The 57,671-nt window shown below is 42.2% G+C and carries 42 protein-coding genes (1 of these 42 running past the window's edge); 19 read left to right on the top strand and 23 right to left on the bottom strand.

The genetic code is table 11. From position 1 onward, the window contains the following. A protein-coding gene (gene ppsA, locus H0262_RS06805; RefSeq protein WP_181210194.1) for a phosphoenolpyruvate synthase crosses the window boundary here: on the bottom strand, positions 1 to 650 show its 5' end (the start). It extends 1,735 nt beyond the left edge of the window; only the first 650 of its 2,385 coding nucleotides appear in the window; its start codon is at positions 648 to 650; its stop codon lies off the left edge, out of view. Positions 651 to 1,072: 422 nt separating this feature from the next. Between ppsA and H0262_RS06800 the strand changes: the two genes are divergently transcribed. Next, a complete protein-coding gene (locus H0262_RS06800; RefSeq protein ID WP_041753451.1) occupies positions 1,073 to 1,921 on the top strand; it encodes a pyruvate, water dikinase regulatory protein in 849 nt (282 codons plus the stop codon). A gap of 197 nt (positions 1,922 to 2,118) precedes the next feature. Next, positions 2,119 to 3,762 carry a Si-specific NAD(P)(+) transhydrogenase gene (gene sthA / locus H0262_RS06795; protein ID WP_011513373.1) on the top strand — a complete coding sequence of 548 codons (1,644 nt, stop codon included), beginning with the start codon at positions 2,119 to 2,121 and terminating at the stop codon, positions 3,760 to 3,762. 77 nt (positions 3,763 to 3,839) lie between these two features. Here sthA and H0262_RS06790 read toward each other — a convergent pair whose 3' ends face one another. The 4 genes from H0262_RS06790 to H0262_RS06775 all read right to left on the bottom strand — a co-directional run bounded on the left by H0262_RS06790 (position 3,840) and on the right by H0262_RS06775 (position 9,465). Further along, entirely contained in the window at positions 3,840 to 5,033 is a 1,194-nt protein-coding gene (locus H0262_RS06790; protein WP_181210193.1) for an ABC transporter permease, read from the bottom strand. Continuing rightward, a complete protein-coding gene (locus H0262_RS06785) occupies positions 5,033 to 6,337 on the bottom strand; it encodes an ABC transporter permease (RefSeq protein WP_181210192.1) in 1,305 nt (434 codons plus the stop codon). Before H0262_RS06785 ends, H0262_RS06790 begins: the two co-directional genes overlap by 1 nt. A gap of 3 nt (positions 6,338 to 6,340) precedes the next feature. Next, positions 6,341 to 7,624: an HlyD family secretion protein gene (locus H0262_RS06780; RefSeq protein ID WP_181210191.1), complete on the bottom strand. Its 1,284-nt coding sequence runs from the start codon at positions 7,622 to 7,624 to the stop codon at positions 6,341 to 6,343. Positions 7,625 to 7,713: 89 nt separating this feature from the next. After that, the gene (locus H0262_RS06775) at positions 7,714 to 9,465 is read right to left on the bottom strand and encodes a TolC family protein (RefSeq protein WP_181210190.1); all 1,752 of its coding nucleotides are present in this window, start codon (positions 9,463 to 9,465) and stop codon (positions 7,714 to 7,716) included. 505 nt (positions 9,466 to 9,970) lie between these two features. On the opposite strand from H0262_RS06775, the gene glpK reads away from it, so the two are divergent. The 4 genes from glpK (at position 9,971) to H0262_RS06755 (ending at position 14,824) form a co-directional block, all read left to right on the top strand. Then, positions 9,971 to 11,581, top strand: a complete 1,611-nt coding sequence (glpK, locus tag H0262_RS06770) for a glycerol kinase GlpK (RefSeq protein ID WP_181210189.1) — start codon at positions 9,971 to 9,973, stop codon at positions 11,579 to 11,581. A gap of 491 nt (positions 11,582 to 12,072) precedes the next feature. Continuing rightward, a complete protein-coding gene (locus H0262_RS06765) occupies positions 12,073 to 12,543 on the top strand; it encodes a hypothetical protein (protein ID WP_226939380.1) in 471 nt (156 codons plus the stop codon). Between the two features lie 350 nt (positions 12,544 to 12,893). After that, positions 12,894 to 13,919 (top strand): endonuclease/exonuclease/phosphatase family protein, encoded by a 1,026-nt coding sequence (locus tag H0262_RS06760; protein ID WP_181210187.1) that lies wholly within the window; start codon positions 12,894 to 12,896, stop codon positions 13,917 to 13,919. Positions 13,920 to 14,131: 212 nt separating this feature from the next. Further along, positions 14,132 to 14,824 carry a TetR/AcrR family transcriptional regulator gene (locus H0262_RS06755; protein WP_011513381.1) on the top strand — a complete coding sequence of 231 codons (693 nt, stop codon included), beginning with the start codon at positions 14,132 to 14,134 and terminating at the stop codon, positions 14,822 to 14,824. Between the two features lie 115 nt (positions 14,825 to 14,939). On the opposite strand, the gene H0262_RS06750 is transcribed toward H0262_RS06755, so the two are convergent. The 5 genes from H0262_RS06750 to H0262_RS06730 form a co-directional block, all read right to left on the bottom strand. Continuing rightward, complete coding sequence (locus tag H0262_RS06750) at positions 14,940 to 15,725, bottom strand: hypothetical protein (protein ID WP_181210186.1); 786 nt, start codon at positions 15,723 to 15,725, stop codon at positions 14,940 to 14,942. Positions 15,726 to 15,939: 214 nt separating this feature from the next. After that, on the bottom strand, positions 15,940 to 21,204 hold the full coding sequence (locus H0262_RS06745; protein ID WP_181210185.1) for a DUF11 domain-containing protein: 5,265 nt from the start codon (positions 21,202 to 21,204) through the stop codon (positions 15,940 to 15,942). 137 nt (positions 21,205 to 21,341) lie between these two features. Beyond that, complete coding sequence (locus H0262_RS06740) at positions 21,342 to 23,459, bottom strand: hypothetical protein (RefSeq protein WP_181210184.1); 2,118 nt, start codon at positions 23,457 to 23,459, stop codon at positions 21,342 to 21,344. A 32-nt stretch (positions 23,460 to 23,491) separates the two neighbouring features. Further along, the gene (locus tag H0262_RS06735; protein ID WP_181210183.1) at positions 23,492 to 23,956 is read right to left on the bottom strand and encodes a hypothetical protein; all 465 of its coding nucleotides are present in this window, start codon (positions 23,954 to 23,956) and stop codon (positions 23,492 to 23,494) included. Between the two features lie 270 nt (positions 23,957 to 24,226). Beyond that, entirely contained in the window at positions 24,227 to 25,873 is a 1,647-nt protein-coding gene (locus tag H0262_RS06730) for a hypothetical protein (protein ID WP_181210182.1), read from the bottom strand. 587 nt (positions 25,874 to 26,460) lie between these two features. Here H0262_RS06730 and aceE point away from each other — a divergent pair. Together aceE and H0262_RS06720 are read left to right on the top strand one after the other, a co-directional pair. After that, positions 26,461 to 29,274: a pyruvate dehydrogenase (acetyl-transferring), homodimeric type gene (gene aceE / locus H0262_RS06725; RefSeq protein ID WP_020443257.1), complete on the top strand. Its 2,814-nt coding sequence runs from the start codon at positions 26,461 to 26,463 to the stop codon at positions 29,272 to 29,274. 22 nt (positions 29,275 to 29,296) lie between these two features. Then, on the top strand, positions 29,297 to 31,039 hold the full coding sequence (locus tag H0262_RS06720) for a 2-oxo acid dehydrogenase subunit E2 (RefSeq protein WP_181210181.1): 1,743 nt from the start codon (positions 29,297 to 29,299) through the stop codon (positions 31,037 to 31,039). 1,088 nt (positions 31,040 to 32,127) lie between these two features. Here the strand turns inward: H0262_RS06720 and H0262_RS06715 are convergent. From H0262_RS06715 to H0262_RS06675, 9 genes are all read right to left on the bottom strand, one after another. Then, positions 32,128 to 34,614: a DUF3987 domain-containing protein gene (locus H0262_RS06715; RefSeq protein WP_181210180.1), complete on the bottom strand. Its 2,487-nt coding sequence runs from the start codon at positions 34,612 to 34,614 to the stop codon at positions 32,128 to 32,130. Beyond that, positions 34,614 to 34,964, bottom strand: a complete 351-nt coding sequence (locus tag H0262_RS06710) for a hypothetical protein (RefSeq protein WP_181210179.1) — start codon at positions 34,962 to 34,964, stop codon at positions 34,614 to 34,616. Before H0262_RS06710 ends, H0262_RS06715 begins: the two co-directional genes overlap by 1 nt. A gap of 3 nt (positions 34,965 to 34,967) precedes the next feature. Next, positions 34,968 to 35,186, bottom strand: a complete 219-nt coding sequence (locus H0262_RS06705) for a hypothetical protein (protein WP_181210178.1) — start codon at positions 35,184 to 35,186, stop codon at positions 34,968 to 34,970. 3 nt (positions 35,187 to 35,189) lie between these two features. Further along, the gene (locus H0262_RS06700) at positions 35,190 to 35,438 is read right to left on the bottom strand and encodes an AlpA family transcriptional regulator (protein ID WP_181210177.1); all 249 of its coding nucleotides are present in this window, start codon (positions 35,436 to 35,438) and stop codon (positions 35,190 to 35,192) included. A gap of 117 nt (positions 35,439 to 35,555) precedes the next feature. Next, a complete protein-coding gene (locus H0262_RS06695; RefSeq protein WP_181210176.1) occupies positions 35,556 to 36,323 on the bottom strand; it encodes a hypothetical protein in 768 nt (255 codons plus the stop codon). A gap of 142 nt (positions 36,324 to 36,465) precedes the next feature. After that, positions 36,466 to 36,753 (bottom strand): hypothetical protein, encoded by a 288-nt coding sequence (locus H0262_RS06690; RefSeq protein WP_181210175.1) that lies wholly within the window; start codon positions 36,751 to 36,753, stop codon positions 36,466 to 36,468. Positions 36,754 to 36,767: 14 nt separating this feature from the next. Further along, on the bottom strand, positions 36,768 to 36,917 hold the full coding sequence (locus H0262_RS06685; RefSeq protein ID WP_181210174.1) for a hypothetical protein: 150 nt from the start codon (positions 36,915 to 36,917) through the stop codon (positions 36,768 to 36,770). Positions 36,918 to 37,073: 156 nt separating this feature from the next. After that, entirely contained in the window at positions 37,074 to 38,405 is a 1,332-nt protein-coding gene (locus H0262_RS06680) for a tyrosine-type recombinase/integrase (protein ID WP_181210173.1), read from the bottom strand. A 281-nt stretch (positions 38,406 to 38,686) separates the two neighbouring features. Continuing rightward, positions 38,687 to 39,322 (bottom strand): OmpW family protein, encoded by a 636-nt coding sequence (locus tag H0262_RS06675; RefSeq protein ID WP_181210172.1) that lies wholly within the window; start codon positions 39,320 to 39,322, stop codon positions 38,687 to 38,689. 576 nt (positions 39,323 to 39,898) lie between these two features. On the opposite strand from H0262_RS06675, the gene H0262_RS06670 reads away from it, so the two are divergent. Next, on the top strand, positions 39,899 to 40,876 hold the full coding sequence (locus tag H0262_RS06670; protein WP_020443260.1) for an ion transporter: 978 nt from the start codon (positions 39,899 to 39,901) through the stop codon (positions 40,874 to 40,876). Positions 40,877 to 41,130: 254 nt separating this feature from the next. Here the strand turns inward: H0262_RS06670 and H0262_RS06665 are convergent, their stop codons facing one another. The 3 genes from H0262_RS06665 to H0262_RS06655 all read right to left on the bottom strand — a co-directional run bounded on the left by H0262_RS06665 (position 41,131) and on the right by H0262_RS06655 (position 46,079). After that, entirely contained in the window at positions 41,131 to 41,796 is a 666-nt protein-coding gene (locus H0262_RS06665) for a TerD family protein (RefSeq protein WP_181210171.1), read from the bottom strand. An 87-nt stretch (positions 41,797 to 41,883) separates the two neighbouring features. Continuing rightward, complete coding sequence (locus tag H0262_RS06660; RefSeq protein WP_181210170.1) at positions 41,884 to 43,020, bottom strand: YafY family protein; 1,137 nt, start codon at positions 43,018 to 43,020, stop codon at positions 41,884 to 41,886. Between the two features lie 119 nt (positions 43,021 to 43,139). Further along, positions 43,140 to 46,079 (bottom strand): ATP-binding protein, encoded by a 2,940-nt coding sequence (locus tag H0262_RS06655; RefSeq protein WP_181210169.1) that lies wholly within the window; start codon positions 46,077 to 46,079, stop codon positions 43,140 to 43,142. 352 nt (positions 46,080 to 46,431) lie between these two features. Between H0262_RS06655 and rsmG the strand changes: the two genes are divergently transcribed. The 10 genes from rsmG to H0262_RS06605 all read left to right on the top strand — a co-directional run bounded on the left by rsmG (position 46,432) and on the right by H0262_RS06605 (position 56,312). Then, on the top strand, positions 46,432 to 47,148 hold the full coding sequence (gene rsmG / locus H0262_RS06650; protein WP_181210168.1) for a 16S rRNA (guanine(527)-N(7))-methyltransferase RsmG: 717 nt from the start codon (positions 46,432 to 46,434) through the stop codon (positions 47,146 to 47,148). Between the two features lie 127 nt (positions 47,149 to 47,275). After that, on the top strand, positions 47,276 to 48,055 hold the full coding sequence (locus H0262_RS06645) for a ParA family protein (protein ID WP_181210167.1): 780 nt from the start codon (positions 47,276 to 47,278) through the stop codon (positions 48,053 to 48,055). A gap of 145 nt (positions 48,056 to 48,200) precedes the next feature. Then, positions 48,201 to 49,316: a ParB/RepB/Spo0J family partition protein gene (locus tag H0262_RS06640; RefSeq protein WP_181210166.1), complete on the top strand. Its 1,116-nt coding sequence runs from the start codon at positions 48,201 to 48,203 to the stop codon at positions 49,314 to 49,316. 84 nt (positions 49,317 to 49,400) lie between these two features. Further along, positions 49,401 to 50,135 carry a MotA/TolQ/ExbB proton channel family protein gene (locus tag H0262_RS06635; RefSeq protein WP_020443267.1) on the top strand — a complete coding sequence of 245 codons (735 nt, stop codon included), beginning with the start codon at positions 49,401 to 49,403 and terminating at the stop codon, positions 50,133 to 50,135. 89 nt (positions 50,136 to 50,224) lie between these two features. Continuing rightward, positions 50,225 to 50,656: a biopolymer transporter ExbD gene (locus H0262_RS06630; protein WP_020443268.1), complete on the top strand. Its 432-nt coding sequence runs from the start codon at positions 50,225 to 50,227 to the stop codon at positions 50,654 to 50,656. 136 nt (positions 50,657 to 50,792) lie between these two features. Continuing rightward, positions 50,793 to 52,589, top strand: coding sequence for a lipid A export permease/ATP-binding protein MsbA (gene msbA, locus H0262_RS06625; protein WP_181210165.1), 1,797 nt, complete (start codon positions 50,793 to 50,795; stop codon positions 52,587 to 52,589). Positions 52,590 to 52,591: 2 nt separating this feature from the next. Next, the gene (gene lpxK / locus H0262_RS06620) at positions 52,592 to 53,710 is read left to right on the top strand and encodes a tetraacyldisaccharide 4'-kinase (RefSeq protein ID WP_181210164.1); all 1,119 of its coding nucleotides are present in this window, start codon (positions 52,592 to 52,594) and stop codon (positions 53,708 to 53,710) included. 48 nt (positions 53,711 to 53,758) lie between these two features. After that, positions 53,759 to 54,565, top strand: a complete 807-nt coding sequence (gene kdsB / locus H0262_RS06615; RefSeq protein WP_181210163.1) for a 3-deoxy-manno-octulosonate cytidylyltransferase — start codon at positions 53,759 to 53,761, stop codon at positions 54,563 to 54,565. 142 nt (positions 54,566 to 54,707) lie between these two features. After that, a complete protein-coding gene (locus H0262_RS06610) occupies positions 54,708 to 55,826 on the top strand; it encodes a DNA polymerase III subunit delta' (RefSeq protein WP_041772513.1) in 1,119 nt (372 codons plus the stop codon). Between the two features lie 138 nt (positions 55,827 to 55,964). Further along, positions 55,965 to 56,312, top strand: a complete 348-nt coding sequence (locus tag H0262_RS06605) for a PilZ domain-containing protein (protein ID WP_011513403.1) — start codon at positions 55,965 to 55,967, stop codon at positions 56,310 to 56,312. Between the two features lie 98 nt (positions 56,313 to 56,410). Here the strand turns inward: H0262_RS06605 and H0262_RS06600 are convergent. Next, positions 56,411 to 57,630, bottom strand: a protein-coding gene (locus H0262_RS06600; protein WP_181209883.1) for an IS3 family transposase whose coding sequence is annotated in 2 segments (ribosomal slippage) — positions 56,411 to 57,291 and positions 57,291 to 57,630 — 1,221 coding nt in all. Because the reading frame shifts where the segments join, the coding sequence is not laid out codon by codon here. Between the last annotated feature and the right edge of the window lie 41 nt (positions 57,631 to 57,671).

Genomic DNA, 57,671 nt, shown 5'->3' with positions numbered 1-57,671 from the left:
ACCACTTGATCAAAACCACTTTCGGTATCTAGTGTGAACATAACGCCTGCAGCACCAGTTTCTGAGCGAACCATACGCTGTACAGCAGCAGACAATGCTACGCCTTCGTGCTCAAAACCTTTGTGCACACGATAAGAGATAGCACGGTCATTATAAAGAGAAGCAAAAACTTCTTTAATCGCGATTAGGACGTTATCAATGCCGCGAATGTTCAAGAACGTTTCTTGTTGACCGGCAAATGAGGCGTCTGGCAAATCTTCAGCAGTAGCAGAAGAACGTACAGCAACCGCGATTTCTTTACCATCGCTCATTGCTTCGAATGAATCACGAACCGCTTGCTCAAGATCTTTTGGCAGTTCTTGCTCAATAATCCAAGTACGGATTTTTTTGCCAGTTTCAGCAAGTTTATTGACATCATTAACATCTAAGGTTTTAAGCTCGCCGTTAATTTTGTCAAGTAAGCCTGTTTCTGTTAGAAACTGGTAAAAAGCATTTGAAGTTGTGGCAAAGCCGCCTGGAACACTAACGCCCAAATCAGATAGATGGCTGATCATTTCACCAAGTGAAGCGTTTTTGCCACCGACCATTTCAATGTCGTCTTTTCCTAACTGATCAAGGTTAATTACAAGTGCTGTAGATTGCGCTGCCATGATAACTCCAGAAAATAAGGTTATTTAGTAAAGATTATAATGGTCGATTATACCCCTATATTTTGAGAAATTCGAGAGCTTGAAGCAAAAAAATGATGAAAAAGCTACAAATTGTGAGATTTGCTACATATTTATTAGGCTAGATCATAAATTTTGGCACGATAAATATCGATCTTACAGTGAGCTGAGTCTTAAAAATCTATCTAAGTCTAAGTGTACGCCTGTAACATTGATTACTATTAAGCGTCTATTATGCGTATAATAAAGGTGAAAATTTGAGACGCATATGACCAAATTATGAAGCGCTAGATGCTAAAAATGAAAGGCTGCTACTGAGGTTTCAACCAAGGATTTAAAAATAAGGTATCAACGTTATGTATGTAAATCATTCGTCACCACAACCCAATTCTACGATTCAAAATATGAAAGCACTAGAAGTTGATAACGCTCAGAACATAAGAACGGCGTTTTTTATCTCTGATGGCACGGCGATTACAGCAGAAACGCTTGGGCGTGCTATTTTAAGCCAATTTGCTTCAGTGCCTTTTGAGACTCGAGTATTGCCTTATGTGGATAATCTAGAACGTGCTGAAGATGCGGTTGTGCAAATCAATACCGCCTATCAGCGAGATGGCTTGCTGCCACTGGTGTTTGATACTATTGTTAGTCCTGAGATTCGTGAAAAAATTAATTCAGCGCACAGCTGTAATCTTGATATGTATGAAGGTCTCATCGGTCGCGTTGCAGAAGAGACGGGCGTGGAGCCAGATGGGCATTCAGGTCATGCCCATGATAACGTCGACTCTGAGACTTATAAAGAGCGTATTGATGCGGTGCATTTTGCTTTAGATAATGATGACGGCGCGCGTACCCGTCATTATCATGCCGCAGATATTATTTTGATTGGTGTTTCGCGCTCTGGTAAGACCCCAACGTCATTGTATTTGGCACTACAGTTTGGTATTCGAGCGGCCAATTATCCTTTAACCGAAGAAGACCTAAATGACAACCAGCTACCTAAAGCATTGCGTGAGCATAAACACAAGTTGTTTGGTCTGATTATCGATACGGATCGCTTGGTGAAAATCCGCCAAGAGCGCCGCGCGGGTAGTCGCTATTCAAGTTATCAGCAATGTCAGCAAGAACAGCGCGCAATACAAGGAATTTATACCTCACAGGGGATTCCAAGCCTTGATGTGTCAGAGATGTCCGTTGAAGAGATTGCCACGCGTATATTACAGATGACTGGTCTGAAACGCCGCATTGGCTAATTGAGCTAGGTCTCTATTTTTCTGAAAAACAATACTTTTGAAAAAAACGGTTGTAGTGGTTGCTGTATTGCAAAATAACGTATCACCACGTATGGTGGACACACTTTAGCACCATGGATATTTTTATCTAGACATTTATAAAGATGAAGGCGTCCGCGAGCTAAAAAACAGATTCATAAATGAATAAAGAGGACACGATGGGAAGCAAAACGATAGGCGACGCGACCAATGATACTGGTAAAGATATTAAAACTGAGGTGTCTAATAAGGAAAGTGGTCGTGTGCCAAACCCTGAGCATACTGAGGGTAAAAATAAGAAAGAGAAAATCGAACAAACGCATGAGCAAGTTACTGAAGACATCATGCATCATCCAGATTTGGTCAATCCACTAGATGATACACGTATCGACGTAAAATCGGGCTTTACTAAGGATTCACAACGTCTAAAAAGCGATAAGCATGAGTTTGAATATGATGCGGTCGTATTAGGTGCAGGTCCTGCAGGTGAAGCTGCTGCCATGAAACTTGCCAAATCGGGCAAGAAAGTGGTGGTCATTGACCCGCGCGAGCAAGTAGGCGGTAACTGTACCCACGTTGGTACGATTCCAAGTAAAGCTTTGCGCCAGTCGGTTTTTAACTTGATTAACTTTCGCCGTGACCAGATGTTTACTAAGGCCATGGACTATCATCAAGTTCCACTGAATATCGTGTTAGCTAAAGCTCGAAAAGTGATTCTGCAACAGGTTCAGACGCACACCAGATTCTATGAGCGCAACCAAATCGAAGTGATTCATGGTTGGGCAAATTTTATCGATAAAAACACGATACGTATCGAAATTGATGAAAATACCTTTGAAACAATTACCTTTAACAAAGCTATCATTACGGTCGGTAGCCGTCCATATCGCCCTGATATCTTAGACTTTAATCATCCACGCGTATTTGATTCTGATAAAATCCTACAGATGGATTATGTGGTTAAGAAAATTATTATTTATGGCGCTGGCGTGATTGGCTGTGAGTATGCGTCTATCTTTACTGGTCTTGGCTATAAAGTAGATTTGATTAATAACCAAAATCAGCTGCTAAGCTATTTGGATAGTGAAATCAGTGACGCTATTGCTCATGATTTCCGTCAATTTGGCGTGGTTATCCGTAGCAATGAAGAGATTGACCATTTAGAAACGCATGATGACTGTGTCATTTTGCATCTAAAAAGTGGTAAGAAAATCAAGTCAGACGCTATTTTATGGTCGAATGGACGCTCAGGTAATACTGAAGGCTTAAATTTAGAATGCCTAGGTCTAGAAGCCAATAGCCGCGGTCAGCTGAAAGTTGATGATACTTACTGTACCGAAGTTGAAAACATCTATGCAGCGGGCGACGTTATCGGTTGGCCTTCATTAGCTTCTGCCGCTTACGACCAAGGGCGTTGTGCGGCGGCATTTATGGTCGGTGACCGTGATGCAGAGCCTGTATCGAGCGTACCAACAGGTATTTATACGATACCTGAGATTTCATGTATCGGTAAAACGGAACAAGAGTTAACCGATGCCAAAGTTCCTTATGAGGTCGGTCAGGCTTTCTTTAAGCATCTTGCACGCGCGCAAATCATTGGTGAGCGTTCAGGCGTTCTAAAAATCTTGTTCCACCGTGAGACGTTAGAGATTTTAGGTATTCATTGCTACGGCAATCATGCTTCAGAGATTATTCACATTGGGCAAGCCGTGATGAAATGTAATGCCACGCTTGAATACTTTGTAAATACCACCTTTAATTATCCAACAATGGCAGAAGCTTATCGCGTCGCGGCATTGAACGGTCTTAATCGTGTGTTCTAACGATTAATGATATTAAACTGAGTCAATAAAAAAGCGTCTGTAATTATACAGGCGCTTTTTTTAAATCATTTTTTATCTTAGTAAGCGTTTTTACGCGCTGAATTAACCCAGCGAAAGAGCAACAGTAGGATAAAGTAAAAAGCCCATAATCCTGCCAACGCATAAAATCCTGTCGCTACTTGCGCGATACTGGCGCCCATTTGGTTAAGCTGCACGGAAGTATTGATACCTGGTGTCGTTGGCAATAACCAACGAATAATTTGCAAGAATTCAGGAAGCTGATGGGCAGGCCACGGATAGCCACTGACAAAAAACATCGGTAATGAGCTAAAAATTAAAATTTGCATACTACGCTCGCGCTGGCGAAACCAAAGTCCAAGCACGCAACCAAGTGTGGCGACTGTCGGACAAAATAGCAGCAAGAATAATAAACTGCCGAGCATGTTTTGCCCGCGCGGATAGTCATGAAGCTCAAATGCCCAGCCGTAATAGAAACAGCCAATCACAAAGCTAAACATACTTAGCGCGGCAATCCGCCCAAGCCAGCCACGAATGTTAGTTCTATGGCGTCGTTGCTCATACCAAGTGCCGATTAACATCGCCGTTGACATTAAAAGCGTTTGCTGCAAGATAAGAATAGACACCGCTGGCACGACGTAAGCGCCATAACCTTCCGTTTGATTATATAAAGGGATAATCTTTAACGGTACGGCTTGGGTTTTGGCAGAAGCAGTCGCTAAGTACGCCCCTTGTGCCACGTTTTTCTTTACCTCAATGCCAGCTGAGACGGTACTAACCGCTTGCAAAAATCCCATTTGTACGTTTTTATTTAATAAAAAATAGCCGCCATTACCAAGTACGCTGACGCTAGCGGCTTTGCCTGACAACACTTGCTGTTCAAGTCCGCTTGGAATAATCATGTAGCCTGCGATGTCATCCGCCCACATGGCATCGATGGCTTGCTGTTCATTTAAGAAGCGTTTTGTATCTAATTGCGGACTGGCACTGGCATAACGAACGATGGTTTGCGATAAAGGACTATTGTCTTTATCAACAATGCCAACAGGTACATGGTTTACAACTTCCGTAGAATACGGCCAAGGATAGAAAAAACCATAAATAATCGGTGCAATCATCAATAGTAACAGCACACCTTTATCAGAAAACACGTCTTTTATAGTTTGTAAAAAGCTGCCAAAAAAGCTTGGCGATGCCAGAATTTTCTCTGATTCTGTCATGATAGTAGAGGACTTGTTTTTGGATAATGACATCAGCGTGCTCCCCAGCGTTCAGGATGCGCTAATGCGCGTTTGCTTAGTAAGGCCGTTAAATATAGCGTAACGAGTGTTGCTAGCGTCAGCCCATAAACAATTGGTAAGGATATGATGACAGGCGCTTGCATCTGTAACTGTGCAATATGCAGCTTAAGATAATGGGTAAGCGGCAGCACATCTGACCAATGCTGGGCATTCTTACTGATAGCGACATAAGGAAACGTCACCCCAGCGAACGCATAAGAAGGTGCTGAGATAAAACCCGTCGCCGATAAACCCATACGCAATGAGAAGGAGCCTAAGGTAAATATAGCGCCAAGCCAGAAAGATAACATCATCAATAATACAAGGCTTATATAGGTTACCATGAGCGCGCTAATAGCAATCGATTGTTGCGGCGCTGCCAGCCATAAAGCCAATATCGACCAAATACTATAAGCCAGTAGCGGCCAAAAGTACTTGCCCAATAAACCAAATACCAATACCGGTATACTTACTTCTTCTGGTGCTTGGTTTTGACTGGCTGAGACATTATCTAATGGACTAGGTTGGCTGTCATTATTAGGTTGATCATCTTTATGTGGTAATGTTAAATAAACATGACTGCCATTAATAAAGTGATACCAGCGTCCGATTCGCTTGTCACGCAATTCACGGCCGATCGTCGTTGCGCCAATCACCATTGCTAAAATATGCAGCAGAGCAGGAATGACTGTCGATGCCAAAAATTGCTGATAATCAGTCGCCGCATTAAATAAGCTGATGCGTTGAATGCTAATAGGAGAGTAAGCAATCGCCGCTTGCGATGGTGCCATACCTTGTTTGACCAAGCGCTTCATCTCAACGCCTGCGGATAAGGTACCAATGACAGACTGTACGCTGGTTTGGATAATGCCAGAGTGGGTGCCATATTGGGCATTGACTTGGAGTACGATAGGAGCAGGCTTACTTAATAAGATATTACGAGAAAAATCTTCAGGGATAATGACGACTGCATAGATATCACGCTGCAAGATAGCAGCTTTTGCCGCAGCAGGCGTATGATATAGCTGCTTTACAGTCAAATTAGGATTGGCTTCCAAATACCGTAGTGCCGTATTGGCAACAGGCCCCCGATCATTATCAATCACGCCAATAGGCAAATCAGTGATTTGTATTTGTGAAAAAATCCACCAAATCAGCAGCACAGTAGCCAGCGGTATCCAGAACACCATCGCCAAGTCCCAAGGGTTTTTGGCTAAAAAACGTCGCTCGTAAGCTGCACTGCGTACAAAAGCATCCTTTAGCTTCGTCAGGCGCATAGCTTACTCTTGGTTCTGATTAACGAGGGCAGGATTAAGACGTACAACTACGCTCATACCTGAGCGAATACGTCTATCAGGGTTAGTGGGTCGGGCTTTCACTTCAAAGGTACGAACATCAAAACCATCGTCATTGTTAGTCGGTCGCCAAGTGGCAAAGTCAGACAAGGTTGAAGTAGCATAAACAGTAAATTGTTTGGTATAAGGCTTTTCAGGTGATGATAAAGCGGGAATAGTACCCATGAACCGCTGACCAATCGCAAACTGATTTAAGTAGGTTTCCGTGACATTTAAGACGACCCATTGATCATTGGTATTGACTAAGGTTAGCAGCGGCACACCTTGACCGATCACTTCACCTGCATTGACGATGACATTATCGACGACACCAGAGATTGGGCTTTTTAAGTTGGCTTCTTCTTTCGCTACCAATGCTTCTTCTAATTGCGCATCGACTTGCGCAACTTGTGCAGTCGCCGCTGACTTATCTTCACTACGTGCGCCTTCCATCGCTAACTCATACTGTAAGCGTGCTGCTTCGGTTTGATCTTGAGTTGCCAAATATTGTGCATAGGCTTCATCGCGCTTTTGCCGCGCCATCAGTCCTTCTTCATACAGACGATTAACACGCTGATAAGTGTTTTCTGCCAAGTCAGATGCTGCTTTATGAGCTTGCCATGCTGCTTTTGCTTGAGCGATTTCTTGCGGACGTGCCCCATTTTCAGCTTTATCCAGCTGGCTTTGTGCCATTTGTTTGCCAGCGCGTGCCTGATTGATTTTTGCATTAATCTCAGGCGAATCCATCTCTATTAGCTGTTGACCGACCGTGACCGCATCACCTTCTGTGACTAATATTTTTGCAATACGTCCCGGTACTTTTGCCGCGATAGACGTTTGCTGCATTTGCATTTGCCCTTGGAGGGTAATAATTTGCGGCTCGCTATGCTGATTGCTCTTGTATAAACCATAAGCAATCACGCCCAAAATAACTAAAATCACCAGCGCCAAAATCACCTTTTTAATCTTTGTTGATTTATTATCTTTTACTGACTGGCGCTTATAGCTTGGCACCGTTTGCTCCGGCTCAATGCTAGTATCAGTATTGGTGTCCCTATCGGCATCAGTGCTGTTATTCATATCAGTCTTAGACGCATCAGCATCATTTGCATCGACCGTAGAATCCATGTTCGTGGGCGCTGGATTATCGTTAGTATTGGTCGATCCAGTCGATGAGTTTAAGCCACTTAGTTTGCGCGAGTCGCCTGATTCGTTGGTAGATTCAGTCATGACAGTGAGATTCCTAAAGCAATAGAGTCGGTAATAAGCAAAATAAATCGTTTGTCGTCTGATATTGCTAAGACGATAAATGGGCGATGTTATTTGTCATATAAAGTGGGTAGCCGAATATCGGCGGCATTGAGATAGGCATTAAAGGCAAGGGGCGTACCACAGCTTTGCATAAGAGCAGCAAGTGATTGAACATAGCTATAAGCTGCTTGCGCTTGCTCCGTACGTGCTTTTAACGACTGCGTTTGCGCTTGGGCAATCTCGACTGGCGTATTCAAACCCTCTTGTAGTCCAAGCCTGCGCAAACGCAAGACTTCTGCCGCAAGCTCTACATTGCTTTGTAGAGCTTGATAGCGTGATTGGGCGTTATTCACATCATGCCAGTTTTTTTCAACCAGTAATAATAGGTTGTCACTGACTTCAATCTCAGACAAATCAGCTTGACGTATCTTGGCATTACTTGATGCCAGTGATGCGGTTTTATCCAGACCGCCCCATAATTTCCAACTCGCCGAGACGCCAGCGACCCAGCTTGGGTCTTTTTCGATTTGCCCGTAGCCATATAGCATGACAGTAGGCTTGTAACCAGTATCCGATAGCGCATGCAATTGCTGAGCCTGAGCACGTTTGGCGGCGACTTTTTGTAGACCTGGGTGATTGGTCAGTGCCAAATCTTGAAAGTAGCTGACATCAGGTAGGGGTCGGCTTGAGACAAACAAAGGTGTGCGAGGTTTAATGCGATACTCAGTGCGCAATAGACGCTGTAAAGCTATCATGGCAAGACGTGCATCATTATTGGCATTGACAGATTCGCTTTTGGCATCCGCAAGTGCCGATTGCGCTTCTAAGCGATCAACTCGCGATATAAAACCTTCTTCAAAAAGCCGCTGCGCCATATGGTCAGTCTGCTGCAAGGTATCATAGGCATCGTCGCGTAAATAGGCGGCAATGATTGCCAATTGCGCTTTAAAATAACGCTCAATCAAGGTGTTATAAAGCTCGTTTTTGTCCAATATACTGTCAGCTACGGCTTCTTGAGTACGAGCATTGGACGCGCCTGTCAGAGCGGCAGTACGTCCAGCGGTATAAATAGGCCATACTACCCCAAGTCCTGCGCCCACCGTAGAGCCTGAGCGTTTTAACTCGTAGTTATCTGGGATACGCTCACCAACCAATTCACCAAAATTTGGCAAATCTGGAATGGGCGGAATAATGTCACCAACCCCATTATTAATATCATTAACGATGCCGTTTTTTAGCGACGATAGATCAATGTCCGCATCCAAATTGTAGGTAGTAGCTGAAACACGGGCAAATACAAGTGGGTGATCGATAGTTTTGAGGGCGTCCGTTTGATATTCGCTGGCAGCAATAGCGGCCTGATTGGCAGCGATTTTTGGGGATACTTGCAACAAAATATTTTGCGCTTGTTCAAGACTTAACAAGCTAGACACTTCTAACGGATAGCTGTTCTCTATGCTTTTATGGGTAATAGGATCGATAAGCGTGCTTAGAGCTGCTTGACGTCCAGAGACCTCGCCCGTACTGTCGCCACGTATCGTCGCCGATTTTACAGAAGCTTCGTTTATAGAAGATTTGTTTGCAGAAGCTGCATGCTTAGAGGATACCGTTTTAGAGGTGATATTTTGATTGACCATATCAAGTGCACTTAATGCATTGTTTTGATTGTCGGCGTCGATAATCTGTGTCACATTGACAGCTATCACCTCATTTTGTGACTCATTCATATGCTCACTAGCGCGTGCAGAGGCAGTCGCCGCTATACTCATGAGCGTAATCGTCATCACGGCAGTGGACAGAGTCGATAGAGCAAATTTCATAGGTCACGTAAGCCATTAATTAGAATACAAGGTACAAGTTAAAAGGTGTCTAGAATCACACGCAATGTATAAACAGTATTAGTCATGCTGAGTACTGTTTATGCTAGAGATAATCTAAGCTAAATATTATGCAAAATGTGCTGCTAAATAGACTAAATTATCAAATATGATTCGATCTAAAATTTGTCATGGATGACAAAGCGTACACTGTAGTGCCACAATAGTGACGGGTCAATGCTCACTATTTGCTTATTCTGCATTGTATCAACAAAGGGTTTATGGTAACGCTTTTAACTATAATGAATAATAGCATCATTTAATAAACGGCTGATATAGGCTAGTAACTTGTTTTTCCTCTGATTTTCCTAATTGCATAGGTTTAAATTTTTTGTAAGTACTATCTATAAAATGGATAGCATTATCTATACTGAATTTTAGATTTTATAAATTTATAGTTAATAAATAATAATATTAGACTCAAATAAGACAAGATGGGATGTGAGTAATGGCAGGATATATTTTAGCGTTAGATCAAGGGACAACGTCAAGTCGAGCTATATTGTACGATGATCATGCGCGCCCAATCAAAATGGCACAGCAGCCAACGGTCTTAAAGACACCGCAAGCCGGTTTTGTTGAGCAAGATGCCCAGCAAATTTGGCAGACGCAAATCAGCTGCGCTCATGACGTTATTAATCAGGCAGGGCTACTCGCCACCGATGTTAGCAGTATCGCTATTACCAATCAGCGTGAATCTATTGTCATGTGGGATAAGCAAACAGGTAAGCCACTTGCCCCCGCTATTATTTGGCAAGACAGGCGTACAGCGAGCTACTGTGAAGCGCTTGCTACTGAGAACTTAACCGCCACGCCGCAAAGTGGTATGGTTAGTAATAATAGCCAAGGTGATATGGCAAGCGAAGTGCAACGTATTACAGGTCTGCGTTTAGATCCATATTTCAGTGCCAGTAAAATCGCTTGGTTACTAGATCAAAATCCTAAATTAAGCGTACGCGCCAATAAAGGCGAGATAGCAGTTGGCACCATAGACAGCTGGCTGATATATAAGCTCACAGGTGGTGAGCATGTCATCGATGTCACCAATGCTTCTCGTACCTTGCTATACGATATCCATAAGCTGGCATGGTCGGAGGAGTTGTGCGCCCGATTTGGCATACCCATGAATATTTTACCTAAAGTTCTGCCATCCGATGGCGACTTTGGCAAAACTAAAAAGGGATTATTTGCCAAGCAAATCCCAATTCATGCAGTATTGGGTGACCAGCAAGCAGCACTTTTTGGTCAAGGCTGTCTTGAGACGGGCATGGCTAAAAATACTTATGGCACTGGTTGTTTTATGCTAATGAATATCGGTCAAAAGCCGCTGCTTAGTGAACATAAACTACTCACAACTATTGCATGGCAACGAAAATCTGCACCAACTCGCCCAGACAATCTCTCGTTCGAACAGATCGTCCAATCTGGCAGACGCATGCTACAGCCGCCAAACAGGGACGTAACTTACGCGTTAGAGGGCAGTGTTTTTATGGCGGGTGCAATTGTACAGTGGCTGCGTGACAACCTAGGTATGTTTCAAAAAAGCGGCGAGGTAGAAGACTTGGCTCGGCAAGTTGAGAGCAGTGAAGAGGTGGTTTTGCTGCCAGCATTTACGGGATTAGGTGCCCCTTATTGGCGCTCAGATATCAGTGCCAGCATTACTGGTATGAGTCGCGGTACGACCAAAGCCCATATTGCAAGGGCAGCACTCGAGGCGGTTGCTTATCAAACATACGATGTGCTCATTGCCATGCAAAAAGACAGCCCGCATCCACTCACTGAATTAAGGGTAGATGGGGGCGCGGCAAATAATGATTTGTTGATGCAGTTCCAAGCAGATTTATTGAATGTGCCGGTACTGCGTCCAAGAGACACAGAGATTACTGCAAAAGGAGCCGCTTTACTTGCTGGCTTAAAAACAGGTTTATATGATGATACAACGATGAAGGCCTCATGGCAGGTAGATCGAGTTTTTGAGCCTAATATGTCTATAGATGTGCGTGAAAAGCATCTGTATAAATGGCAACAAGCTATCAGTAGAGCATTAATAGTGCCTTGATTACCATGATAGATAGTGTTTTGCTTATTACTTAATAGCCGTTTTTCAATATTATATAATCGACTCACCTAGAAACTACGTCAGATGACAAAGTTTTGGTACAGATACAGACTGTAACGCAATACCATCGTGATTTTGACACAGTTTACATATTCGACCTATCTGTCTTTGAACTCAGTTCCTATACTTTAGAAGATTTAATAAAACGCTTAATCTGGCTTATATTGCTATTAAGTGGATTGATGATAAATAGAATATATAACAAATCAATTAAGGAAGATATTATGAATAACGACGGCCGTATTACAGACTCGAATAACCGTGTGATTACTGATGACTATCTTGAAGTTGGTGATAGAGAGCGTATTATCGATGATAATGAGCGCCGATTGACTGGTAATGATCAGACAATCAACAATACTGTTATTAGACATGAAAAAGACAACATTATAGAGGATCATGATGCGATTGATCGTACTGCTGTCAAGCATATGTCGAAAGAAGCAAGAAGTGATCTGAATGCTGATCCAATCACAGGCGAGCCAGGCTCACACCCTGTAGGTACAGGTATTGGTGGTATTGGCGGCGCAGCAGCAGGTGCTGCTATTGGCACGATGGCAGGCCCATTAGGCACGCTTATTGGTGGAGCAATTGGTGCAATTGTCGGTGGCGGTGCAGGTCATGCAGCAGCCGAAGCGATTGATCCAACGCGTGAAGAAGCATATTGGCGTGCAGAGTATGCCAATGCCGATTACTATCAAGAAGGTCATGATTTCGATCGTGATTTGCATCCAGCTTACGCGGTAGGCTATGCTAACCGTGCACGTTATCCCGCTGATGCCCGCTTTGAAGATCATGAGTCAGATTTAGAGCGCTCATGGAACAATGTGAAAGGTGAATCACGTATGGAATGGAATGAGGCACGTAGAGCATCTCGTGATGCATGGAACCGCATTTCTTAATGTATTTATGCTGATTTTAATAAGATATTAAGTACTCAGGTCAGATAGTTTATGAAAAGTAGTCAGCGATTAATATGCAAGTGCTGCTAATAGTATACTTGCTTCAAGTAAGTAAACACGACTAAAGCTTACTGTCTTATTACTGGGTTTAGTTCGATTGTAGACATTTTTTGTTAACAGACGCAATAATTTGAATTTATGCTATTTTAAAGCCTCCAAAGATTTCTTTGGAGGCTTTTTTACTGTATATTACTATGTATGAATATATAATATGCTTTATTGTTAAAATTAGCCAATAAGTAATAATTAGAAACCTTATGTAAAAACAATTATAGAATAATAGGCAGTTTATGACCAATAATAATGAAAGTAATCATAAGCAGTTTTATATAGCAACTGCCAACCTGCTCAATTTTGCCAATCCCAATCGTCTCTATTATCCAAACGCACCTGCATATACTAATCACGAATACGAACATAAGTTACGCGGTATCACAGATCTACTGTCAAAGGCACATGCTGATATCATTGCGGTCCAGGAAGTATGGGACAGTGAAGCGCTCGAAGCTTTAGCAGTATCATTGGGCTTTAAGCCTGAACATGTCGTTATTCCGCTGGCAAGTAATGATAGCGTAAATTCATATACGCAAGGTAAAGGGGCGCAAAATACGCCTGCTGTCGGTATCATTAGTCGGTTTGCGCACTTAGAGAACAGTTTGCTTGAAGAGATTGCCCCAAAAGCGGTCATTGATATCCCTGATGTTGGTCCTTATCAGCGCTTTAATCGTCCGCCCCTTGTATTGCGTGTAGATGCATTTGGTCAGCCGATAACGATTATTACCGCTCATCTAAAAAGTAAACGTGCTTTTTTCTTACGTGATGAGGCTGGTAATTTGTTAGAAGATATGGATGATCCAAACATTCGTATTCGTGCCAAGTTGCGTAGTTTGTGTATGCGTGCGGCAGAAGCGGCTTCTATCAGGCTTTCTATCATAGATAGGTTACAGCATACTCGTGAGCCCTTGATTTTGCTTGGTGATATGAATGATGTGACTGAAAGCGTGACCACCCAGCTGATGACGGAGACTGGTGAGGTCAACTATGACAAGAGCATGCGAGACGTCGCGCTGTTTGATGCTGCTCGTATTCAAGCCCGTTATGGTTGGATGAAAGATGTAGCATATACTCATATCTATCAAGGTATGCCAGAAGTGATTGATCAGTTATTTGTCTCTGAAGAATTTCTACCTGATAGTAAGTTTTCGCTCGGTCAGGTTGAACGGGTTGACTACTTTAATGACCATTTAAAGTGGGATTATGCAGATAGAGTGATCGACCACGGTATTATAAGAGCGAAAATAAAGCTTCACAATTAACACTATTTAATAATTAATTACTGAATTTTTTTTAACCTATTCTTGTTCCTTGCTTGATAGTGTACAAGCGTTTATTATGCCTCTTCGTTGAGTATAGTAGCGGTGTTATCAATCCATATATGATTGATAGAAATGGTGCTTTGATTTAGGGCGCATACTATCCGATGAACACTATATTTTTAAAGATATGACATAACATTAAGAGATTTATCATGAGTGAAAATAAAGACGACAAAATTGAAGATGTACTGGTAGATTCGGAGCTGGCAAAAAAGCTGGTGCCGAATAAGTTTAAGTTTACTAGCCAGCAAGGACGCGCCCGCCGTCAAAAATTGTTGATGGGTGCTAAAAAGTTGAGTGAAACCCAATCTATCAATGATATTACGCTTGCCGCTGTCTGCGAAGAAGCGGGTATTCCACGGGCGTCTGCTTATCATTTCTTCCCTAATATTGAAGCAATATTTTTGGCGCTGCGTTTTTTAAATGCTATTGATATTTTAGATGTATTGAGAACCGTTGAGACGGTTAAATATGATAGATGGCAAGGGTATCTTACAGCGCTGATTGATCGCTGTGTACAAATTTTTGATGAAGATCAAACCAAAGCCAAATTAATTTATGATACCAATACGCCTGATTTTGAAGGCGACAGTTTTGGCGAGCATATGGATCACCAAGTAGTAAAATTGGTCTATGATCGTTTGGCTGAACGCTATGAAGTGCCTAAGTTTGAAGATATTCAAGATGTATTATTGATTACCTTTAGTATCGTGAATGCGATCTTTACTGTTTCTTATCGTCGTCATGAGCGTATTACCGATAAGTATCTACAAGAAGCTAATACGGCATCTATCGCTTATCTGCGTTGTTACTTGCCAGAGAAGCTACCGCGTAAAGACCGTTAGTCTGTCTATTAAGTTTTAAAGACAGACATTAAAAAAATCCGACATATATATGTCGGATTTTTTTGCTAAATTTTTATGTATAAGCTTTATAAAATACTTATAGTGAATAAAATTCCTACATTTGATCAAGTGTCGGCAATACTTGTCCATTACAGCGATCACCACTTGCATCGAAAGGCGAGTATTGCTCATAATAACGTACGATAAGCCCTTCTAATGCCACGTTTTCTTTGGAATCGTGAGCATTAACAAAAGCTTCACGTGCTTGTTCAAGCCAGCGGTCAGCCATGCGAAATTGGCTGCCTGCCTGCCGTGAATTATGTTCACATTGGTCGGTCGCTGCCCAGATTAATGCCACTTCACTAAATGCTATTTCACGGGGAGCGCTTGCAATACCACCGCTGTCTTTGAGGGCACTTAATGTTGCCCATAAATCAGGTCGCATTAGCGCTGATGAGGCAGATATATTTTGGATAAGAACAAGATCGTTTTCTGAACCTTTTTTTAATGCTTGCAAAATAGCTTCTGCAGATTTTGCCGCTTCTAATCCAGCAGGTGAGCGACTATTCATGCTGTCTTTATGGATGGCATAGTTGAGCCAAGCTTGGGCTTTATAAGCAAAGTACTGTTGCTGCGCAGTTTTATCTTTTTGCTGATAATGCTGTAGTTCTGCTAGCATACAGCTCATCGCCCGTTGCTGCGTATTTTGGTTTTTATATGTCGCTTTTAAATCCTGACTCTGGCAGTAATCAGAGGTGTCTACAGTAGTGATATTCCCACTTTTTTGGAGAGTCGTAGCTGCGGTTGATACACATGAAGTCGTTGATAATAGCAAAACAGCTGAAAACGCAGCACATATTGGATTTTTATAAGTAGCTACTTTAATAGTAGAGTAAAGCATAACGCGAAAACCTTGTAGTAAGCTGATAAGTATCGGTGCTGGCAATTTTGAGACTGATTTTATCGCTTATCAAATGCTATAGTCAATTTACTTCAAAAATATAGTGCTATTGGAATAAGATTTTAAAGTCTTTATCTTCCTTTAGTGCATGTGAATAAGGAAAAACGATTCCAGAAAAACGTCATTCAAGATGGTGCCTTTTTAATTGACCGTCTTATAATGTAGAGGATACAGGTGCTGCACGTTTATTTTTACGTGGGTCTTCACGCTTAAATAGATCTTCATCAAACTTGAAGCGTAGTCTAAAGTATGCGCCCTCGATGGTAGTATCGTCATAAGCGATGTCTTCATCTTCAAAGCCCATGAAGTTATAACCAAGCGATAACCATAAATTGTTCATTGGACTATAGCCAACTTCAGCGCCAACTAAATAGGCTAGGTCATTTGCTTGCTTATTCCAATAAGTACCTGCTTGTAAACCAATATCCCAGCGCTCGCTAATATCATATAAGCCGCGAGCGTACACAGCATGAGCGGTATTGTCACTTGCGATACCTTGAGCATCGTATTCGGTATATTTACCTGCATAGTGACCTGATAACGTTAATGGGCGCGTTGGATGGTAGTTACCGCTCCATGACCAAACAATAGCATCCTTTTGATAAGGGTCATCACCAGTGGCATTATCATCTAAGCGATATTCAAGCTTGGCCAGCATATCAAGCTGATTGCTATCGTAATCGCGATAGGCAGCACCAAGTTGAAAGCGATTGATAGTCCTATGACCATTATCATAATCAACTTTTGAATAAATATCTTTGGCTAATAAAGTAACTTCATCGCTATAACGATAAGCAACGCCAGCACTACCTAATAAGGTGTCACTGGTATCGCCCCAGCGTTTTTCTAGGCGCCCTGATGCTTTGTAATTTTCGTTAGCAAGGTATTCGACGCCAAAACCTGCTGCAGTTGAGGTACTGTCTTTCTCACCCTCTAAAGATTCGACACGCTCGAGTAAAGTATTAAGCGTCAAACCTTTTTGCACATACCATTTATTCTTTAGACCAATGGCAGCTTCCGCTTCGCGAGCACTGATGGCATCACGTAGACGGTATTCACTATAAACCTTGCCATCTTTCATATAAGTGGCATCAAAGCCGACAACAGTGCGTTGACGCTCCTCAGAATCGTCTAAACCATAGCTGCCAGACAAGCTATTGATTAAATCATGGCGAGCATAAAGTCGACCTAAATTACCCAGTGCTGTTTCACCGCCGATAGAGGTTGCGTTGCGTGAGCTGTGTTCAATATCTTGCTCATACTCAGCAAATACCAATGAGTTATTTAGCTTTGGCAAACGCGCGGTTAGACGGGCGCGGGCAGTAGTGCCTTCGATGTCTTTTTCAGTGTTGCTTACGCCATTAAGCGCTGATTGATTAATGATGTCATCATTTGCAAAAGTATCATTAGTAATATCTACCACATCAGTTGCTGCTTGGATATTACGTGAGGCACCTTCCTGTTTGTAATAACGTACACCGACTTCACCAACGATATTTTTGCTTAAATGCTGTTCGAGACTGGCCTGTACGCCTTCAGTACTTGCATCAGTAATATGATCTTCTGTGCGTACGCCTTCAAGTTTAAGCGCAGTCTTTTTCTCGTTTAAAGTGTGGATGATTTCGATGCCAGATTCGGTACGACCAGCAGTTTGTGGTGACGCGCCAGTGACAAAACCGATATCGGTATCGTTATGATAGGCTTTTGCACGGGTATTTTTTTTATTGTCATAGTCAAGCTCGATACGTAGAGCGTCACCCTCAGCATTATCGCCTGTTAGTTTGTCCGCATTGATCTGATTGCTTGGCTCGAAATTTGGATTCTCAGCTTTGTTTTTGGCATATTCTGCGACCAGTTTTAGCTTGTCATTAAGTTTAACCACAGTATTAACGCTAGCAAGCTCTTCTTTATTAAGTGGATCATCACTATTAATATAGCTGCCACCGATGGCAATTTTATCAGTCAATTGTCGTTTAGCAGCGACGCCACCTACCCAATATTTCTCACCACCTTCATCAACTTCGACAGTAACGCGTAAGTAGATAGGGTTGCCATCGATATCTTGGCTAGCAATCGGTGATTTTAGATATAAGCTACGGCTAATAGGATCAATTTCATAATCAGCAAAGCGCGTCAAGGTCTCACGGCGCACAATACGTCCAGGATTATTAGCATCACGGATGATTACTTCTATAGTTTCTGAATTTTCTAATACTGCATCAAAATCATTAGCAAGCGGGTAAGGACCTGAAATGCCCAAACCACGAGTTTCATTGACACGCTGTGAGGTGCTTGTTTCAGCGGCAAAAGCAGTAATACGCGTGTTGCTATCTTCAAACTGGGCTTTGACACCAGTCAGTGTACGATTGTATTGACCGAGCTTAATACCTTCATCATTGTCAATTTGAGTCTTTAAGTCGCCATACATGGCAAATGAGCGACCTTTATCTAGACGTACATATAGCTTGCTCGTCGATTGCGCATCAAAACCTTTGGCTGATGAGTCGCCATAAACGGGATAGTATTCGCCCGGCTCGATATCACGGAACAGGCGCTCGCCTTTTTTGTCGCTGTCATAAGCAAGCGTTAATAGATAATCACCGCGTACTTTGCCTTTTAAGAACATTGCCGCACGACCCGTCGCTGAGTAATCATCGTTACCGGCTATTTCGCGTAATTCTTTTTCAAATGCACCTTGTGCGTCAGTGATATTACTACCATCAAAGTCTTTGAGCGCTATCGCGCCTTCAACGATACCAACAGCTATTAATGGACGCAATTGAGCCGTAAACTGTAGCGGAATTACTTGCTTATTGCTGCCTGTATCGATGATCATCTCACCTTTACCGGGTACGCTTGGCGCAGTCACGGAGATCAACAGCTCACCACCATTGACAGTAACTTGCGTGCCAGCCTGATCTTTACTGCTGTCTGCTAAGTTGATACGACCAATATTGGTATCAATGGTGATAGGAGTTGATGCTATATAAGGACGACCATCACGATCTTTTAGACTAATAACGATTTGATAATCGCTGACGCCGTCAGCTGCCACCAATTGTTTTTGGGTACGATAACTAATAGATTGTAAAATATCCGGTGTTAATACCTTGATAGTTTGTTCAGAGATAACTTTGCCATTCACGTCGGTTGCGACACCGCGTAAAGTATTAGTGCCACGCTTTAAATCGACCGCGTAATAATCAAATGCAGTGACATTTTGCTTTTGTTGTTCAGCCGTTTTACCGATTTGTTCTCTTGATATAGCTTTACCGTTGGCATATAGAGTGAAAATAGAGCCCAGTGGGGCTTGTACCTGTACCATTTGTTTATAAGTGCTGAGCTGCTGACCTTCACTCAAATTAATGAAAGAGACATTATTAGTTGCCACTTCTTTAAGGTATTCTTCTAACTCTTTTTCTACAGGAGGTGCAATTTTAGTAATTGCCATCTCAACGCGATTGGCAGATGGGTTTACCATTTCATTGACGATTGCTGAATCGCATTGAATTCCTGCATCTAAAACATCGTTAGATTTACAGCCGCTGGCATTGATATTGTCTTTATTGTCACGGTTATAGTCAGGATCTAAAATTAGCTCGCTTTTAACCGCTTGCTCTAAGCGATCGTTTTTGGCACCGATATTTTTGCTACGCGCTACAAGCTCTGCGTTTAAGCGTTCAGTACTATCCGCCATACCGCCAACGATACCGAAATCGGCACGATGCAGCTCGCCATATTTTAGGTCAACGAAACGGCTACCTGCATCGCCAGCATTACGGTTGCTTTGGGTAACCAGTTCTGTGGCGTTTGGAATAGTAGTGCGGTCAACTTTGAGGACGTGGGTCTTGGCGCTGATACCATAAAAGTTATATTTTCCTTCAGGATCAGTGACAGCAAAGTTGCCGTTTTCCATATAGAGTCGCACGCCAGCAACACCAAGCTCGCCACCTTGTTTTTGTTGAATGCCATCGCGGTTGATATCATGGTAGACCTTACCGACGATGATGCCATCTGTATTCATAACACCGCGATCGACTTCTACTTTCCACTGGGCTTCTCTTGATACGAGGCTTTGATCTTGCTCAGTTTTGGCAATGGCAATCGCACGGTTAATGCCGTCACCGCCTAATGCTGATGAACCAACCAATACGCGATAAGTAATATCTTTACTAGTTTGGGCATCCATATTCCCCAGACTTAAAACTTGATATTTGCCATCGGTTTTAAACTCAGTGGTTTGCGCTTTATCAATACTCACACTACCACCAACGTAGTCAAATCCGCGCGGTAAAGCGTCTTTTAATTCAACGTTATAAGCCGTACTGGTACCATCATTTTTGATATTAATCGTATAGTTAACATAATCACCAAGTGAGGCAGTTTTGACATCACCTTCTTTGGTAACTTGTAGGGTTGGGATATCATTAACGATAGCGATATTGCTACTGATAGCTTCTTTAATTTCCTGTCGTATACCATTTGAGTCAATATAAGCATCTAACGTAGCGAGTAAATTATCACCTTCTAGTGTCTGAATGATACCGTCATTAATGGCATTAGCATTATTTTCTGTTGGTGCTTCTATACGGAATTTACCGGTATTATCACCAGTCTCAATAGCTTTAAGTGAATAAGTATCACCAGTCTTAGGAGAAGTGATAGTTAGCCATATTTCATCTCGTGCGCTATCACGGACGTTACATTTAGCACAGCTGGCTTCAAGATAGGTATTTTCACCAACTTGCGATTTACTTTTGTAGCCATCCCATGAATAAAGCATAAAATCGAGACGTGTTTCAACGATGATTAGCTCGTCACTCACTAAAGCGGTAATAGAAGGGTCTTCAACAACAGCAGCACCAAGCTTAATACTAGCAGTATCACCATCTTTACCATTAGCATCTGATAGAGCTTGTACAATAAACTGAATACTTTCACTCTGACCAAGCTTGATTTGAGCGCTTAAGTTATCAAAGATAATTTCCTTATCTGCACTATCAAATACGCCAATAGTACCAAGGTCTTGATAGACTTTAAGGTTAGACAGAGTCGGCGATACATTAAGTGTCAAATCAACAGTCTGACTGCTATAACTGGTATTACTGAGGACATTGACCCAATTCACCAATGTGTTAGGCGCGACAGTACGTAAGGGTTGCTGAGTTAAGCTAATACCAAATTCAGGCAATACAGAGTAATTTACTTGAACCTGGTTAGAGGTACTGCTTAAACCAATGTTAGTATCGTTATTGACACTATAGCTGGCTTGAGCAATATTATTAATCAGCTCAATCGGTGTGTTGGATGCAGCAAACGCTGTATTTGATTGCATAAGCAACATCGCTAATGACAGCGCAGAGATCTTCGCTGTACATAGGGCGGTACGATTAGACAGTGTCGTGATAGATAGAGTCATATGTCGCTTATCCAATAAAATCTAAAAGAGAAGAAAACTGTCTTTGCTAACATCTTTATAGTCACAAAAACAGTTTATTTGGGCTCTCCAACCAATTCATGGTAGAGAGCTTTATAAAAAAACCAGTATGCTTTAAATTAAGGAACGTTAACTTCGGCCCCTTCAGGGTTGATTCTTACTGCAAACATCATTGCAGCATAATTCTGTGGTGCTAAGCTGGTAACTGTTCCACCAACTTTATTAGTATCCAAAGCAGCAGAATATTTATTAGTGAGAGGTGTGGCAGTAGCATTAGCAATGTCGTCAAGTTTTATCTCAAAGCTTGGCGTCGTTGCTGTCGTCAAGACCATAGCTTTGTTTGCAAACTGCGATATAGCATCACTTATTACAGTATTTGTAAAAGTAAAACGACTATCTGCCGTTGAGAAATTATTAAAAGCAGAGATTTTATAAACGATGCAGTTACCAGGTTGGGCACTGATTGAGTTAGCGCTAAAGGTTAATATTGCATTTGCCTGACAACCTATATTCAACGCCTGCTGTTTATTGAGAACCAGACCTTTAACAGTGGTTTCATTTTTTACTGTGTTATTAGTTATAGTAGGTGCATCTGTACCACCTGGCACTACAGTGATGATGATATTCTCAGTAGTATTTAAAGCCGCATTAGTAGACTGAGTCTTATAGTTGATAGTGGCTGTTGAGCCAGGAGACATACCAGTCCAAGCGGGTGCACCAGGTCCAGGATTAGCATTAACTATATCGTAATCACCATTGGCATCACTTGTAATGGTGTAAGTGACTGAGTTGTTTGTGTTAGGATTTCCATCAGGGTCATAGACAAGCTCGACCGAACCTGCAACCACAATGACTTTATTATTGGCTTCAGGGGTAATTGTGAATTTGAGCTCACCTAGCTGGTCACCTTCAACTTCCTTACCAGTATTTGTAATGACAGCTGAATGAGTCACTAGCGTAGTACTAGAAGTGGTGGTTGGAATCTCTTTTTTAGTGGCTCCAGCAATACTAAAGGCGCGCTGATTAGCCGTTAATGGCGCAGCAGAGTCGCCACCAATAGCACTATTAGCAATGCCGTCAGTACGTTCGCTATCATGAGTTGTGGGATAATACAGTGCTGTATTTTGATTACTGTCTGTTGAATCTGTTGTGTCATACATGATGCCACTATCAGCGCCTAAATCAAGTTTAACTATGGCGTGATTCACAGTACCTTTGACAATAGCAGAGCTTTCATCGGCGTCTCTTTGCACATCAAATCTGATGGTTGCAGTGTCGCCTACTGGTAAATTGAGAAGAGTAACAGTAATGCTATCATTCGCTGAACCTGTACCAGCACCGCCTTTACCAGTATTGATACTTGCATTATTGCTGACACTAGCATTTGGTGAGTTTGCCAAGCGTAAACCTGCAGGCAGGTTGCTTATCACCGTAATACCTTGAGCATCAGTGCTATAGGGCGCTGTACCATCGTTCGTCACAGTAATAATATAGGTGACAACATCATTTGGATTATTTAGATCCAAAGTGCCATCGATACTACTATCGATTTTAAATACAGGCAATTTTGTTGTACTGTTATCAACATTAGTAAGCACAGCTTTACTAGGCTCAGCGGTCGCAATAAATGCACTTTCTGCTGTTAATGTCAAATTCTGTAACGCGCCACCAACGTTATTAGCTGTTTTAGCAGAAATGGTAATTTTGGCGTATTCACTCGGTTTTAGAGCGATGCTTGAGTTTTGAAGATTTGTACCTGCTACTGTTATAGATCTAATTTGTACATTATTAGCGTTATAGACTACATAGGTAACATTGGTATTAGTTAAATCATAATTTCCTACATTTTGAGGCGTAATACCGGGGATATTACCACCTTGGGATAATGCTAATTTATACGAGTCTTCTATGTTACCTGTGTTGGTTAATGTATGTTCGAAAAGAACCCGACCTTGAGGGGTCACTGCTAGATTTTTATTAAAGTCATCTGCCGTGTTGCCATCTGCATTGTCAGCGGTCAAGCTAAATGCAGCACTTTGAGTAATGTTTACCGTTACGGTGTTCGATATGACCGGTGTTTGCGCGACATTACCAATATTATAAGTAGCAGTAGCGACGTTATTAATGGTAGGTGCTGATCCTACTGAGGATTCAGCCGCGATAGCAGTGGCAGTTATACCCATTGCGCTCACAATACCAATGCTCAGAACTGAATACTTGAATAAATTAGGTTTCATATGGTAGATCTCCTAAGGGCTTTAAAAGTGGTTTAATTGATAATTGTGTTAAGTGAGACGGCAGCTGATTTCTGTGCGGGTAATAGCTTGATATTCCAACGCAGGGTACGGTATTCAGAAAACGGAATTTTGACCATCTTGCCATCGATTTTACGCATCAATGGCATGTCCATATAGTTCTTGCCATCGATGCTAGCTTGGGCACTGGCAGGGCTTGCCTCACCAGTGAATGTCATATTGGCAGGGATAGGCAAGATAACTGCTAAGTCTTGAATATCTTTATTGATGATATTGCTATAGGTGGCTTTATACTGAATAACAGTACCTGCTGGAGCAGTACGAACGGGCACATAGCTGGTTTTGCCCGCAGCGTTTTTAGTGACTTGATTGGCAGTTAAATCCATTTTTAAAGCGTCATCGGCATGAGCGGTACTTAACAATAATACCGATGTTAAACTGGCTAATAAGGCGGTGCGTAAAATATTAAAACCTTTCATATAATATTCCTTGTTTACACTATTGCTATTAATGAGACTTAAATGTCATCTTATATGATTCAAAAATCGTAATCAGTAATCTATAAAAGTTTAGGTAATGTCAGATTTTTTCTTAAGGGTATTGTCACAAAATAAATACATAATTTCACTATAAACAAGACAAACGGCATTTTAAGGCGACTAAACGGTAAAAGCCCTATCTTTTGAGATAGGGCTTTTGTTGAAAAATTTGATTTTCTAATGTTAGGGACGATACAAGATAAGTAATCACTATGGATTCGCTGTACTTCCATATTTGGTATTGAAGTAAAAATTGCGATTGGTTCTTGCATTGAGGGTAAGAGTTTTGGTTTTGACTTCACCGTTTGCTCCAATAGCGGGGTTTTCTGCAGCATTATAATCAGTCGTTGAGAGTGGAGGATTGGCAAGTACTGATGTGACTTGAGCACCGTTTACTCCTTTTTTCTGCAACACATCTCGCATCACAAAATCGCTGATCACGATATTTGCACGGTTGGTGGCGGTAATTCTATAAGCAATACATTGCTGTGGAGTAATATTGCCTAAAATAGAGTCCATGCTAAATCCAGTTCTTGGATCAGAAGTAGTCGGTACTGTAGTATAATTTAAAGTACTGGCATTACAGTCATTTACAAACTGGTATTTCTGTAATACCAAAGCAGCATTCGCAGCGATGACTCTACCGAAGTTATTATCTGGATAATGGTAAGTGGTATTTGCAAATGCAATCACTTTCTTATCACTATTGGTACGGATAGTATAGACATTAGCGGTATTATTATTTTTTTCTATTAGACAGAGATTGTTGGTATTGCCACTGATGGTAGTAATAGGAACATTTATCTTATATTGACCGATAGTAGGTGTGCTACCATCAACCAATTGTGAACCATAAACAGATCCATTTGTACAGTGAGTAAGCTCAACAGTACTACTAGCAATACCAGCTTCAGCGTTAGGCGTAGTGCTATCGAATATACCGTTAAAGTAATTAGCGTTATTAGCATAAGGACCTGTTGTAATATTGGCGTTAGTAGCATTAGCATCTGTGATACCACCATTATCGTTAAAAACAATACCTGAGAACGTATATTGTGGCGTGTAGCAGTAGCTATCTACTCGAAACTGAAACCTTTGACTTGTAGGAGTAGTTACATTATTAGTATTAGTGTAGCTAAAAGTGACCGATCTGATATCCTCGCTAAATAAGACAGATCCTTGACAATTTGTATCAAGAGCAGCAGTGCAGTTAAATGACGCATTTGTAGAAGAGGTCTGAAGCCCATTTGCCAGCTCAATGACACTGGATCCAGATAGTCTTTGAAAAGTCCCTTTAATCTTAGTGTTGTTTCGGGTTATGCCAGTGATGCTGACTAAATCATCCCAACCTGTCTTATTGCTGCCTATGCTTTTATCAATATCAAACGCGCTTATGGCAACATTATTTAAATAAAGAGAGTCACTATTCCCAGTGTTTTGAAAATCTAAAGTGATATCAGAACGAGATGTTAGATCTTTGAAATTTCTATTAATATCCATAGCCGGATTGGCGCTAGTTCCTGTGATCGTAGTATTATTACCAGAAGTATTAACGTTGATATCTTCAATAGTCATTTTGATTTTCAATGGAATAGACAAACTTGACGTACTTGTCATAGGCTGATAAGTATTTGTGTCAAAACTCTCTTTGAGCTTAGTGTAATTGCTGTTATCGAATATTCCCTTAGTTGAACTAGCTGGGCATGCTAGGTTAGCTCCAGGATTAGGTGCAAGTGCAAATGATGAATTGCTGATCGTAAGAAAAACCATCGCTGTCATCAACGCCAATATTCGATATAGATATGTACCAAATAATTGTGAAGCTATTGCATTTACGAAGCGCTGAGTCTGATACATATTGCTATCCCTATAAACTGATATTCACTAACAATCATTTATGTAAATACGCACGATAAACATAACCAAAAACCTGTGTATATTACGTAATTCATCATATTAAGCAATAATTTTGTAAATTTCCTAGAAAACGGATGAATGGCAGATTTAATATGACCAAATACATATATTTCTGCTAAATATTATATTTACCGCTCATTACAAGGTATCTCCCAACAAACCTCCCAAATATCTCAAAAAACATAATCACTATTTATTTTAAAAATACTTGTCATATTGGCATTTCTTTATCGCTATAAACAATACGTAAATAAACCCCTATAATAGAGCGTCAATATCATTTGATGATGAAAGTCGCATATCGGCTGTCGTTTACTTTTACTACGATGTCTGTTTGAACCCCATGCCAAGCTACAGTTGCTGATTATTAGCACTGGTCTGTAATAGCCAAGACATATAATGGAATGACGAGATGCAGCAAGGAAGGCATTAGGTAAATCGTTTGCTTACGAAAATATGTATAACTCTGTGATTTAATAATACCCTGCCACCGTGTAGGGATGACCGATAAAAAAGGATTAGAGAAGATGAATTATTACAAGGATGCTGATAGCAGCGAAACGCAGGAATGGCTGCAAGCTTTTGAGTCTGTGATTAAGCATGCCGATAAAGATCGTGCGCAGTTCTTATTAAAAGCCTTATATAATATGGGGGTGCAAGAAGGCCTACCATTTAACCGTTTAGATACGGCCTATATCAATACTATCGCCGTTGAAGATGAGCCGATGTACCCAGGTGACTTGACGATCGAGCGCAAGATTCGCGCCTTGATTCGCTACAATGCTTTGGCAATGGTGATGCGCGCCAATAAAAACGATGACGATTTGGGCGGTCACTTAGCATCATTTGCTTCTAGTGCGACGCTATATGAAACGGGTTTTAACCATTTCTTCCGTGCTGCCAGCGATCATTTCGGCGGCGATATGATTTATTATCAAGGTCACTCAGCGCCAGGTATGTATGCACGTTCTTATCTAGAAGGTCGCTTGACTGAAGATCAGTTGGATAATTTCCGCCGTGAAGTCGGTGGTAAAGGGTTATCAAGCTATCCACATCCATACTTAATGCCGGACTATTGGCAGTTCCCAACGGTTTCGATGGGCTTAGGTCCTATCATGTCAATCTACCATGCCCATGTACATCGCTATATGGAAAACCGCAAACTGCTAGAGTCAGAAGGTCGTAAGATTTGGGCGTTCTTAGGTGATGGTGAAACAGATGAGCCAGAAAGCTTAGGTGCTATCTCTCTTGCTGGTCGTGAAAAGCTGGATAACCTGATTTGGGTCGTTAACTGTAACCTGCAGCGCCTCGATGGTCCTGTTCGTGGTAATGGTAAAATTATTCAAGAACTTGAATCCGTATTCCGCGGTGCAGGCTGGCGAGTGATTAAAGTGGTTTGGGGCGGTAACTGGGACAGTCTGCTTGCTAATGATGATACCGGTGTCCTTAAACACCGTATGGAAGAGACAGTCGACGGTGAGTATCAGCTATATGAAGCGCGCGATGCTAAATTTACCCGTGAGCATTTCTTTAATAAGTATCCTGAATTAAAAGAGATGGCAGATGCCTTAACGGATGAAGATATTTCACGTCTGAACCGTGGTGGTCATGATCCGATGAAGGTTTATGCCGCGTTTAGTGAAGCCATGAAAACCAAAGGTCAGCCGACGGTTATTTTAGTGAAGACCGTCAAAGGCTATGGTCTATCCACCACCCAAGCGGTTAACAAATCGCATCAAGTCAAGAAGCTTGATCAAGAAGCATTGGTGTACTTCCGTGACCGTTTTGACTTACCATTTACTGATGAGCAGTTAGAGACGCTTCCGTTCTATCGTCCAGCTGAAGATTCAGCAGAGATGAAGTATCTAAAAGGTCGCCGCGAAGCCTTGGGTGGCCATTTGCCAAATCGCCGTAGTGGTCATATTCCTTTGAATATCCCTGATTTATCTATTTTTGATCGTGTTTTAAAAGGTAGTAACGGTAAAGAGCAATCAACCACCATGGTGTTTGTGCGTCTATTATCAGCAATGCTAAAGAACAAAGACATCCAAGACCGCGTCGTACCTATTGTACCTGATGAAGCGCGTACCTTTGGTTTAGAAGGTATGTTCCGTCAATTGGGTATTTATTCTGCCGTTGGGCAAAAGTATACGCCTGAAGACAGTGAAGCCTTGATGGGTTATAAAGAAGCCATCGATGGTCATATGTTAGAAGAAGGTATCAACGAAGCGGGTGCAATGAGTGCGTGGATTGCGCTGGCAACCAGTTATTCAGTGAATGCGCTACCGATGATTCCGATGTACATCTACTACTCTATGTTCGGTTTCCAGCGCATTGGTGACTTGGCTTGGGCCGCTGGTGATTGTCAAGCACAGGGTTTCTTATTGGGTGCAACGGCAGGTCGCACGACGTTAAATGGTGAAGGCTTGCAACATCAAGATGGTCATTCGCAAATTTTATTCAACGTTGTTCCTAACTGTGTGAGCTATGATCCGTGCTTTGGTTATGAGTTGGCAGTGATTATGCATGATGGTTTACGCCGCATGTATGCTGAAGGTGAGCGTATTTATTACTATCTCACCGTGATGAATGAGAACTATGAGCAACCTGCAATGCCAGAAGGCGTTGAAGAAGGCATCAAACGTGGTATGTATCTGCTAGAAGATAATGGTTCTGCGCAAGTTCAGTTATTAGGTTCTGGTGTTATTTTACGTGAAGTGCAAAAAGCGGCACGTATCTTAAAAGACGAGTTTAATATCACATCGAACGTCTGGAGCGTCACCAGCTTTAATGAGTTGACACGTGATGGTATGGCATGTGATGACTATAATCGTCTACATCCAATGGATGAAGAGCGCGTGCCATGGATTACTGAACAGCTTGCACCGCACGAAGGCGTGGTCGTTGCCGCAACGGATTATATGCGCAACTATTCAGAACAGATCCGTGCTTGGTTGCCAGATAGCCGTCCATATACCACTTTAGGTACTGATGGTTATGGTCGCTCCGATACCCGCGAAAATCTCCGTAGCTTCTTTAACGTTGATGCCGCCCATATTGTTGTCGCTACTCTAAAACGCTTGGCTGATGAAGGCGAAGTAGAAATGCGTTTGGTTAAAGATGCGATCTCTAGCTTGAATATCGATATCGATCATCCGCCTGCATGGCAGCAACAGTCATATTATGACTATTCTCCAGACGCTCCAGCACCTGGCAACATCAATCCGATTCCTGTACCTGAGTTTGTTGCTGAAGATGATGATGAAATCAGCAGTGAAGGTCGCGCCGAAGATCAAGCCGATGCAACCTTACTTAATAATGATGATGTCGAAGAAAAATAACCATAAGACAAGGAAATGAAACATGGACATTAAAGCCCCCGATTTGGGTGTCGATAGCGCCGAAGTCAGTGAAATTATGGTTGCAGTTGGTGATGTCATTGCAAAAGACGATAATATTATTTTACTTGAGTCAGACAAGGCTTCGGTCGAAGTACCAAGCTCTGCTGCTGGTAAAGTGACTAAAATCAGTGTTGCGATTGGTGATCAAGTCAGTGAAGGTATGGTGCTAATCGAGCTTGAAAGCGAGACTGACAGTCAAGATGAAAGTCAAAGCGTAGAAACACCTGCTGCTGACACTCAAGAGAAATCTCTTGATGCTGAGCAAGAAGAACCGCAAAAGGAAGAGCAGAGCGATAAGGTAGCCGTTGAGTCAAATACCGATCAACCTGTTGGGCAAGAAGCAACAGCGACCACGCATGCGCTCCCAGATTTAGGCGTCGATGAAGCGCAAGTATCTGAGATTATGGTCAGTGTTGGCGATATGGTCACTGCTGATCAGTCTATCTTGCTGATCGAGTCAGATAAAGCGTCGGTTGAAGTACCAGCGCCACAAGCCGGCAAAGTTGAGAAAATACTGATACAAGTAGGCGATATGGTTGCCAATGGGCAAGACTTTATAGTCATCATCGCTCAAAGCTCAGACAATGCTAATGCTACAAGTGAAGCCAAAGCACCAGTCGCTCAATCGCAAGATTCAAAACCAGCAGTGAGCGAGCAGAAGACTGATTCAAGTCAGGAAGCTGCTAAACAAGCCACGACTGAGCCTAAACAAGTTGCTAGTACTACTGCAAAAAGCAGTACAGGTAATAAGCTGACCGAAGCACAAGTCAATGAAAAAATGGTTGATGTCTATGCTGGTCCCGCCGTGCGTAAACTTGCCCGTCAGTTGGGTGTGGATATTAGTGAAGTAACAGGTTCAGCACTGAATGCACGTATCTTAAAAGAAGATTTATTTGCTCATGTGAAGCAAAGCTTGACGACAAAACAAGCTGCACCCGCTACTGGAGCCGGTGTATCTAGAGCCAGCTTACCAAGCTTACCTGATATGAGTAACGTTGAGATTTGGGGCGAAACAGAAACCCAAGACTTAACTCGCTTGCAAAAGGTGTCGATTCCACAGCTGAATTACAACACTTACTTGCCACAGGTGACGCAATTTGATTTGTCTGATATCACTGAGACAGAGCAGCTGCGTAGTGAGCTTAAAGGCAGTATGAAAGCTGAAGGTGTTGGACTGACAATTTTAGCCTTTATTGTCAAAGCAACGGCTTATGCATTGACCCAGCATCCACGTTTTAACAGTCATTTAAGTGACGACAATACCCAAGTCATCCTACGTAAAAGCGTAAATATGGGGATTGCAGTAGCAACAGATGATGGCTTAATCGTGCCAGTGATTAAAAATGCTCACGAAAAAGGTATCAAGCAAATTGCGATTGAAATCGGCGAATTGGCACTCAAAGCCCGTGATAAAAAGCTAAGTACTAAAGACTTGCAAGGCGCAAGCTTTACCATCTCAAGTCAAGGCATCTTAGGTGGTACTGCGTTTACGCCATTGGTAAACTGGCCACAAGTTGGTATTTTGGGGGCATCAGAAGCGACTATGCAACCGAAATGGAATGCTGCCAAGCAAACTTTTGAGCCGCGCTTGATGTTGCCATTGTCATTATCATATGATCATCGTGTGATTAATGGGGCTGATGCGGCAGTATTCACGCGTTATGTCGCAACATTGCTTGCTGACCCGCGCCGTATTTTGCTATAGGTTTTATTCTTATTTAAATTTTATATAAAAGAAAGACTATCTGCGGATGGTCTTTTTTATTACCTTAAGTAATTGTTTTAATTAATAATATTGTTATATTGGTTCAGTTTGGTAGCCGTTTTGGTAGCCAGTAGCTTTAATTTTTGATTATTTGTAGCCGCTAAAACATTAAGTTTTATTAAGTCGGTACTGTCTGTCAATGTAGTAGCTTGCCGTTGTGCTGGGCTGATTTTAATATAAGGTTCTTGGACTTGCCAGCGGTGGGCAATGTCAATGATTTGGGTGTTGGTCTTTATCAGGTCGTTGCGGGAATTCCCATAACGGAACAATATCAATGACTTAAAGGTCGGCTGGAATTCCGACCGACCTCCAAACCCTTTATTATAGGGATTACGCACCTCAAATGCGGAACGTTGTTTTATATTGGGTAGTGAGTGCTGCCAATAGGCAATATTAATATGAGGTTTTATGAGGTAGTAGCACGGCGCTTGTTTTGTTTGACGGCTCTATGCTGTTTTGATGGTGTTGTAAGGCTGTGCGTTAATACTGGCAAGGCGTGGGGCTGTTCTGTCTGCCATTCGTGTTTTGCGTTCTCGTATCATGTGGTATAACAAAAACCATTTCTAGATATACTTTTCTATACTTTTTTTGGCGGCATAAAACTGTTTTCAACCATAACAATTGATAACATGCTGCCAGTGCTTAAACTGATCTCACGATAAACGTTATTCTTGACGGCATCGAGTAGCTGCAACTGGTTGCAAGTGGCTGCACTCAATAAGCATAAGTGCTTGCACCTGCCTGCGGATCATTACGCCTTACTGATCTGTCTATAGTTATACGCCTAAGAAAACGTGCCTAAACTGCCTAAACTACTTGCAAGCCTTGCGCTATGGTTGTTTGGGTTATTAATATGCCTATCCTAAGCCGTCCTAAATAGCCTAAACAGTCCTAAATCAGTATGAATAAAGGCATTTTTTAGGCAGAAAAGGCACGTTTAGGCAATCGCCCTTAATAAATAAAACCCCCTAGCTGTAAAGGCTTGCAAGTAGTTTAGGCAAAAAAGGCACGTTTTTAGGTATATGTATTTACTGGTGCAACTTAGGATTAATATATATTACTTTCTTTTTCCCCTCGTCTGCTTGTTTGATATGTCCCATGCTTTCCAAGTTATCTAACTCGCTTTGCAATGCCTTGTTGTTTTTCCGCATTGGCTGAGGGGCTCCGTTATAAACGTAAGTACGATTTAACATCATTGGGTTTTTACCTTTAGCTTTATCCACTAGCCAGTTGCTTAACTTCTCACTGTCGTTCTGCTCACCTGTGGGCGTTGCATCAAGGTAGCGTAAGCGTTCGGCTGTGGAATACTCCACCAACATAAACGCCCGTTTAATATCATCAGTAGTGATCGTATTGCGTCCATCAAAGAACGCCATTAATGATGATATACGGCTGGCGTTTTCTGCCATACGTGAGGCATAGGCTTGTAAAAACTCGAACGCTTGCCCATTGGCTTGGCGGTTTTCTATGGCTTGCATACCCTTGTAAAATGCTTGCTCTGCTTGCTTATCTGCCCATTGCATTTTTACGCGCTGTGGTTCACCTGTAATGTCATTTGGTAGATTGGCTGGTAGTGGATCAAGTAAGCTTTGACAGCGTGACCAGTAGGCGATTAGATCAGGATTATCATATGGGCTGTCATTCCTGCGTTGTTCATCGTCCCATACTCTTTGACCGCGTAAGTCATTGGGGCAAGCAATAAGCGCCCTTGCTAAAAAGCCTTGCCCATTCATTAAGGGATTAGTTAAAGCCTGCTCTAATACTATGCGTTGCCCCATCAGCACAAGTGTCATTCTCACATCATAGGCATTAGTACGCGCCATAGCATGTGCTGATTTTTGCGAGCGAAAACGGAACACTTCACCATCACTATGTAATGTGGTCAATGATGATAACGCGCTGCCTGCAGTGTCACCTGTCATTGTATGACCATTAAAAAATTGCCCTGCTTCGTCTGTTGTCCACGATGCGTTATACATCTCTTTGTTAATAAACCTATCCAGTATTGGTTCAATAGTGGCATCTTTAAACATGGTTATAGGGTTTAAGGGCTTTGGGCTTGTATCAAGGAACGCTTGCACCTCTTTGCCCTTAAATACCGCTTTTTGTGCGTCCCATGCTGCTTGATCGCTTAGGTAGGCTTCATATTGCTGGCGCTCATATTCTTTAATTTTGAAATGGGTCAAACCCATTGCTTGTGATTTACCGCTACCGCTTTCACCTTCAATAATTATTATTAGGCTGGCTGGTTGTTGATTATGTCCCATCGGTGCATCAATAAATCTTTGCCCTATATGTGCCAATGCACCTAAAACGCATTGCCCTGCCATTGCATCGGGTACTTGTGCGTAATGCGCTACCGCCTTAACAACATTTTTTAATAAGCCTGTAAATGCTTCTATGGGGTATGGGGTGGGCTTGCTTGGATCATTGGCTAAGGGTTCGGGGTCTGCCCATTCAATATTTAAGGGCTGTGTCTTATCATCATATGGCGATATAAGCCCCATGTCATTTAATACGGCTGTAACGGCTTGCATGGCTTCATGTATACCTAACCCTGCATGGTCTGCTAACAAGCTAAGCCCATCGCCTGCTATCGGTTCGCCTGTGCCTTGCGAGCATATAAAGCTACCTGTACCTTTCTCATCATCAAACCTAAAGCGATCAGTACCGCCACAAATAGGGCATGAGTTATGATCTTTTGCATCACTGCTTACATGGTAGTCTAAATGCCCTAATATATCCTGCCAGCGCCCACGTGCTAGGCTTCTAACCTGTTCATGGCTAAGGCTTGGCAATTGGCTATCATCGAACAACTGCGTTAAAATAGGGCTGCTTAGCTTAGTTTTATTTGTGTTCTTACTTGTCAGCTTAGCGGTCGGCTGTGCTGGCAAGCTATTAATAAAATTCTCTATATCATCAATGCTATAACGCTGCCCTTCATGCACAATCTTAGTTAAAAACGGCTCACCCGTTAAGCCCTTTTTACTGCTCACCTTGCAATGATAAAAACCTGCCAAACGCATAACTCGTGGCAAGTCGTGAACGGCTTCGTCTGGTTCATCGCCTATCATCTTAAAATAACCGATTAACGTTTTTTGCCATTGGGTAAAGTTATCAAGCGGTATGCCGTCCGCTATCCAGTAAGCATGATGCTTGTCTGTCGATGACTCCACGATCAGGCTGGGCGGTAACGGCAAGTTTAAAAGCATATCAAGGCGTTTAGGGTCGGCGCTGTCAAAGTCCACATAAACAGACCTTACCGCCGTTATGTTTTTCTTAGTGCGTGCCTTGCCATCGGTTGCATTGATTGTGATAAACACACCAGCGCCACGCTCATTGAGTTGTACAAGCGTTTGGGTGTGTGTTGATAGTGCGCCGTGGTACTGCTTAATAATAGCCTTGCTACCTCTGTCAACGTTGTCATCGAACGTTTGAAAGGTTAAGCCCTCACCATTAGGCGCTAGCATATTAATCATAGTTTGGGCTTGTTCTAAATCATAAGTTAATGACATTACTTGCCCCCTTTAACTGTTGTTTTTCGAGCGTCTTTTTTCGCGGTTTGTGCAATATGGCTTGTCGCCTTCTTATCAAAACGTTCAAGCATTTTGTTTATACCGTCTGCTCCATCATCGGCGCTTATACCGTCCGCTATAATTGCATCGCCTTTAAATTCTCTTAATGCTGGCAAGGCGTGGCGTAACTCAGTGACTGCATTGAATATAGGGCGGTAAACTGGCTCTAATTCGTCCGCTTGATAGTGCTCACGCTCTAAGCGTTTAACATCAGTTGTGGCTTCATCTAATAGGCGTTTGATCGTGTCCACGTTCGCCATGATGCTATTGATTTGTTTTATCTGTGTCATGGCTTAAGCTCCTTTGCTTTCATCAATGAGCTTTTGTAGCTGTGCCTGCTTATCATCTAGCCAGCTTGATATGTGCTGCATGTTTTGTTCAAGGCTGTATGGGTCTAAGTCCTCTTCTAATAGCGCGGTCGTTATTCTTAATACCATACTTTCAGCGTTGCTCATTTCATCTTTGAGTGCTGTTAAGTCCTCTAAAGGTATCTTGATATATTGGCTAGTCATAACTTAAGCCCCCTGTGTTTCATTGGCTGTATGACTTTCAAGCCATGCTAAAAGCTCGCTATTCCTAAACATAGGAATACCATTTATATTGATCGGTTTTGGGAATTTGTTAGCTTTCCACCAGCGCCGTAAGGTTTGGTGGTGAACGCCTGCAATATCGGCGGTGGGCTGAATACGTGAATAGCCTTGAGGATTTAATGGTGCTGGTTGTTCGGTGGTGGTAGGCTGATTACTGGTAGGTATGCTAGACATTTCACTTACTCCTAGATAACGTCTGTTAAGGTGTAAGTGAATGGTATAGGTCTGTTTTACTTTGCGGTTTTAACTAAAAAAACCTCATTTTATTTAAAATGATATGACTAAATAAAATCAATCATCTGTCGTCTGTTTGATTGCTAGATCAAGCCAATAACCTATTTTTTGTGGTGATACCTTCATGCCCTTTGCTTTTAGCTGGTCATGAATAATAGAGTTATTACTGCTAGGGTTGTCATACTGATAAGGTGGGCTATTTCTATCTAGTTGGGCGGTATCAAGTAAAGATAATATTATTTTGGCTGCTAGGTTTTGTGATCTTGTGCTTAACTCTGTATCGTCATTGGCTGGCGTGTCTGCTTGTTGTCTTAACTGCTTTTTAAGGGCGGTTACTTCGCTTTCCAGTTCAATGATGCGCTGTTGTTCAGGCGTTGTTAGATCGTCAAAATATTGCAATGTAATATAGTTTTGCACGTCATCGACTTTAAGTAGGATATTTTCAAGCCTTACCGTGAATGTAATGGGTTCTATGTCATCATCAGTATGGCGCATAGGTCGACTGTAAAAATCTAAGTCATGCCCACCTTGTGGTGTGCTTGCTGTCCATAGTTCCAACTTGTCCACATAACCATCCATTAAATTTATCAGCTTGTTGCTATGTAAATAGCTATCGTATGGCTCTATTGCACCCGTGGCGTGTATTGGTCTGCCATTGTCATCATAATCTACTGGCGCGGATATAAAGCCTTGATAAGGGAATACTGGCGTAAGTTTGCCTTGTCTGCATAGGTCGGCAATCTGTGGCAAGTCAAAAGGTAGTAGGGGGGTAGGTAGGTCTTTTTTGAATACTTCTAGGGCTTGTTTTAAACTGTAGTAATTCATGGTTACGCGCCTTTAATTTACACACCTTTAAAACATAAAAAGGTGCAAGGCGTGCCCGCTTAAGGCGTGTAAAAATAGCGGGTTTTCGGGTAATTAATCCTAGCCTTGCATGGTCATTGTAGCAGCGTTAGCCGCTAATTGGTTAAGCAGTTAATCGTCTATCCATTCTTACAAGGCTTTCACTATAGCCTGTCATCTTTAAAGTGATATTGTCATGCTCTTTAGATTGGCGCTGCATTTCTCTAACGGCACAATCGTAAGGGAATGAGTTTGTTAATGTTTTAAAGTCGATGGGTTCACCATCTTGCATGACTGAATAGAGGGGGGTGTAAGCGTAGCCGTCATACTCTGCACCATCAGGCGGTAAATTGTCCCAAAATGCGCGGTTATCTAATTGCTGGCGTGTTGGTTTGGTGTCTAAAATCATCATGGCTTATGCTCCAGTTATGCGGCTGTGATTGTTTTGGCTTCATCAAGTAAATGGGTCATGCTTTCATGGTCGTTCTTTATGGTGTTTACCGTACTGCTTAAGCTCTCTATCATTAGGCTGATAACACTACTCAACTGCTTGGCGTTATTACTATCCCTAGCCATCTTTGCCACTTCTATAACATGCGTTAAGCGGTCGATTTGGTAGAGTTGGTTAAGGTGCAAGTCCTCTAAATCAAAAGCGTTAATATTGATTGTGCTGTTGTGGTTAATCTAGCTCATTGTGTTTGATCTCCATTGGTGGGTTTTGTTGGGTAGGTTTTAGCCGTGGTTCTGTTTGGCTGCTTTCTTAAAATCGGCATGAATAACATTATCAAACTTGCCAGCCTTGATAGCATCTAAGTAGTTTGCCCATGCTGTCATCATTTCGGCTCGCTGCTCTAATCCTGTCATGCGGTTGTATGCCGTGCCATAAGCGTTAAGCATACGGTGACCTAGTGCCAGTTCGGTTATCAATTCATCATAGCCTAGTCGCTCCATTAGCATAGTTTTTGCGCTACTTCTAAAACCGTGTGGGCTGTGAATATCTTTATAGCCTTGTCCGTTATTCATTAGATCACTGTTCAATACTTTGTTAATTGCTTGCGTATGGTGATAAGGCTCTTTTTTGCGTCTAGGGTTATGAAATACATACTCGCTATCACCTGTAAGTGGCTTCATTTGCTCTAATATGGCGATGGCTTGCGGCGCTAGTGGTATAACAATACTGGCTACCATGTCCGCCCTGTTGCCAGCTTTCTGTGGCTTAAGTTCCCATTGTTTTTTAAACCAGTTAATATCTGCCCACTTCATAGCGCACATATCACCAACTCGAACAAAGGTAAGGGCTAATAGCTGTAATATGCGCTTATTGTGTAGCTGGCTTGCATCGTCTAAGCGGTCAATATCTTTTAGCAGTTCGGCAAATTCTTTAGGGTCTGTCAGTGCTGCATGATGTTTTACTTTATGATTAATCAGTGTTCCTTGTAGATCGCTGGCTGGGTTGTACTCGATAATCATATGAGCTTTAGCAATCTGTAGAATACTTTTTAGTATGGTTTTAACCTGTAAGCCCTTATATGAATATGTTTTTTGTATGCCCTTAACAAACTTAATGACAGTACTAGGGCTAATATCTGTCACTTTCATATGTCCGAGCTGTTGCTGAATAGGCTTTATTGCAATGTTAATGTTTTTGATACTAGACGGTGATAAGTTTTTGCTGTGCTGTATTTCTAACCATTCATTGATGAAGTGAGCTAAGGTGTTTTGACGGTCTGTTATGTCTTTTTGCTTTTCACTTTCTCTATGCTCTATTGGGTCTATGTCTTTGGCTAACAGTTGCATATTGTCGCTGTGATATTGACGGGCATCGGCAAGGCTTAACGCTGGGTATTGTCCTAGCGTCATGTAAGGGCGTTTACCAGTGATGGGATGGGTGTAACGGTGTCTAAAGTCTGTGGTAGCGTCTAGGCTGTCTTTGTGTGGTCTTATGCGTACTTCTAAGCCTCTATAGCCAGCTATAGGATAACTGATAGTCTTGCCAGTTTGGATAGTGTCTTTGATTGCTCGTTTGATTTGGGTATCGGTTGTTAAGTCTATTTTAATTGTCATCTTATCACCTGCAAACTGGTAGCCATTTTGGTAGCCATTTAATTGGCTTTTTCACACTTGTACTAACGTTATCACAAGTGACATATTAGCACTAAAACCATGTTAAATAAAGGATTTGAGGTTATCAGGTTTTATCAGGCTTTATCAAAAAACGCCATCTTCGGATGGTCTTTTTTTTGTGTCTGTTATTTAAGCAGAATATAGATAAATAACAGACACAAAAAAACCAGCTTATCGCTGGCTTTCTCTATTTATGATATTTAGCTTATAACTCTGATAAATTAGAACTGTTTTACAAAGGCAACGCCATAAGCCCAAGGACTGATATCGATTTTGCCAATATCAGTACCATTTAAAGTAGCGTCAGTTTTGATGTCCATATAGCGAGCATCAATACGGAAAGACTCAGTGGCAGCAAATGGGATATCAAGACCGATATGACCAGCAACACCAACGCTATCATCAAGCTTTAATTCAGTACCTACAACATTTGCTTTTTCTTTAAAGAACATCGTGTAGTTTACACCAACACCCACAAACGGTTTTACATTCATAGGTAGGTTATAATCATCGAAGTGATATTGTAGAGAAAGCGTTGGTGGTAAATGCTGAATTCTACCAGTGATCTCATTATTTAAAGCATCAGTTAAGGTAAAGTCATGATGAAATGGAATGGCAGCGAGTAGTTCAACACCAACGTTATTAGCGATAAAGTATTCACCACTGATGGTTGGACGGACATCGCCATCAACATCTACAGCATAATTTGTACCCCCTATAGTGACATCACCATTATCATTTTTAGGATCAACATAATGCGCACCAGCGGCAACTGTCCAAGTACCAGCAGGTACAGCAAAAGCAGTGGTCATAGTAAGTGCAGTAGCAGCGGCTAAAACTAGGGATTGTAGTTTCATCGTTTAATTCCTTAACGTTTAGATAATGGTCGCTAGCTCATGAGGGATGTCATAAGTTAGCAACATATAATGTTAGGCTAGGGATTAACCTGTAACATCTGCTATCTATTATAGTACAAATACCTTACTAATAGTAAGGTATTAAGCGGAATGTTCAGATATTTATGCGTAAATTTACAATGAGAAAGGTTTGGATACATTAAAGTTTATGGCATAACCTATTCCGATTGTAGGTTTTTGCTATTATTGATATACCATTATTTTATAAAGGGATCGGTTATCTATTATGCTTGGCTACTGTAGTAATTCTCCACTGCGCTGTGACAACGCTCTCTCATTGATAGTGTTAGACCAAATAGATTCTTGTTGCCCGATCTGTGGCTTATCCTTGTTACCTGCCCAAAAACGTAGTCATGAGTGGCGCGCTGAAGAGCGGTTATTGCGCATAGCGTTTTTTGTCGTTGCTATCATATTGGTCTTGGTTGTCTACATTTATTATACAAAGTTAGTATAATCAGACTCTCATAACGGCTTTTTTGTTCATCCAAGCTCGGTGTTACACCGCATAGGGACGGCATGCTATTTCAATCTATACGGCGCTTGCGTCTTTTTGTCTATAATATTTTGCAAAACGATGAGCATGATACGCTCTTTAGTCGCTGTGTTGATTATTTCCTTATTTTTTTGATTATGGCAAATGTTACTGCAGTGATTGCAGAGTCTGTTGATACTTGGTACTACCCTTATCAAGAATACTTTACGTGGTTTGAAAATTTTTCTATTGTGATATTTTCTATTGAATATTTGCTTCGCATATGGAGCGTTGCTGAAGCTAAGCCAAGCAATACTACATGGCGACAGCGCTGGGATTGGCTAAGAAGTCCATCTGCATTGATTGATTTGATTGCCATTGTCCCTGCCTTTTTGAACTTCTTTGTCAGTATAGACTTGCGTTTCTTGCGTATTTTACGTCTGTTTCGTATTCTTAAGTTGACTCGTTATTTTGCCTCATTGCGTATTTTGTTGGTGGTTATTAGTAAGGAAAAAGGCTCCTTCCAAGCGGTTATTTTTATCTTAATAATCATGATTGTGACCGCTTCTAGTGGTATCTACTTAGTAGAAAATCATGCACAGCCAGAGGAGTTTGAATCGATACCAAAAGCCATGTGGTGGGCGGTAGTTACTCTAACAACGGTAGGTTATGGTGATGTGACGCCGATTACCAATGCTGGCAAAATATTAGGCGCTATCATTACTATATTGGGCGTTGGTTTAGCAGCGTTACCTGCTGGTATTTTGGCAACTGGCTTGGCAAATGAGCTCAGTCAGCGCCGTGAAGAGCTTGAGCAGGATTTCAGGGGACAACTGATTGATAGTGATTTTGATTTGGTTCAAAATCAGATGATGATTGAAAAAATCCGCCGCGAGCTTGGCTTAGATAAAGAGCAAGCGCAGGATATTGTGCTGCAAGTGCTGCGTGAGCAAGAGCTTGAGCGCCGTGAAAGAGACGTGCAGCAAAAGAATTTTTGTCCACATTGCGGTGAGCGCTTATAGTAAAGGACTATAGTCAGGGAAAAGTAATATTGATACATCAAGTACTGCTGATATTAATTTTTCTTGCTTACTGTGCCTACGCAGACAGAGGCTGCAAAAAATTTATACCAGCAGCACTGTAGTGTTTTTAAGATATTTTAACTATGCCAGTTATCACAGGCTTTCTTCTGTATCGAATCGCCTATATAGAATTAAAAATGGTCAATGGCTTTGTATAGCGATTGACCATTTTTAATTAAGCGCGGCACATCCTTTTAGCTATAGATGGCTTGCGGGATCGGTAGGGCACGAGCCAATTCATGCGCCACTTGTTGCGCCGCTATTGCCAAATCTGTTGCAGGGAGTGGCAGGTTCTGTAACGTTAGATGCCAGTCATCTACTTCTCGGCGTAAATGGGCAACCCACAGCGTCACGCAATCACGTGGCAGCTGCTTTAAATTGACCTCAAAAGAGCGGTTACCTTCATCATCGCTGAGATGAATCTCGCCTTTTTTAACTCTGGTAAAAGGTTGTCCGTAATAGGAGTTGGCAATCAAAGCAATATGCGTAATATGAGCAGGGATTTCATCCAGATATAGTCTGATTTGCTCTTGATCAAGCGGTGCAAGATACATCGCTTGGTCGCCGCGGTCTTTACCATTCAAACTATCGCCTTGATGGCATATCGATTCGGCTTTGTCGCGCAGCTGCTTAAACCAAACCATATCGCTGATGGTGCAGTTGTCATCATATAACACGCAAGCCAAATCAAGATCCATGGAATTTGCATTTTTATTAAAACGCTTCTTTAATTTTTTAAATAAGCCTGTCTGCTCAACCTTGGTAAATTCATAATTGAGACCAAAAAACAAAGTTCCTGCGTCCAAACCCAACCCTCTTAAGCTGTCTGAAAGTAGTGGCGATGGGGTAGTGGTCGACATAGTAATCCTTTTTATACTTGGTTTTTTTATGAATGAGTTAGGTAGATGTATAAGCTATAAAAGTGCTTGTAAGGATGGCGTAAAAAATTAGATATCTTCCACTATTTTATCTAATACTGCTTGATAAAGTAGCTCTGGTTTGGCGTTTAGCAGCCCATTACCAAAACCTCTTAACCACCAAACCAGCTGAGAAGTTAGATTCACCGTTGCTTGTATGGTCAAGGTTTCATCGTTATTGATGATCACAATTTGATCATCACTGAGCTTACTTTCTGTTAAGCTTTTGCCTGCTTGTTTGGTAAATTGTAGCTCAATCGCTGTATATTTGCCATGATTGGGCAGTTGGCGGAATAAAGGATGACTAAAGCCCATACCACCTGCGTCCAGATAGTTATCTAACTGAAAATTATCAGGCGTTTTTGCTGCGCTCTCTAATATCTCAACACTGGCAAATCGATGTAGGGCAAAGGTGCGAATGATAGTTTCGCTATCATCAGTGCGGGTCGCGAGCAGATAAATAACCACCCCGCGTTGGATAATGGCAATAGGGTTTAAGGTATATTCGCTGGCTTGGGATTTGTTGCTACGGGTATAGCTGGCTTTGATTTGTAATTGATAAAATAAAGCATGATAAATATTATCTTTACTGTCCAAATCAATGTGCGGCGCAATCAAAGGCTGGGTCGCAGGCTCAATACGAACCCTATCAATCCATGAATGGGTTACTTTGCTGTTTTTAAGTTGGCGCCGTGCCAAATCAAACCAAGGAAATAACTCATCTAAAATAACGGGCGGTAGCAGCTGGCTTAGATTGGCTTCCACCATATTAAAGGCAACCGCTTGTGATAGATTCATATGCGGCAAGCTTTGTAGCGGCGCATCGTCTTCCCAGCGCCAACCTTGTGGATTGGCGTTATTTTTTTCGATAGGAAAACGTTTGGCAAGGGCGTTTAAGTCGCGCTGTACTGTGCGCAAACTGATGTCAAAACCTGCCAGTATCAGCTGCTCATAGACATGAGTGGTGCCGACCCAACGATTACGTTGTAATTGCGACAACACTTGCCACTGCCGCGCTGTTGTCGCAGCGCCATGACGACTATCGGCTGTATCATCAGCGGCTTTATTGTCTGAAAATGCAACAGCGTTTGCTTGCTCATCAGTAGCCTGTTGAGTGTCGCGATTATCGTTGTCAGTATGAGCAATGTCGGTATGAGATACAGTCATGAAAAGATAACCTTTGTAATGTCACGATTATAAAGTCAGCGGGTTATTCACATTAATATGAGCATGAAAGGACATCAGCAGATGGTTATTATATAGCATTGCAGAGAGCACCCTAATATCTAGCGTGCTTCATCTATAATAACTTCTTCTATGATGGTGTCATTGTCCCCTTTAATAAGCTGTTCTTTAATAGCCTTTTCTTTGTTAGAGACTTTATTCTTATCTTCTTTTTTTTGGCGTTTGGCTTGGCGCTTTTTTTTGGCTTTCTTTTTTGATTTTTTATCGTCAATATCATCATCTGTGTTTTGGTTTTCATCCCATAGCATCAAACGACTTAAGACTTTACCAAACAACGTCTCTTTGCGGTAGCGACTTTTCTTATTCACTGTATCGACAGGTAATCCCGTCATTAATGTGAGCGCTTCACTGAGCGTGTGCACCCCATATATATGAAAGCTACCAGCTTTTACAGCAGTAATGATATCGTCGCGCAGCATAAGCTGTTTGACGTTTGCCATAGGAATGACCACGCCTTGCTGTCCAGTCAATTCTTGCTCGCGGCACGCATCAAAGAAACCTGCAATCTTGGAATTGATGCCGCCGACGGCTTGTACTTCCCCAAGCTGATTCATAGAACCTGTAATCGCAAGAGATTGATTGATCGGTACGTTTGCTAAGGCAGATAATAGCGCACAGCCCTCACTGACAGTCGCGCTATCACCATCAATATGTGCATAGCTTTGCTCAAAAGCCAGTGAGGCGCTAAAATTTAGTGCATGGTGCTGACTAAATAACGCTCGTAAGTAGCTGGTCATAATCAGCATACCTTTGGCGTGCAAGCTACCGCCCAAATCAACATCACGCTCGATATCTAGGATTTCACCTGTACCGATATTTGGCTGAATGACCGCTGTGAGACGGGCAGGCATGCCAAACTCACTATCGGCATAGCTTACCACTGTTAAGGCGTTGACTTGCCCAACTGCCTCTCCTTGAGTTTGAATAAGCTGCTGACCGTTTTTGAGCTCATCCCAATAGAGGTCGCGCAAATATCCTGAGCGCTCATCCATATCTTCAATAGCTTGTACCACATGTTTGGCACTGACGATATCCTGTCCGCCCAAACGCGCATGGCGATTGGATTCATGCAACAGCTTAATAAGCAAATCACTGTGCAGACTTAGACGGTCTTGATCCTCTGCTTGCAGACTTAAATGCTCAAGTAGAGCAGCTTGTGCCCTTCTATCAAATGGATAAAGATTGGCGTAATCAATGATGTCTGCCATCTTTCCGACCAACGCGAGCTCGTGCTCATGAGTACGAACCACATCATCGTGGAAGTCAGCACGTACCTTAAATACCGCATCAAACTCCGGCTCAAGCTCCAGTAATTCGTAATACAAATCAGCTTCACCCAATAAAATAACCTTTATATCAAGATCAATGGGCGCAGGCGATAAGGATAAGCTACCTGTTAAGGTCAGCATTTGTTCAAGACTTGAGAGTTTAATTTTACGAGACTGTAATGCACGCTTAAGACCTTGCCACGCATAAGGATGCTCAAGCAGATGACTGGCTTCAAGCAGTAAGTAACCTCCATTAGCACGATGTAAAGCGCCGGCACGAATCATGCTGACATCGGTCGTAACCGTACCTAATTGAGTGATCTGCTCTACATGACCTAATAAATTTAAGTGAGTAGGCAAGTCTTCAAAGATAACGGGCGCACCACTATCAGGCTCATGACTGCTAATAACATTGACCGCATATCTACTAGGCGTCGTGGCGAGCAATGCCGTTACAAACTCTTCATCATCTCCATTAACGATACGCTCGACATGAGTAACCATATCGGCAAAGACTACTTTTAAATACTCAACGACCAGTGGTTGAGCACTGAACTGCTCATAAATAGGGGTAAATAACGGCTGTAGTGCTCGCTTGGCAATATTGCGATGTAGCGACTCGATGGCATCATTGGCTTCATCTTCTAATTGCTCTAAAGCAATCGTCAGCTGACTCAGACGTTTTTGCATATGATTTTTTTGAGCGAAATTATTTAGCTCAGTTTCATATTCGCTGCTATATGAACTATCATTAGCCTTAACATTGCTCTCATCGGTGCTAGCGGTCGCCGCTTCCTTATTGTCATTGATAAGGGTATTGTTTTTATGACTATTAGAGAGTTTGTTTTCTTTATCATCCATATCGCTCGTTTCTGTTGCAAGCTGGCTTGGATGAACAAAAACGGCTTTATTATCAAACGGCCGAAACGTTAACGCTAGATCATACTGCTTGCCCTCAGCATTGAGCACATCATAGGCATGACTTTCCTTTTGATGTGTGTCATTTTTGATGGCTTCTATCTTGCTTTGATACTGATCGCTGCGAAAGCGTTGACTCAGCCGTTTTTTGGCTTGTTGCCACAAAGTATTGACTTGGTGTTGCAAGACAGCAGCCTGACCAGCAGGTAAGCGTAGTGCCAGTGGCGTCCGTGGGTCAGTGAAGTTGTGTACATATACCCAATCATCCGGCGTCGGTGCATCGGCTGCGATAAGACTGAGCAAGCGACTAATCACAGTGCGTTTACCCAAACCATTCTCGCCAGCCGCAAACACATGATAACCACTAGCATGAATATCGAGTGCCGTATGCAATGCCTTAAGCGCCCGCTGTTGTCCAAAACCAATATCTAAATCTGGTGCGCTACGAGTATCGGCTGGCAGCAGACTGGGTTTACTATAGCGCTTAAGCTGGTTTGTCGCGACGAGGCAGCGCTGACTGACTTCTATGAATATAGGGTGAGGTGTAATAGGCGCATCAGTAGCGTTAGGGTTATTTTCTTTTTCTACCGACTTACGGACCGTTTTTTTACGTTTTAAGCTTTTATCCAATTTTTTCTTATCTAAGGAATTTTTATCCAATGATTCCTTATTGGCTGAGGGCTCTTCATGGGGATGCTTGTTACTTGAGTCACTAATAGGCATCATAGCCTCTGCGGTATTATCGCTAATGTCTTGTTGGTCTTTATTCAGGGGTATGTTTGTCTGTTCTGTCATAGGAATAGGGTCAGTCGCTTAAAAGTATTAAATGATGATTGATTTTGGTTTTTTTGATGTGGCAATGAATACATTAGCATTTATAGTAATAGAACATCTTACAAGATATCGCTGTTTTTTGAAGCAATCATTGAGCGCAATTTTGTATCATGGGCAATTATGTCTTAGCGAATAAAAGTTTACTAATAGTAATTATAAAACAATAATAGTAGAACAGTTAAAGAAGAATAACAGCTCAATATAGGCGTAGATAGTATAAGATGACGCACATTGGCGCAATCTGCAACTATTCAATAAGCAGCCTGCATGATAAAATAGACGGTTCACATGTCAAAAACGGATAAACCCTTGTATGTCAGACTCCACTAAAGCTTCTTTATCCTCTGCTAACATGGGTAATATCCATATTGATCCGACAGGCTTTGTAAAGCTTGGCGCACAATTACCGACATTGGCGAATATCTTAGCGCAAGCAATAGACGAGTTAGGTCTAACATTGAATGCCCAGCAGCAGCGCAGCTTATTATTGTATTTAGACCAGCTTTTATTATGGAATAAAGCGTATAATCTGACCGCGATTACTGATCCGGTAGAAGCACTTATCAAACATGTCATCGATTGTTTGGCTATTATAACCCATTTACCCTCGGGGTCGCTGCTCGATATTGGTACGGGTGCCGGTTTGCCGGCAGTGATTATTGCTATTTGTCAGCCTGAGCGCTCATGTACAGCGCTTGATAGCAATCAGAAAAAAATCCGCTTTATTAAGCAAGTGAGCAGTGAGCTTGGTTTGAGTAATATGCAGCCTATCGCATCGCGCATTGAAGCGCACGAGGCAAGCTATGATGTGATTACTTCTCGAGCATTTGCCAGTTTGATAGATTTTGTTGCAGTTGCCGAGCCGCGATTGGCAGATAATGGCTATCTATGTGCGATGAAAGGCAAAGCGCCAAGTGAAGAAGAGTTAGACGCTTTAAATAACGATTGGCAGTTTAAGACCATTAAGTTAAACGTGCCACGTTTACATGATAGTCGTCATTTAATTGAATTGTCTTATAAAAATGTCTAAGCTATGAGCACAGCATTTACCATGAAACTATCTTTTTTATGGTAGATGCTGTGCTCATGTTTATGTTTTTAGCGAAAGCGCGTGTTAATAAAATTAGTAACAGATCCTAATTAAATTGAGTGAGTGTATGGAAATCATAGCGATTGCGAATCAAAAAGGCGGCGTGGGTAAGACCACAACGGCGGTAAATTTGACCGCCAGCTTGGCTGCCAAACGCAAGCACGTACTGCTCATTGACTTAGACCCACAGGGTAATGCGACCAGTGGTACGGGTGTCGATAAGAATGAGTTGGCACTGACGATAGCAGATGTGCTCCTTGATGGGGTGGCTTTATCTGACGCTATTGTTAACAGTCCGGCAGGATTTGATGTCATCGGTGCCAATCGTGATTTGGCGGGTATGGACATCACTTTGATGAGCAAAACCAACAGCCATGAGTTATTTAAAACAGCAATGGCAGAGTTGATTGATGCGCAAAAAGCGGCACAAAAACCTGCCTATGATTATGTGATTATAGACTGCGCGCCCAGTTTAAACTTATTAACGATTAATGCGTTGGTGGCGACTGATAGCGTTATTATTCCGATGCAATGCGAATATTATGCGCTAGAAGGCTTGGCGGATTTGTCTCAAACGATAGAGCGTTTAACAGAGTTGAACCCTAAGTTATATATTCGCGGTGTGGTCAGAACATTATTTGATGCACGCAATACGCTCGCCCGTGATGTGTCTGCTGAGCTGGAAGCGCACTTTGGTGAGATTATGTATCAAACCATTATTCCAAGAAATATCCGTTTGGCTGAAGCGCCTGCGCATGGTCTACCGGTCATTGCTTATGAGAGATGGTCAAAGGGCGCACGTGCTTATCAGAAATTGGCCGCTGAAGTCATGAAACAAAGTCGATAGTTATGTGGTTATAAGAGAAAATGATCAATTATAAAAAATAATGGATCACTGGAGTAATCAGCCAGATAACAAAATTGTGCACATCGTATTTATTATTGAATTTAAAACATTTGGCTTTTATTTTAGCGTTAGAGGATAGGTAATCATGGCGAAGAAAAGAGGGTTGGCTGCCAATCGAGGTTTAGACGCCTTATTAGGGTCAATCAAAAAAGAAAAGCAAATCACCGCCTCTGCCTTGCAAGACGATATAGCCGTGCGTGAGCAGGCTTTACCAGCTGATCCAATAGAGACAAAAGCGACGGTCAAAACTGCCGCTAATGCAAAATCTACTGCCGCTTCTGAGTCAAAAGATGCCAATCAACGTAAAGCTCGTACACCGCGTACAGTAAGTAAAAATACTGCCAATGGCAATCGTGTAAACGTGAGTGAAAGTAACGGATCTGAAGACCAAATCAGTTTGGTGCAAATCGATGTTACCCGTTTGCAGGCTGGTAAGTATCAACCGCGTCGTGACATGAGTGAAACGGCACTGGCAGAATTGGCATCTTCTATCGAACAGCATGGTGTCATGCAGCCTATTGTTATTCGTCCATTACTCGCCACAGAAGATAAAAGCGAAGCTTTTGTTACGCACGAGATCATCGCCGGTGAACGCCGCTGGCGTGCGGCGAAAATGGCAGGCAAGTCAGTCATTCCAGCGATTGAGCGTGCTTTGTCAGATGAGCTGGCGATTGCCCTCGCATTAATTGAAAATATCCAGCGTGAAGATCTATCCGTGATTGAGCAAGCAGCAGCATTACAGCGTTTTCATACTGAATTTGGTATGAGTCACGCTATGATTGCTGAAGTCGTGGGTAAAGCACGTACTACCGTATCAAACCTTCTGCGCTTAAACCAGTTGCACGACACGGTCAAAGATCACCTAGCTACTAGCGCCTTAGATATGGGTCATGCGCGTACGCTTTTAGCGTTATCATCTGAGCAGCAGCCTATCATTGCTCAAAAAATCATCGATGGTGGTATGACCGTACGCGAAGCTGAAAAGCTTGTTAAATCTATTTTGCAGCCAGCGCCAAAAGCCAGTCGCACCGAACAAGTACAGTCTCGTGATGTTGAGCGTTTGACGCAGCGACTAACAGATATGCTCGGCGCTGAAGTGAAACTTAAGCATAAAAAAGACGGGCAGGGTAGTATTGAGATATTCTTCCACAGTCAAGATCAATTAGCCGCTTTAATTAAGCATATGGAAGCACAGGCTTAAAATATTGCGTGTGTATTTAATCTAATGCTTATTTAAATAGTCTTGATGACCGCTATTTTTATCAAAATATGGAAGAGAGTTGATATGTGGGAGTTGGTAAAAGCGGGTGGTTGGCTGATGACACCTATTGTATTGTGCTCTATTTTAGCATTGGTGATTATTATTGAGCGTAGCCATACCTTACAGTTTAACAAGGTTGCCCCAAATAGATTGCGTGAGCAGCTGATTACTCGCCTTCGTGAAAATGGTGACATTGGTCGTACGCAGCTGATGAATGTCAAAGAAAAGACTGCGCTAGGTGATATCCTAGCAACGGGTTTGCTCTATCGTCAATACGGCTTAGAGTCGATGACGATGCATATGCAAAATCGTGCCAGCGTACAAGTCCATCAATTAGAAAAAAACATCAATATGCTTGGTACTATCGGAGCGATTGCCCCTTTACTAGGCCTGTTGGGTACAGTACTGGGTATTATCTCATCGTTCTTAGCGATTACTGATGGTGCGATGCAAGACCCAACGATGCTTGCTGCAGGGGTGTCGCAAGCTCTGATTACGACTGCGGCTGGCATGATAGTTGCCATCCCAGCGTTGGTAGCCTATCGCTATTTTCAGCGCCGTATCATCGATATCAATGCGCAATTTGAAACCCAAGCAGGATTGATGGTTCAAGAGTTGTACGATTATCAATTGTTAGAAAATACCCATATTCCTAATACATCTAAGCAAGTTACTCATGCTGCAGTAGATGCTAGCATAAGAGATCAGCACTCAATTGACGGATTTGGTTTAGATAAAACGGCAACGGCTACTCTATAGTTGTATTTTTAGCAGCGCCATAATGGCATTGTGAAAACGCTATATTGGTCAGATTAGTATCGAATATCACGACTATTGAAGAGAGTGACATGCGCTTTAGAAAACCAACCGTTGAGCCGCTTGAAATTAATCTGACCCCGATGATTGATTGTTTATTATTTTTAATCGTGTTTTTGCTACTAGCAACCTCGTTCAATCACTTTAGCCGTTTAAATATTATTTTGCCTGAAGCGGAAGGTGTGGCACTGACCGACGATAAAAACAGTATTGAGGTAGCTGTACAAGAAGATGGCAGCTACTTGGTCAATGGTATTACCCTTGCCAGCAGCAATGAAGCAGAACTCACCAGTATGTTGCAGCAAGAGGCAGGCAGTAATCGTGATATGCTATTTGTGATTGCCGCTGATGCCAATGCCACACATCAATCAGTAGTGCGAGTGATGGATATCGCTGGCAAATTGGGCTTTTTAAATATAAACATTAGTACCGTTGTACCACTTGGTCAAGCGTTACCGCAATAAATCTGAATAAGCTTGGCTTATAGCGTGTTCTCAGTATTAAGCACCATCACTCTTTTTTATGGCTATATACATCATTGTAAGTTACTGCTTTATCAATGCCATTCACTCTCGTTCTTATACCTATATTGAGGCTTTTATGAGCCAAGCTTACCAACCTGACTCTACAAAAACTTCTGCTAAAACACCAGTAGTACCAACAGTGGCGACGTTAAATCCGCCTAAACGCAAGACGCTCATGCGTTTACTGGCTTATTTAAAACCATACTGGTGGGCAATATTACTTACCATTATCGGTTTTGCTATTAATGCCGCCACCGAGATTTGGATTGCCAAACTCCTGCAATATATCACCGATGCTATCAATCAGAACGATCAAAGTAAGCAGGATTTATTTCCGTTTATTATTGTGATGTTGTTCTTTGTGCGTGGTGTGGGTAGCTTTTTGGGTAATTACTATACGGCGTTGGTGTCACGAAATTTGGTCTATGAGCTGCGCGTAGAGGTGTTTAATAAGTTACTGCTTTTGCCAAGCTCATTCTATTTGGCCAATCCGGCAGGGACGATTTCGTCTAAGCTTATTTTTGATGTTGAGCAGGTGACCGCTGCCAGTACCGACTCAATGAAAACGTTATTACGTGACGGTCTGACCGTGATGGCCTTGATGGGCTTTTTGCTTTATAGCAACTGGCGTTTGACACTGATTTTATTCGTTGTGCTGCCACCGATTTTATGGCTTATCCGTGTAGCGTCAAAGCGTTATTTGAAGCTTTCCAAAGGTATTCAAGAAACGATGGGTGGTGTCAGTCATATCACCAATGAAGTCATCAATGGTTATCAAGTGGTCAAAAATTATGGTGGACAAGCATATGAGTCCAAGCGCTTCGATGTGACATCTAAGAAAAACCTACGCCAAGGCATGAAGGTTGTTGTGACCAATAGTATCAATACCCCAGCAGTACAGTTATTGATGGCGATGGCAATGGCAGTGGTAGTTTGGCTGGCATTACGTCCTGCGGTGATAGATGATATCTCAGCAGGTCAGTTTATCTCTTATATCGCAGCAGCAGGTCTCTTAAGTAAGCCAGTACGCTCATTGACGGATGTCAATCAACAGTTACAGAGAGGGCTGGCGGCTGGTGAATCGATATTTGCTTTATTAGATGAGCCGGAAGAAGCAGATACTGGTGTGCTTAGCCCTACCTTGGCAGGTGAGATTAAACTCGATAATGTCGGCTTGGTTTATCCAGACTCAACCGTGGCACTACACGACTTTAATTTGGATATACGTGCAGGCGAGACAGTAGCGCTCGTTGGACGTAGTGGCGCGGGTAAATCATCTTTAGTCAATTTGCTCACACGTACGTTAACTACTTCTTCAGGGCAGATTACGCTAGACGGTATGCACATTGAAGACATTAAGCTTGAAAGCTTACGTGCCCAGATTGCGATGGTCAATCAGCAAGTGGTACTGTTTAATACCACTGTGTTTAATAATATTGCTTATGGCAGTTTGGCTCATAAAACTCCATCTGAAGTTGAGCAAGCAGCAAAAGATGCCTTTGCTCATGATTTCATTATGCAAATGCCAAATGGCTATCAAAGTGAAATCGGTGCTGAAGGTTTACAACTCTCTGGCGGTCAGCGTCAGCGCCTATCGATTGCACGTGCTCTGCTAAAAGATGCGCCAATTTTGATATTGGATGAAGCTACTAGTGCTTTAGATAATGAGTCAGAATATTATATACAAAAAGCACTCGATAATATTATGAAGAATCGCACGACATTGGTTATTGCACACCGATTGACTACAATTGAGTCCGCCGACCGTATTGCTGTACTAGATGGTGGTCAGATTGTTGAGCTTGGCACCCATGCTGAGCTGATGCAATTGCATGGTCATTATGCACAGATGTATGCGCGTGATTTTGAATAATTATGAATATTGAAACGATAATAACGCGTGCATGGCAACGTGAAGCGGCTTGGCTTTGGCTACTGTTGCCAGTGAGTTGGCTGTATGCACTGTTGATGGTACTACGCCGCCAAGCTTATAAAGTAGGTGTTTTTTCCAGTTACCGTGCGCCTATTCCAGTCATGGTCATCGGTAATATCACAGTGGGTGGTAGCGGAAAGACACCATTAATTATTGCTTTGGTTCGACATTTGCAGCAGCAAGGCATTAAAGTAGGGGTTATCAGTCGCGGTTATGGCGGTGATAGTAGCCAAATGCCAGCATTGGTTAATACAGAGAGCGTCCCTAATGTCGTCGGTGATGAGCCATGTCTCATCGTTAATACGACAGGGACATCCATGGCCGTATCTCCTAACCGTCAGCAAGCGATTGCTATTTTGCTAGAGGCTTATCCAGATCTACAGCTGATTATAGCTGATGATGGTTTGCAGCACTATGCGCTGCAACGTGATATTGAATGGGTTGTGGTAGATGCGGCGCGAGGGTTTGGGAATAAACAGTTGCTACCGACAGGATTTTTACGCGAACCCATTTCACGATTAAAGGATGCAAATGTCATTTATCATCACAAGCCAGACGCATCATCGATATACAATAAATCTGATCATAATACCCTTCTAACTGAGCATTTAACGATGCATTTACAACCAGATGATTTAGAACTGTTGTGGTCATCTAATAATCAGATGGATAATTTAGCCGTAGTAGCCATGGCACCTGAGAAAGGCAGTCAGGTACATGCGGTGAGCGGCATTGGGTATCCTCAGCGTTTTTTTGATACTTTAAATGCGCTTGGTTTTGAAGTTATTCCGCATCCTTATCCTGATCATTATGACTTTAGTCTGGATGAACTGTTGCAGTATACTGACCATCCTATTATTGTCACCAGTAAAGATGCCGTGAAAATAAGAACTTCGATAATGCAAGCAATTATTAATCAAGCGCTGAGTGATGAGTATAAAGAGCTGGTCAGCAGATTATGGGTATTGCCAGTGACCGCAGTATTGTCAGACAGTTGTTACGAGAGTTTACAACAGCAATTGCAAACCTTGGACATCGATATAAGCATGAGAAAGCAATAATATAGCGTTTATCATATAAAGATTTAAAAGGTTTTATAGGAACAGATTATGTCATCAGCCCTTATGCCCGTCAAAACTCATATCGTCATTCCTGCACGTTTAAAAAGTACACGTTTACCTAACAAGCCATTATTAACCATTCATGGCAAGCCCATGATAATTTGGGTAGCTGAAAAGGCACGATTGGCGGATTTTGCCGATGATATGTGTATTGCAACCGATGATGAATCGATTGCAAAAATTTGTCTAGATGCAGGGTTTGATGTGGTGATGACAAGCAGTGAACATGCTTCAGGCACGGACCGTTTGGCTGAAGTAGCTGCCATCAAAGGCTGGGCTGCCCATGATATAGTGGTTAATATGCAAGGTGACGAACCACTAGTACCGCCATTATTGTTAGAGCAAGTTAAAACATTATTGGTACAAGATGCAAAGAGCGTCATGGCAACTTTGTGTGAGCCAATTGAAGACTTTGATACTTTTATGCGCCCATCCGTCGTTAAAGTGGTCAGTCAGACGTCCAATGGTCAACAACGAGCGCTTTATTTTAGTCGCGCGCCGATTCCTTGTAATCGTGATGTAGTATTAACCAGTGAGAATAGTAAACAGCCGCCAAAAAATGCCTATCGTCATCTAGGCTTATATGCTTATCGTGTCAGTTTGCTACAGCAATTTGTTCACTGGTCACAAACGCCGCTTGAAATACTAGAAAGCTTAGAGCAATTACGTGTGTTGGAAAATGGTGGACATATCGCCATTGCTAAAGCTGCCTGCTCATTACCTGCAGGTGTCGATACGCAAGAAGATTTGGATCGTTTAAATGCCATGAGTTTGACAGATTTCCAAGATTATTAATGTAGAATAGCCTAAGCAATAAAAATACAGTTTCTATTAAAATAGTTTTAATTAAATTTTATAGCATTATTTTTATTCCAAATTACTCTTAGAAATTATGCTCTAACACAGATTTTTAATTGAAAGATATTAAGTGAGTGCCATGAGTGAGCTGACAAATATGACAGATGATATGTATTTTGCGCCACTATTGCCATGGCAACACGAACTTTGGTCGCAGCTGACAATGCGGGTACTAGCGCCGCAGCAATCTCTACCTCATGCGCTGTTAGCAGCTGGTATGCAAGGCATGGGCAAGCGCGCTTTTGTATGGCGATTGGTGGCATGGTTATTATGCCGCGCGCGTGATGAGCATCCACTCGGCGCTTGCGGTCATTGTGAGAGCTGTCAATGGCTTAGATCAGGTACGCATCCAAGCTTACAAGTGCTACCGCTAGTCAGCCTGCCAGTCAATGCTGATAGCAGCGCTCAAAAAGAAGCGTTAGCTAATAGTACAAAAGATAAAAAATCTGCTAAGACAGCGAGTAACGCGTCATTAAAAATAAAGGTGGATGATATTCGTGCCTTGCAGCCTTTTATTTATCAAGGCGGGCAGGGAATGCGTATTTGCGTATTAGATCATGCTGAGAAAATGACCATTGCCGCCGCCAATGCGCTACTTAAAACCTTGGAAGAACCCCAAGCCCAAGTCCATTTATTTCTGATTAGTGATGCCCCTGCACAGTTGCTCCCAACGATTAAAAGCCGTGTTCAGCAATTGGCATTACAGACGATTGACCCTGCTGTCGCAGTGGATTATGTGACTAAAGCATTGGGCAGCAATATTCATCGTGAAGCGGTTGGTACAGATGCCATTGAGCAGCTTATCCAGTTAGCAAATGGTGCGCCTTTAGCAGCTGTGGCACTGGCTCAAGCGCCATGGTATAGCAAGCGCGCACTATGGCTGACAACATGGCAGGCATTACGTAGCGGTAAGCGCAGTAGCGTGGCGGCAAGTGACTATTGGCAAACCCAGCTTGGTATTGTCGAATTTATCCAGCTGTCTGAACTCATGATAATCGATATCCGCCGTGTTGGTTTGGGCTTTGAAGCGCAGCAAAAAGACATTAATTTTTTAATCAATTTAAATGATTGTCAACCTATTGATAGTAGGTTAGAGGTGTTTGCGCATAGCTTACAACAGACAAAAATTGCGCTGCAACAAAACGTGCAAGAAAAATTCGCCTATGATAAGCTGATGCAAGATTTGGCTTGCTTGTAATAGACAACAAGGCTTAAAGATACTCTCGCATATCAGTGTATGCCACTAAACTTATTATCAGTATTTATACTCTAATACTATACAAGATAACCCTGTGTGAAAAAATACTGTAAACCTCATGGATAAAGGGAGCTGACTATGGCAATGCCAGGACGTGGTGGGATTTTAACCTGTCATATTGAAAACATAGATATGCTATATGCAAGCTATCTGTCCTTTGTTACCAATGGGGCATTGTTCGTGCCGTCTGATCGAGCGCAAAAACTGGGTGACGAAGTTTTTATTGCTGTTACTTTGCCCAATTCTAGCGAGCGTTTGCCTATGAATGGCAAGGTAGTTTGGATTAATTCTAAAGCTCAAAGTGGTCGACCAGTAGGTTTTGCAGTCCAAATGGGCACGGACATTACGGGATTAAGAATAAAGAACGAAGTTGAGCGTCTATTGGCAGGTAAGATCGACAGTTTGCAGGCTACTTATACTATGTAGTTTTAATATTTATCAGCAATTATAATAACTTGTCTCGTCCTAAAATATATTGATAGTTTTTGCTAAGCCAGATACCCTGAATATCTGGCTTTTTTGTATTAAGCAGGAGATAAATAACCGTCATGTACCTCAGCAGGTGTTCTCATATTTAAACTTAAATGCGGTCTGATATGGTTATAGACATAAACAGACTCATCGATCAGCTGTTTAAGCTCACTCATCGTATTGCACTCATACAACAAGAACTCATTCTTTAAAATCCCATTAACGCGCTCAGCCAATGCATTTTGATAACAATCATAGCCATCGGTCATAGACGGTGTGATGTTATTTGCTCTAAGCACCTCTTGATACTCTGATGCACAGTACTGTAGACCTCTATCAGAGTGATGAATCGCTTTATGAGTATAACGCCGCCTTTGAGCTGCCATCTTAAGCGCTTTTACAACCTCAGTCGCTGGCATACTCTCACTTAAATGATATCCCATAATCTGTCTTGAATACCCATCCGTCACTAAAGATAGGTAGTGCGTCCCTTGTTTGGATGTGACATAAGTAATATCAGCCACCAAGGTTTGTTCAGGCTTGATAGGCGCAGGGGCATCTTTCGTTAGATTGGGATGCTTTTTCATCCAGTGCTTACTAAAGGTCGTCTTTGTATAGCTACGTTTGGGCTTAACCAACAAGCGGTGTGCTCTTAGATAATCAAAGAAGCCATCACGGCCAATCTTTATGCCATGAGCCATCAGCTTAGGCTTAATGAGCCAATATAACTTCCGACCTCCTATGCGAGGCATGAGCATTCGATACGCTTGCACCCAGTCTTTGATGACAGTAAACTTGCTTGCTTTGTCATGCTGCCGAATACGATGTTGATATACCGCTTGCGGACTAACACTAAGCAAACGACATCCTTGAGCTAAACTTATTTGTTTGTCTGTTTTGAGTTTCCAAAGGATGCCGTAGAAGACTTTTTTCTAGCATTTTCTCCATAGTCATTTTCAAATACTTCGACTACTTTACTTAAAATAAGGTTATGTGCTTTAGCATCAGCCAGTTCACGCTCTAAACGTTTGATGGTTTGGGCAGGGGTTTCTTTATGCGGCATAGTCTGGCTCTTAAGGGGATGGATCCAGTCTAATTTACCATGCTTTCGCAGCCACACCAAAACGGTACTGCGTCCTTGTATGCCATAAATTGCTTGCGCTTGTTTATAGGTCATGTCGCCTTTTTCTATACTGTCAACGACGGCTAATTTAAAGCCTAAGGTGTAATCTTTTTGAGTGCGCTTAACCTTTACAGTGTCTAACTTGTCCATGAATAAGCTCCTTTTTCGTAAACTTATTTCAGGACGGGACA

The organism is Psychrobacter sp. D2, from assembly GCF_013608135.1.
GTDB classification, from domain to species: domain Bacteria; phylum Pseudomonadota; class Gammaproteobacteria; order Pseudomonadales; family Moraxellaceae; genus Psychrobacter; species Psychrobacter cryohalolentis.
The sequence above is the reverse complement of the archived record's forward strand: the minus strand, read 5'-3'. Positions and strand labels throughout refer to the sequence as shown.

Excerpts from the sequence above, each read along its gene's own strand:
- H0262_RS06730 (WP_181210182.1), bottom strand. The coding sequence starts at position 25,873 with ATGTATCAGACTCAGCGCTTCGTAAATGCAATAGCTTCACAATTATTT.
- H0262_RS06765 (WP_226939380.1), top strand. The coding sequence starts at position 12,073 with ATGTCGAAAGAAGCAAGAAGTGATCTGAATGCTGATCCAATCACAGGC.
- H0262_RS06695 (WP_181210176.1), bottom strand. The coding sequence starts at position 36,323 with ATGAATTACTACAGTTTAAAACAAGCCCTAGAAGTATTCAAAAAAGAC.
- H0262_RS06775 (WP_181210190.1), bottom strand. The coding sequence starts at position 9,465 with ATGAAATTTGCTCTATCGACTCTGTCCACTGCCGTGATGACGATTACG.
- H0262_RS06740 (WP_181210184.1), bottom strand. The coding sequence starts at position 23,459 with ATGAAACCTAATTTATTCAAGTATTCAGTTCTGAGCATTGGTATTGTG.
- sthA (WP_011513373.1), top strand. The coding sequence starts at position 2,119 with ATGGGAAGCAAAACGATAGGCGACGCGACCAATGATACTGGTAAAGAT.
- aceE (WP_020443257.1), top strand. The coding sequence starts at position 26,461 with ATGAATTATTACAAGGATGCTGATAGCAGCGAAACGCAGGAATGGCTG.
- H0262_RS06660 (WP_181210170.1), bottom strand. The coding sequence starts at position 43,020 with ATGACTGTATCTCATACCGACATTGCTCATACTGACAACGATAATCGC.
- H0262_RS06680 (WP_181210173.1), bottom strand. The coding sequence starts at position 38,405 with ATGACAATTAAAATAGACTTAACAACCGATACCCAAATCAAACGAGCA.
- H0262_RS06635 (WP_020443267.1), top strand. The coding sequence starts at position 49,401 with ATGTGGGAGTTGGTAAAAGCGGGTGGTTGGCTGATGACACCTATTGTA.
- H0262_RS06760 (WP_181210187.1), top strand. The coding sequence starts at position 12,894 with ATGACCAATAATAATGAAAGTAATCATAAGCAGTTTTATATAGCAACT.
- H0262_RS06715 (WP_181210180.1), bottom strand. The coding sequence starts at position 34,614 with ATGTCATTAACTTATGATTTAGAACAAGCCCAAACTATGATTAATATG.
- H0262_RS06700 (WP_181210177.1), bottom strand. The coding sequence starts at position 35,438 with ATGTCTAGCATACCTACCAGTAATCAGCCTACCACCACCGAACAACCA.
- H0262_RS06790 (WP_181210193.1), bottom strand. The coding sequence starts at position 5,033 with ATGTCATTATCCAAAAACAAGTCCTCTACTATCATGACAGAATCAGAG.
- H0262_RS06800 (WP_041753451.1), top strand. The coding sequence starts at position 1,073 with ATGAAAGCACTAGAAGTTGATAACGCTCAGAACATAAGAACGGCGTTT.
- H0262_RS06675 (WP_181210172.1), bottom strand. The coding sequence starts at position 39,322 with ATGAAACTACAATCCCTAGTTTTAGCCGCTGCTACTGCACTTACTATG.
- kdsB (WP_181210163.1), top strand. The coding sequence starts at position 53,759 with ATGTCATCAGCCCTTATGCCCGTCAAAACTCATATCGTCATTCCTGCA.
- H0262_RS06735 (WP_181210183.1), bottom strand. The coding sequence starts at position 23,956 with ATGAAAGGTTTTAATATTTTACGCACCGCCTTATTAGCCAGTTTAACA.
- H0262_RS06655 (WP_181210169.1), bottom strand. The coding sequence starts at position 46,079 with ATGACAGAACAGACAAACATACCCCTGAATAAAGACCAACAAGACATT.
- H0262_RS06745 (WP_181210185.1), bottom strand. The coding sequence starts at position 21,204 with ATGACTCTATCTATCACGACACTGTCTAATCGTACCGCCCTATGTACA.
- H0262_RS06630 (WP_020443268.1), top strand. The coding sequence starts at position 50,225 with ATGCGCTTTAGAAAACCAACCGTTGAGCCGCTTGAAATTAATCTGACC.
- rsmG (WP_181210168.1), top strand. The coding sequence starts at position 46,432 with ATGTCAGACTCCACTAAAGCTTCTTTATCCTCTGCTAACATGGGTAAT.
- H0262_RS06705 (WP_181210178.1), bottom strand. The coding sequence starts at position 35,186 with ATGACTAGCCAATATATCAAGATACCTTTAGAGGACTTAACAGCACTC.
- H0262_RS06710 (WP_181210179.1), bottom strand. The coding sequence starts at position 34,964 with ATGACACAGATAAAACAAATCAATAGCATCATGGCGAACGTGGACACG.
- H0262_RS06665 (WP_181210171.1), bottom strand. The coding sequence starts at position 41,796 with ATGTCGACCACTACCCCATCGCCACTACTTTCAGACAGCTTAAGAGGG.
- H0262_RS06750 (WP_181210186.1), bottom strand. The coding sequence starts at position 15,725 with ATGCTTTACTCTACTATTAAAGTAGCTACTTATAAAAATCCAATATGT.
- H0262_RS06785 (WP_181210192.1), bottom strand. The coding sequence starts at position 6,337 with ATGCGCCTGACGAAGCTAAAGGATGCTTTTGTACGCAGTGCAGCTTAC.
- H0262_RS06755 (WP_011513381.1), top strand. The coding sequence starts at position 14,132 with ATGAGTGAAAATAAAGACGACAAAATTGAAGATGTACTGGTAGATTCG.
- H0262_RS06640 (WP_181210166.1), top strand. The coding sequence starts at position 48,201 with ATGGCGAAGAAAAGAGGGTTGGCTGCCAATCGAGGTTTAGACGCCTTA.
- glpK (WP_181210189.1), top strand. The coding sequence starts at position 9,971 with ATGGCAGGATATATTTTAGCGTTAGATCAAGGGACAACGTCAAGTCGA.
- H0262_RS06645 (WP_181210167.1), top strand. The coding sequence starts at position 47,276 with ATGGAAATCATAGCGATTGCGAATCAAAAAGGCGGCGTGGGTAAGACC.
- H0262_RS06670 (WP_020443260.1), top strand. The coding sequence starts at position 39,899 with ATGCTATTTCAATCTATACGGCGCTTGCGTCTTTTTGTCTATAATATT.
- H0262_RS06605 (WP_011513403.1), top strand. The coding sequence starts at position 55,965 with ATGGCAATGCCAGGACGTGGTGGGATTTTAACCTGTCATATTGAAAAC.
- H0262_RS06690 (WP_181210175.1), bottom strand. The coding sequence starts at position 36,753 with ATGATGATTTTAGACACCAAACCAACACGCCAGCAATTAGATAACCGC.
- lpxK (WP_181210164.1), top strand. The coding sequence starts at position 52,592 with ATGAATATTGAAACGATAATAACGCGTGCATGGCAACGTGAAGCGGCT.
- H0262_RS06720 (WP_181210181.1), top strand. The coding sequence starts at position 29,297 with ATGGACATTAAAGCCCCCGATTTGGGTGTCGATAGCGCCGAAGTCAGT.
- H0262_RS06610 (WP_041772513.1), top strand. The coding sequence starts at position 54,708 with ATGAGTGAGCTGACAAATATGACAGATGATATGTATTTTGCGCCACTA.
- H0262_RS06780 (WP_181210191.1), bottom strand. The coding sequence starts at position 7,624 with ATGACTGAATCTACCAACGAATCAGGCGACTCGCGCAAACTAAGTGGC.
- H0262_RS06685 (WP_181210174.1), bottom strand. The coding sequence starts at position 36,917 with ATGGCTAGGGATAGTAATAACGCCAAGCAGTTGAGTAGTGTTATCAGC.
- msbA (WP_181210165.1), top strand. The coding sequence starts at position 50,793 with ATGAGCCAAGCTTACCAACCTGACTCTACAAAAACTTCTGCTAAAACA.